Below are 41,452 nucleotides of genomic sequence, written 5' to 3' on the forward strand. Positions count from 1 at the left end.
TCGCCAAAGGGGCTGGAAAATACGGTCATGGCGTTCCTCCTTGCGCCAGCCTGCCACAGGGCGGGCGAAGCACCTACAGCGTTTTGCGTTTTACCCGAGGCACGAGCCACATCCTGGCGGGTCGAGGCCACGGTTTGTGAAACAACCGGTTCAGCCCGCCAGGGTGGTTCAAATCAAACGCAAAGCGCTTTGGAAAAACCCGGTGCGTGATGCGGACGATGGCCCCGGCCTCCTTGTCTTGCCCCGGCGGCTCGGCTATGTCGCCCTTGCACGCCAAGGAGACCAGAGGCCCATGGATAGTTTCACCACGCTGACCGGCATTGCCGCGCCGCTGCCGCAGATCAATGTCGATACCGACATGATCATCCCCAAGCAGTTTCTGAAAACGATCAAGCGCTCGGGCCTTGGCGCGAACCTGTTTGACGAGATGCGCTTTGACGATGACGGCAATGAGATCGCCGATTTCGTGTTGAACAAACCCGCCTATCGCAATGCCGAAATACTGGTTGGCGGCGAAAATTTCGGCTGCGGATCGTCGCGCGAACATGCGCCCTGGGCGCTGCTTGATTTCGGCATCCGCTGCGTGATCGCGCCGTCCTTTGCCGATATTTTTTACAACAATTGTTTCAAGAACGGCATCCTGCCCATCGTGCTGCCACAGGAAGATGTGGACAAGCTGATGGATGATGCCGAACGCGGTGCCAACGCGGTCGTGACCGTTGATCTGGAAAGCCAGACCATCCGCGGCCCGGATGGCGGCACCATCGCGTTCGAGGTTGATGCCTTTCGCAAGCATTGCCTGCTGAACGGGCTGGATGATATCGGCCTGACAATGGAAAAAGTGGCTTCGATCGACGCGTTCGAGGCGCAGGCCGCACAGGCGCGCCCCTGGGTCTGAACCGCCGCAGATACCAGATATAGCCCCTCGGTCTTTCCGGGGGGCTATTTCCTTTGGCAACTGTGTCAAACCGGCGACACTAAAGCCTGCAAAAACGACCTGCCCAATTCGTCAACGGACTCAGAGGGTTGCGAAAGGACATGAATGTAGGCAATATCATGGCAATTGAGGCATTCCGATGGCAAATCGGGCAATAACGTGGAACAAGGGCTCGCAAAAGAGCCCGTCCAGGTTGAGGGTTTTGGGCATTGATCGCACAGCTTGTTAGCGCTGTGGTGCGGGCGATTTTGGTTGTTATCGTCATCTCCACTCCGTCCCTGCTCCTTCCGGGGTCATCCCCGGAATCGGCGCAGGTGGTGGCGCTATTGGCGCTCTTTGGCGCGGTGTTCACCTTTTCCGAATATGCCTCTTCCTATCCCGGCCTGATCGAATTTCGCGACGCCCCCCCCTTCAATCGGGTCCGTCTGATCTGCATGTTCCTGACGCTTTTCCTGCTCAGCATCGTGATGGCATCGGGTGACGGGCCGGAGTCGCTGTCGCTGATCGTGAATGCCACTGGCCTGGTCGTGGCCCATGCGATTGATTTTTCCTACAGCCCGATCGGGCTGCTCAGCACGATGCTGTCGGGCGAGGTTTCAGACAATGATCTGACGATGCTGCGTGCGATGGGCGGTCTCAGCTTTCTTGTCGGGCTGGTCACGCTCAGCGTGTTTGCGGTGCTGATGCGGGTGCAGGGCTGGCCCAACCGCAATGTCAGTTTCAATGTCTGGGTCAACCTGCCCACATTCGACCCCACAGTCGGCGGTGATGTGGTGGCACGGCTGACGCGGGACAGCCGCATTAACTATATCTTAGGCTTCGTTCTTCCATTCTTGATGCCGGTGATGGCGTCGCTTGGGGCGCGGCATCTGGGGCTGTCCCTGATGTCGTCACCGCAAACGCTTGTCTGGATGGTGACGTTATGGAGCTTTCTGCCGGTTTCATTGTTCATGCGCGGCATGGCGATGGCGCGCATCGCCGCAATGATCACGGCGCGGCGCAAGCATATCGTGCGCGAGCTGGATCAGCAGGGCGATTTGTTGCCGGTCTGATCTGCGCCATTCTGGCCGGGCCGGTCGCGGCTGATCCCATCCGCATCGCCACCTATAACACCGAATTGTCGCGCGACGGCCCCGGCCTGCTGCTGCGCGATATCCTGCGCGGCGAAGATGATCAGATCCTTGCGGTAACGGCCATAATCGCGCGGATCAGCCCCGATATTCTGCTGCTGCAAGGCATTGATTATGACGCCATGGGATATGCCCTTGCGGCTTTTGCCGACGGATTGGAAGCGCTCGGCGCGGCCTATCCCTACCGGCTGGCCCTGCGGCCCAATACCGGCATCCCCACCGGGCTGGATCTGGATGGCAACGGGCGCTTGGGCGAGGCGCGCGATGCCCAGGGCTATGGCCGGTTCAACGGTGATGGCGGCATGGCGGTTCTGTCGCGGCTGCCGATTGATATGGGGGCGGTGGTGGATCATTCCGGTTTTCTCTGGGCCGATCTGCCGGGCGGCCAGGCGCGTGAGGTGCTGAGCCCGCAGGCGCTGGCGATTCAACGGCTGGCCTCGGTTGCCGCCTGGGAGGTGCCGATCGCGGTTGACGGCCAGGTGCTGCGCCTGCTGACAATCCACGCCACGCCGCCGGTATTTGACGGCCCCGAAGACCGCAACGGGCGGCGCAATGCCGATGAATTGCGGTTCTGGCAGTTGCAGATCGAAAGCGGCGCGGTCGCGGCCCCTTTTGTGCTGGCGGGTATTCTGAATGCCGATCCGGTGGATGGCGATGCCCGCCGCGAGACGCTGCGCGCCATGTTGGACCATCCGGCCCTGCAAGACCCGGCCCCGCAAAGCGTCGGCGGCGGCGGCACTGATACTGCCGATTGGGCCGATCCCGACCCCGGCAATCTGCGCGCCAGCTATATCCTGCCCTCGGCCGATATCCGGGTCACGGGCAGCGGCGTGTTCTGGCCCGCAGAAGATGACCCGGACCGGGCGCTTTTGGGCGGATCAGACGGCAATGGCGCGTCACGGCACCGGTTGGTCTGGGTCGATATCGAATTGCAGGGCGCGGGCGATCACTGAGGCCAGCGGCGTTTGCACCAGCCCCGGCAAAAGCCGGTCCAGCGCGGTGCCATCCAATTGATGCGGCAGATCCCAAAGATAGCGCATTTCAAGCAGATACCTGGCCTCGGGCCAGAACGGGCGGGCAAGATGCAGGGGCAGCCACGACATGTGCTTGACCGCCACCGGCCGGCCCAGAACCTGCCCGCAGACCTGCGCCAGTTCCGCGCCCGTCACTGTATGGCCGGCAAAGGCCAGATCGGTGAAACCGGGCAGCCTGTCGCGGATTTCCGCCAGCCCGACCATGGCGCGGGCCAGATCGGGCAGCCAGGCCCATGCATGCGCAACATCGCTGCGGCCCGGATAGCTGAGCCGGCCTGCCGCGGCCCGTTTGGCGATGACCTTGTCGAACCAGTTGCCCGAGGGCTGATCATCCAGAAAATCCCCGGCGCGCAGCACGGCGGCGCGGATCCCGGCCTGCCGATAGGCCGCCTCCATCTGGCGGCGCACCAGCCCCAGAGGATGCTCGGCACGATGCGGCGTGTCGGGGCCGATAAGGGCGGGCATGTCAGGGCCGAAAACATAGATATTGCCGGGGATGATCACCATGGCCCCGCTGACCTGCGCGGCCCCGATCACCTGCCGCGTCAGCCCCGGCAGCAGCGCCTGCCATTTGCTGTAGGGCGGGTTCCAGCCATTGACGATCACATCGGCCCCGCGCGCGGCCTGAATCAGATCCTGACCGCGCCGGAACCGGCGAATTGTCCAGCCTGCGGCAGAAAATTCACGATCAGCATGGCGGCCGATACGGCCTGTTGCGCCAAGGATGAGGGCGGTGTTCGGCATCGGGGGCTCCTGTGAAGGGCGGTGCTTCATCCGATTATATGCCTATTGGTTTTCAATGCGACATCGCGCAAATCCCTATGACTGATATTCAATAATGAATGGGTGATACCGCGCAGGGCTTTGACTGGACCCATATCCGCGCCTTTCTTGCGGTGGCCGAAACCGGCTCGCTTTCTGCGGCGGCGCGGGCGCTTGGCCTCAGCCAGCCCACCCTTGGCCGCCACATACCGCGCGTTTCTGCCGTCCGGGCGGCCCTGGTGGCCGGATTGGGCCCGCTGCTTTCTTGACCCTCAGGCGCGCAGGCGTTACCGGGTTGCAACCCCATATCAAGGACAAGAACACCCATGAGCACCCCTTCGCTTCTTATTCTGCCCGGTGACGGGATCGGCCCCGAGGTCATGGCCGAGGTTCGCAAGGTCATCGACTGGTTCGGCACCAATCGCGACCTCGCCTTTGAGGTCAGCGAAGATCTTGTCGGCGGTGCGGCCTATGACGCCCATGGCACGCCTTTGTCGGATGAAACCATGGCCCGCGCGCAGGCGGCGGATGCGGTTCTGCTTGGCGCTGTCGGCGGCCCGAAATACGATGATCTGGATTTCAGCGTCAAACCGGAACGCGGGCTGTTGCGCCTGCGCAAGGAGATGGACCTGTTTTCCAACCTCAGGCCCGCGCAATGCTTTGACGCGCTGGCCGATTTTTCCTCGTTGAAAAAGGATATCGTGGCGGGGCTCGATATCATGATCGTGCGCGAATTGACCTCTGGCGTCTATTTCGGCGAACCGCGCGGCATTTTCGAGGAAGGCAATGAACGGGTCGGGATCAACACGCAGCGCTATACCGAAAGCGAGATCGCCCGCGTGGCGCGGTCGGCCTTTGAACTGGCCCGGCGACGGTCGGGCAAACTCTGCTCGATGGAAAAGGCCAATGTGATGGAAAGCGGCATTCTGTGGCGCGATGTGGTCACCGAGGTGCATCAGGCGGAATACCCCGATATCGAGCTCAGCCATATGTATGCCGATAATGGCGCGATGCAGCTGGTGCGCGCGCCGAAACAGTTTGATGTCATCGTCACCGACAACCTGTTTGGCGATATCCTGTCCGATTGCGCCGCGATGCTGACCGGATCGCTTGGCATGTTGCCCTCGGCCTCGCTTGGCGCGCCGATGGCCAATGGCCGGCCCAAGGCGATGTATGAACCGGTGCATGGCTCGGCCCCTGACATCACCGGTCAGGGCAAGGCCAACCCGATTGCCTGCATCCTGAGCTTTGCCATGGCGCTGCGCTATTCCTTTGATCAGGGCGATGAGGCGGCGCGTCTGGAAGCGGCGGTCGAGGCGGTGCTGGCCGATGGGCTGCGCACCGCTGATCTGTTGGGCGACGCCGGCGGAACCCCCATCAGCACCACTGAGATGGGCGACGCGATTGTTGCAAAACTGGGCGCGAGCCTCTGACATTTCGGGGCAATCCCGCCCGGGCGGGGTTGCCCTTTTGCCTTTGCCGCATGGCCGGGCTAGGGTCCGATCTGGACCCGCAATTCGAAATCAACCATGACCCTGAGCCCCCAATCCACAACCCTGCGCGGCGCCCTGTTTGCGCTTTTGGCTTTTGGCCTGTTTTCGACGCATGATGTGGTGATCAAGTTTCTGGGGCGCAGCTATGCCTCGCCTCAGATCATCTTTTTCTCGGTCCTGTTCAGTTTTCCGCTGATCGTCTTCATGTTGATCCGGGATGCCGAGGGCGGCTCGCTCAGGCCGGTGCACCCGTGGTGGACGGCAGCGCGCGGCGCGATGTCGGCAATCAGCGGCGGCACGGCATTCTATGCCATTTCGGTCCTGCCGCTGACGCAGCTTTACCCGATCCTGTTTTCCATGCCGCTGATGATCACGCTGATGGCGATCCCGATATTGGGCGAACGTGTCGGCCCGCGCCGGGCCGGGGCCATTGTGGTGGGGCTGATCGGCGTGATCGTGGTGCTGCAACCGGGCGTGTCGGAATTTACCATCGGCCATATGGCGGCGCTGGTGGCGGCGCTGGCATCGGCCTTCAATTCCATCATCATGCGCAAGATCGGCCGCGATGAACGCACGGTGGTGTTGCAGCTGTATCCGCTGATCGTGAACCTTGTGATCATGGGCGCGCTTCTGCCCTTCATCTATGTGCCGATGGAGTTGATCGACATGGGGGCCAGCGCCGTGGTGGCCGCCCTGGCGTTGAGTGCCGTGGCCTGCCTGGTTGCGGCCTATCGCGCCGCGCCTGCGGTTGTGGTGGCCCCGATGCAATATTCGCAGATCATCTGGGCCAGCCTTTTTGGGGTTTTGTTCTTCGATGACAGCATGGGCCGGATGACCCTGATCGGCACCGCCATCATCATCGCCTCAGGCATCTATATCGTGCTGCGCGAAGATAAACGCCGGGCCGAAGGGTCATCGCAGCCCGTCTTGCGCTCACGGTCACGGGCCGGCACGCCATCAACGCCGCGCGTGGCGTCGTTCCTGACCCGGGAGGAACAGGATAAATGACCGACCCTCCGCCGATCCGGCTGGCCGTAGTGGCCACCGCAGCCGATAATGTGCAGGCCTTGCAGGCCCTGCGCGCCTTGGCCGGGGATCGCATCGAACATGTGGTGCATCTGGGCGGCAAGGATGCCGATTACAAAGCCAATAATTTTTTCCGTATGCGGCCGGTCGCGGCCAAGCGCGGCGATCTGATGGATGGCGACCGCTTTACCGGTGCCGCCGCAGCCCTTGATACCGGCCCCGGCATGGCCACCGCGCAGCGCGAGGCGATTGACAACCTGACCCGCGGGTCAGATCAGATGGCCTATAAGTTCCACCCCATTCAGGACGTGCAGGATTATCAGCACATCACCCATATCGCGCATGACGTGATGGCGGAAATGCTGGTCCGCGAGCGCATCACCCATGTGCTGTTTTTCGACATTCCGCATATGTTTTATGACACTTGCCTGCGCCAAGTGGCAGAGGCGATTGGGCTGGAGGTTCTGATCCTGCGGCAGAGCTTTTTCCCGCGTCAGTTTTTCTCGATGCGCGGCGCGATGGATCTTGGCCATATGATTCCGCGCCCGGGCGATGCTGACGCCGCGCCGGTTTCGCTCCCCGATGGCGGCCCGGATCTGTTCTATATGAAAGGCGTCAAGCAGGAACGCGATGCGCCGGGTCGGCTGACGCTGCGGGCGGTGGCGCAGATGATCACGCATCATGCCGTCAACGCACCGCTCAAGCTGCTGAACCCGATTTACATGACCCGCCTGTTGCGCCGGATGCACCGGCTGGCGGGGCGGTTCCCGAAATGGCGCGACCCGTTCCATCATTTCTTCCACACCGATCACCTGGCCTATTTCGACCAGCTTGCCGAGGCCGAGGAGAGCACCCCCGATCTGACCCGGCCATTCGTCTATTTCCCGATGCAGTGGCAACCCGAGATGACCACCAGCAGCCTGGGCGGGCGCTACCGCGATCAGCTGCTGGCGCTGGAACGGCTGGCAATGATGCTGCCCGAGGGGCACCTGATCTATGTGAAGGAAAACCCCAAGCAGAACGGCAAGATGCGCTCGCCACTGTTCTTTCACCGGATGAACCGGATCAAAGCGGTTCGCCTGATGCCGAGCCATGCCAACAGCCAGACATTGCTGGCCCATTCGGTGGCGGTGGCCAATGTCTCGGGCACGGTCGGTTGGGAGGGCGTTCTGGCCGGCAAACCGGTGCTGTGTTTCGGGGCCACCTGGTGGGCCGAGGCCCCGGGGGTCACGCGCTACCGGCCCGGGTTGCGGTTTGACGAAATATTGGCCAACACGCCCACCCGCGACGGCGCCGAACGCTTTGCCGGTGTCTTGCAGGCCAGATCGCACGCGGGCAATGTGCAACGCCAGTTCATCCGTGCCGATGCGGATCTGCCGGATACTGAAAACGCCGATCTGGTGGCGCGCACCATCCTCGATCTGCTGGACGGGCGCATCGCCCATAGTTTCGATCCGCTGGAGAAAAGCCCATGAGCCAGGTGGCCATCATCCCCGCGCGCGGCGGGTCGAAACGGATCCCGCATAAGAACATCAAGCCGTTCCTTGGCGCGCCAATGCTGCATTGGCCAATTGCCGCCGCCCACGCCTCGGGCCTGTTCGACCGCATCCTCGTGTCTACCGACGATGCCGAAATTGCCGATTGCGCCCGGGCCGCCGGGGCCGAGGCGCTGCTGCGCCCGGGTGATCTGGCCGATGATTTCACCGGCGTGGTGCCGGTCATCCGCCACGCGCTTGGCACCCTGCCGGGCCAGATCGACGCGGCCTGCCTGATCTATGCCACCGCGCCGTTTCTGCTGGCGGGTGATCTGCTGGCCGGAAGGGCGGCGCTGCAAGGGGCGAGCTTTGCCCTGTCGGTCACCACCTTCCCCTTTCCCATCCAGCGCGCGGTGATGAAAACGCCGGATGGCCGGTTGGTCATGGCCACTCCCGAACACGCCCAGACCCGGTCGCAGGATCTGCCCGAGGCGCTGCATGATGCGGCAATGTTTGCCTGGGGGGACCGGGCGGCGTGGATGTCGGAGATGCCGCTGTTCGGCCCGCAAACCGCAGCGGTGGAGATTCCGCGCCATAGGGTGCAGGATCTGGACACGGCCGAGGATTGGGTGCGGGCGGAATATATGGGTCAGGCGCTGATTGCCGCCGGTGAAATATCGCCGCCTTGACGGGGGCGCGTGGCCAAGGGAAAACCGATCGCATGACAGATCCCATTCAAATCGAACATGTCACGCTTGGCGAAGGGCTGAAACCGTTCCTGATCGCCGAGCTGTCCGCCAATCATGACCGTGATCTTGATCTGGCGCTCAAGCTGGTCGATATCGCCGCCGATGCCGGCTGGGATTGTGTCAAGTTCCAGACCTATAATGCCGACACGCTGACGGTGCCGTCAAAACACGCCTCGATGAAGATCGACCCGGTCTGGGGCAGCGACAATCTTTATGATCTCTACAATTCGGCCGGCATGCCGATGGAATTTCACGCGCCGCTCTTTGCGCGTGCGCGTGAACGCGGGCTGGTGCCCTTCACCTCGGTCTATGATCCGCGCGACATGGAGTTTGTCGAAAACCTGGGCTGCGCGGTCTACAAGATCGCCAGTTTCGAGATGACCTTTGACGATCTGCTGATCGAGGTCGCGGCCACCGGCAAGCCGATCATCATGTCCACCGGCATGGCCAATCTGGGCGAGGTCGATCACGCCATGGAAGTGCTGGACAAACACGGGTCCGGGCCGGTTGTGCTGTTGCATTGCGTCTCAAGCTACCCGGCCCCGGTCGAGGAGGTGAACCTTGCCTCGATGGCCACGCTGCGCGACCGCTTCGCCCGCCATATCGGCTTTTCCGACCACACCATCGGCGCAGACGTCGCGGTGACGGCGGCGGCGATGGGGGCGGTGGCGATTGAAAAGCACTTCACCGATGACATGACCCGCCCCGGCCCCGACCACCGGTTTTCCGCCACGCCCGAGATCCTGCGCGAGATTGCGCAAAGGGTCGGGATGCTCCAGATCATGCGCGGATCGGCAACCAAGGATACGGCCGAGGCCGAGGCCAACAACCGGGCCGGTTTTCGCCGGTCTGCCTTTGCGCTGCGCGATCTCAAGGCGGGCGCGGTGCTGGCCTATGGCGATTATCGCTTCGTGCGGCCCAATGCCGGCGTGCCGGTCAGCGACAAACCGGCCCTGATTGATCGCAGACTGGCCCGCGATGTGAAGCAGTATGACCCTATTTTCTATGAGGATCTGGCTCCGAGATGAAACTACGCCCTGCTACAATGAACGATGCGAAAATGCTGTTCGAATGGCGCAACGATCCGCAAACGCGGGCGATGTCGAACACGCAAGACCCGGTGGACTGGGAGGCCCATGTCAAATGGCTCGAGGCAAGCCTGGCGAACCCTGCCCGCGACATTCTGATTGCAGTTGTTGAGGTGCCGGTGGGAACGGTTCGGCGAGATCACGACGAAACGGGAAATATTGGCGTATCCATGACCATGGCCCCGGAGGCTCGCGGGCGCAAATTATCGGGCCCAATGATGGATATGGCGACGTCGGACCCGGGGCTGTATACATGCGGAATTCGCGCTGACAACCCGGCCAGCAGACGCGGTGTTGAACGGGCGGGGTTTGTCTTTACCCATCATATTGATGGCATGGATTTTTTCATCAAAGAGCGAAGGAATACAGTGATGACCCCCGAACAGATCGAAGCAAAACTGAAGCTGATTGATGCCATCGAACAGGTGCGCAACAAGAACAACGTGAACTGGATGAACCTGCTGCGCGTCGCGCTGCGCGCCGACCCTGAGGGAACGCTGGAACTGGTGCGCCAGATCAACACCAAGGACAATGAAATATCCGAGCTGTTTGCAAAACTGGGTGAGCCTGTCTGAGGGCGCGAGACCGGCCATTTCGGCGCGCCAAGGGGGCCAGGGGTCAGGACCGCTATTGGCACAGGCCTTGCAGCACGGCGCGGGTGCCGTGTTTTCGGATCTGGCCATGCTGGCGCGCGAATGCTGACAGGAAATGGCTGTCATTGGCCAATTCGCCAAAGACAGCCTCTTGTGCAAGAAAACCGGCGGGGTCTTCGGCTGCAAGCACTGCGGCGCCAACCAGAGCCTCGGCGCGCTCGTCATCCACGATATAGCCCGCGCCGGTTTCGACAGATCGCGCCAGATACTGACACCAGAACGCAACTTCCAGCGCCAACAGATCCACAGGGCTTCCCGCCGCAAGCGCATCGGATACGGATGGCAGAACGAATTTCGGCTGCCGGTTCGATCCGTCAAAACACAGCCGGGCGATGGTATCGCCAATTGCCGGATTGGCGAAGCGTTCGGCGCAGGTATTCAGATAGGCGGTGTAATCGACGCCGTCGATCGGCGGCAGGATCGGGATTACTTCTGCGGTCATCAGATGCGTCAGCCAGGCCGCAATATCGGGATCGGCCATCGCCTCATGCACATATTCATGGCCAAGCAGCGCCGCAGGATATGCGATGGCCGCGTGGCCGGCATTCAGGATGCGCAGCTTCATGGTTTCATACGGGGCCACATCGGCGACAAATTCGACACCGACATGTTCCAGCGCGGGGCGCCCTTGCGGGAAATTATCCTCCATCACCCATTGCCGGAACGGCTCACACGCAACCGGGGCGGCGTCATCAATGCCGAAGCGATCGGTCACAATCTGGCGTTCGCGCGCGGAAGTGGCGGGCGTGATGCAATCGACCATACTGCCGGGAAAGGCGACGTTTTCGGCAACCCAATCATGCAGATCGCCTGATATCAGCCCGGCCAGCCCCAACATGGCCGCCCGCGTGACATGGCCGTTTTCCGGCAGGTTGTCGCAAGACAGGATGGTGAAGGGCGGGATACCAAGCGCGCGCCGCCTTTGCAGACCGGCCAGCAGCAGGCCGAACACTGTCGCAGGTTGGTCCGGGGCCATGGCGTCGTGCTGAATTTCGGGGTGGGCGGCGTTGAACCCGCCGGTGACGGCATCGACGAAATAGCCCCCTTCGGTGATCGTCAGCGACACGATGCGGATGGAGGGATCGGCAAGCTGCTCGATCAGGGCACCGGCCTCGACCGGGCAGAAATCGATCATCACTCCGGTCACGCGGGCGCTATAGCCGGAGGGGTCAAGTTCAATCACGGTTGTCAGCCAATCCTGACCGATCAGGGCGGCGCGTTTTTCGGCGTCAAAGGGTTTTACCCCGGCCCCGATGATGGCCCAGTCATGGTCGCGGCCCAGATTGAACAGCCTGTCCAGATAAACCGCCTGATGGGCGCGATGAAAATTGCCGACACCGATATGGACGATGCCCGCGCTAAGATCGCCGCGCCGGTAAAGCGGCGTTGCCACGGTGCCGGGCAGGTCGGACAGAGTTGCGAGCGATAGGGTGCGTGTCATGTCAGCTCATCCAGTTTCCGCCATCGACGTTATACGTCTGGGCCACGATGTAGCGGGCCTCTTCGGTGGCCAGAAACACCGCCATTCCGGTCAGATCCTGTGCCGTTCCGATGCGCCCGAACGGAACCGCGGCACCCACTTCGCGCTTTTTCTGACCCCGGGCCTTGCCCTCATATTTGGCAAAGAAGGCATCGACGTCGTCCCAATGTTCACCGTCGACGATACCGGGCGCGATGGCGTTGACGTTGATGCCATGTTCGATCAGGCTCAGCCCCGCCGATTGGGTCAGGCTGATCACTGCGGCCTTTGACGCGCAGTAAACGGCCACCAGCGCCTCGCCGCGTCGCCCCGCCTGGCTGGCCATGTTGATGATCTTGCCGCCCTGGCCGCGGGCAATCATGTGTTTTGCCACCGCCTGCATGGTAAAAAATGTGCCCGCCACATTGATCGCAAAGACCGCGTCAAAATCGGTGCGGTCAATCTCGGTCAGCGGCGCGGCCGAGAAAATCGCGGCGTTGTTGATCAGGATGTCGATGGCCCCAAGCTGGCTGATGGCCGCAGCAAGGCCCGCGTCGATGCTGCTCTGATCGGTCACATCCATGCGCAGGGGCGTGGCCGCATCGCCCAGATCATGCGCGGTTTGCTCTGCCCGAACCATGTCGATATCGGCAATGGCCACGCGCGCGCCTTCCTCAATATAGGCCTGGGCAAAGGCCCTGCCGATGCCGCGCGCGGCCCCGGTGATCAGGGCGGTTTTACCGGCCAGACGGGTCATGCGATGCGCAGATCTTCGGCGTCAAAGCGGTGGATGCGATCCTCATCCGGGGTCAGGTAGATGGTGTCGCCATGATGCAGGGCAACCTCGCCACCGGCGCGCACCGTGATCGGATCACCGCCCATATCCAGATGCACATGAAAGAACGTGTCCGAACCCAGATGCTCGGCCACGCCAACGGTGCCTTTCCAGCTGCCTTCGGTGGCCGAGGGGCTGATATGTTCGGGCCGCACGCCGATGGTATGGGCGCCTCGATCCGCCGCATCCTTGCCTTGCAGGAAATTCATCTGGGGGCTGCCGATAAAGCCTGCGACGAATTTGTTGCGGGGGTTGTGATACAGATCCAGCGGGCTGCCGACCTGTTCAATCACACCGGCCTGCAGCACCACGATCTTATCTGCCATCGTCATCGCTTCGACCTGATCATGGGTGACGTAGACCATGGTCGTATCCAGGCGTTTGTGCAGTTCCGAGATTTCCATCCGCATGCCGACGCGCAGGGCGGCATCGAGATTGGACAGCGGTTCATCAAACAAGAACGCCGCCGGTTCGCGCACGATGGCACGGCCAATGGCGACCCGCTGACGCTGCCCGCCTGACAATTGCCCGGGGCGGCGTTCAAGATAATCGGTGAGGTTCAGTATCTTCGCGGCGGCCTCGATCCGGCGGTTCTGTTCGTCTTTCGGCAGGCCGGCCATGCGCATCGGAAAGGCGATGTTCTTTCTGACCGACATATGCGGATAAAGCGCGTAGCTCTGAAACACCATGGCCAGCCCGCGTTTGGCGGGGGGCACCATGGTGGCGTCGTTGCCGTCAATGCGGATCTGCCCGCCGGTGACATCCTCAAGCCCTGCGATCAGGCGCAGCAATGTTGATTTGCCGCAGCCCGAAGGCCCGACAAAGACCACAAACTCACCGTCTTCGATGGTCAGGTCCAGCGGCGGAATGACTTCGACATCGCCAAACGCCTTGCTGACCTTATCAAGTGTAATGCGTCCCATAATCCATGTTTCCTTATTTGACGGCACCAAAGGTGAGGCCGCGCACAAGTTGTTTCTGGCTGAACCAGCCCATGACCAGAATGGGCGCGATGGCCATGGTCGACGCGGCAGAGAGTTTGGCGTAGAACAACCCTTCCGGGCTGGAATAGCTGGCGATGAAGGCCGTCAGCGGGGCCGCGTCCACGGTGGTCAGCGTCAGCGTCCAGAACGCTTCGTTCCAGGCCAGGATGATATTGAGCAGGATGGTCGAGGCAATGCCCGGCAAGGCCATCGGCGTCAGCACATACAGGATTTCGGATTTCATCGTCGCACCGTCCATCCGCGCGGCTTCCAGAATTTCCCCCGGAATTTCGCGGAAATAGGTGTAGAGCATCCAGATAATGATCGGCAGGTTGATCATGGTCAGAATGAAGATCAGGGCAAATTTGGTATCCAGCAGCCCGGTCTGGATCAGGATCAGCCGGATCGGATAAAGCACTCCGACCGCGGGCAGCATCTTGGTCGACAGCATCCACAGCAGGATATCCTTGGTGCGTTTGCCGGGCACAAAGGCCATCGACCAGGCCGCCGGCACCGCGATCACAATGCCAAGCGCGGTGGAGCCGACGGCAATGGCGACCGAGTTCCAGAGGAAACGCATGTAGTCCGACCGCTCCTGCACGATGAAGTAGTTTTCCAGCGTCCAGTCAAAGCCCAGGAATATCGGCGGATCGGCAATGGCGTCCGCCTCGGTCTTGAAACTGGTCAGGATCGTCCACAGGATCGGGAAAAAGATCAGCAGGGCGATGATCCAGGCTGCCGTCGAAAAGGCGATCTTGCGTTGGGTCGTGATTGCACGTGCCATCTGGTCAGCCCCCCTCAATTATCCAGGTTTTTGCCGACAACGCGCATCAGCACGAGGGCAATGATATTGGCCAGGATCACGGCGATGATGCCACCGGCCGATCCAAGCCCGACATTCTGGCTTTCGATCACCCGCTGATAGACAAGATAGGTCAGCGTCCGGGTGCCGAAGGCCCCGCCCGTGGTCACGAATATCTCGGCGAAGATCGACAGCAAAAAGATCGTCTGGATCAGGATCACCACGGTGATTGCACGGCTCATATGCGGCAAGATGATATGGATGAAGCGGCTGATTGCGCCGGCACCGTCCATTTCAGAGGCCTCCAGCTGTTCGCTGCTGAGCGATTGCACCGATGTCAGCAGAATGAGCGTCGCAAAGGGCAGCCACATCCAGCTGACGATCAGGATGATCGAAAACAGCGGTAATTGTGACAGCCAGTCTATCGGTTCCAGCCCGAAGAATTGCCACAGATGTGCCAGCAGGCCGTTGACCGGGTTCATGAACATGTTCTTCCAGACCAGCGCCGCGACCGTGGGCATCACAAAGAAGGGCGCGATCACCAGAATGCGCACCGGCCCCTGGCCCCAGATCGGTTGATCCAGCAACAGCGCCAGAAAGATGCCGCCGATAACCGTGATCAACAAGATACCGCCAACCATCATCAGCGTTGTCAGCACGCTGTCCTGAAAGGCGCTTGAGGTGAGAAACCGGGCGTAATTGCCAAAGCCTTCGCCCCATTCGAACGTGCCGCGCAGCGGGCGGTAATCCATGAAGGAAAACCACAGCGTCAGCGTCAGCGGCACCAGCATCCAGACCAGCAAAAGAAACACGGCAGGGGCAATCATGAAGCGGGCGGCGGACCTGGAATGTTGCGTTGCCATGATTTTTCCTTACATTTCCGTCCCGCGCGTCAGTGCCGCGCTACGGGGACATGGGGGATGGGCTGCGGCCAGCATAACAGGCCGAGACGGAAGGCGAGAAATCAGAAGTAGAGAGAGAGAGGGGCGGAGGGCGGGGCGATACCCGCCCTCCGGGGAGAGAAATCAGCCGATCAGTAACCGGCTGCGTCCATTTCCTCGACGGCAAGCTCCTGCGCCTGCTCCAGCGCTTCCTCGGCGCTCATCTGTCCGGCAAGGGCGGCCGAAAAGATTTGCCCGACCTGCGTGGCCAGGCCCGCAAATTCAGGGATCGCCACAAACTGCACGCCGGTATAGGGAACCGGATCAACCGTCGGGTTGGTCGGGTCAGCCGACAGGATCGATTGCAGGGTCATCGCCGCAAAGGGCGCTGCCTCCAGATAGGCCGGGTTCTCATAGAGCGAAATCCGCGTTCCCGGGGGGACATTGGCCCAACCCTCATTGGCCGCAACCAGTTCGACATAGCCGGGGCCGGTGGCCCAGTTGATGAAGTCCATTGCCGCCTCGGGCGCATCCGACGAGGACGGAATGGCCAGCGACCAGGCCCAGAGCCAGTTGCCGCGCGGGCCAAGCCCGTTATCGGGTGCCAGCGCAAAGCCAACCGAATCCGCGACCGAACTGTCATCGGGGTTGGTGACGAAAGATGCCGCGACGGTGGCGTCGATCCACATGCCGCAACGGCCGGTCTGGAACAGGGCCAGGTTTTCGTTGAAGCCGTTATTGGCGGCACCCGGAGGGCCTGCTTCATTCATCAGATCGAGATAGAAGTTGAGCGTGTTGGCCCATTCTTCGCTGTCAAATTGCGGCACCCAGTCCTCATCGAACCAGCGTGCGCCAAAGGAGTTCGAGGCCGCGGTCAGGAAGGCCATGTTCTCGCCCCAACCGGGCTTGCCGCGCAGGCAGATGCCGTAGATGTCATTGTCACGGTCGGTCATGGCGATGGCGGCTTCGCGGATAAACGCCCAGCTTGGCGCGTCGGGCATTTCCAGCCCGGCCGCTTCCATCAGGTCGGTGCGATACATGACCATGGAGCTTTCGCCATAAAACGGCGAGGCATAGAGATTGCCGTCAACGGTCAGGCCGCCGCGAATCGCGGGCAGCAGGTCGTCGATATTGTAGCTTTCGGGCAGATCGTTCAGCGATGTCAGCCAGCCAAGTTCACCCCAGATCGGAACTTCATAGGTGCCGATGGTGATGACGTCATACTGGCCGCCGCCGGTCGCGATATCGGTCGTCACGTTCTGGCGCAGAACATTTTCCTCCAATGTCACCCATTCCAGCGTGATGTCGGGGTAGGCTTCATTGAACGCGTCGGTCAGGCCCTGCATGCGGATCATGTCGCCATTGTTCACGGTGGCGATCGTGATGGTTGTGCCGTGGCCGTCGGCCAGGGCGACCGTCGCCAGCATGGACAAAGAAGTGGCACCCAGAAGGGCGCGGCGCAAGGTTGTCATTATTTCCTCCCAATACCCAAAAATGGGCAATTGCTATTTGCGTGGGCAAATACTCACGCATTGCCGAAAATATGTCAAGCCTGTCGTGCCGCCCACGGGCAGGTGACATCAAAGCGTTAAGATTCCAGAGAATTCTTCGGCGTCAATTCGACAGCAGCGCCTCGGCCATCGATTCGGACGTGATCAGCCCATTGACCAGCTGCCCACGCAGGGCGGCACCTGTGGCCGCCAGTTTTGCCGGGCCGGTCGAAACCGCAATCACCAGTTTGCCATCCGCCGGGGCCAGCGGGGCAGAGTTCACCCGGCGGCTGAAGGCGCAATCAATCAGATGCCCGTCGCGGTCATAGACCCATGAGGTGATCTCGCCCACGGCCCCGGCCCGGGTCAGCTCCTGCAATTGGCCCTGCGGCATGAACCCATCGACAACCAGCGGCGCGCTGTCATCCATCTGACCGACGCCGACAAGCGTCATGTCGGCATTGGCGCACAGCGCCATGGTGTTGCGCACCGATTCCTGACGTTGCAGGATGGCGCGTTCCTCGGGGTCTTGCGACAGCACCGGCAGCGGAAACGGGTAATGCCGCGCGCCGACCCGTTCGGCCAGCCGGATGGTTGCATTATAGGGTGTCGCCGCGCCATCGGCCATCATGTTGCCCAGGCGCGAGACCAGCCGGTGCTGCGGGCAATTCATCCGGGGCACCTGTTCCACCGTGGCCTTCAACGCCCGCCCGGTGCCAAGCGCGATGACCCTGGCGTCATCGGATTTCAGCATCTCCTCGACCACACTCGCCGCTGCCACCGCCACGCCCTGCAACAGGTCCGGCGCGCCGGGGTCGGTCGGCACCACCTGGCACAGGCGCAGCCCGAACCGGTCAGTCAGCGCGGCGGACAGGCGGATGCAGTTTGCAATCGGGTGGTCCAGACGAAACTTGATCAGCCGCTCGGACACGGCCAGCGAGACCAGCCGCTGCGCCGATTGGCGTGAAACCCCCAGTTTGCGGGCAATCTCGTCCTGGGTATTGCCCGCCACATAATACAGCCAGCCCGCGCGCGCCGCGTCATCGAGACGTGTGGTGTCACCTGCAGATCTGGCCATCCGGCGCACCTTTTCGTTTCAGTTGGGGGGCCATATGATAGAATTCCGCCCAGTTGTCAAAGACCGGCACCCCCGCAGGTGTGGCCAGATCTGCCGTGGAAAACCCCTTCATATGAGAGCCGCCAACATAGCGCCAAACGGCCATTCCCGCCGCCATTGCAGCCAGAATGCCGGCCATGCTGTCTTCGATGACCAGACAGTTTTCGGGTGCCGCGCCCATTTTCGCGGCCGCATGCAGAAACAGGTCTGGCGCGGGTTTGCCATTGGCCACTTCGGAGGCGGTGAAAACGTCGTCTTTGAAATACCGATCCAGGCCGGTGATCCGCAGGGTCCGCGCCACGCGCGGCGGGCTGGAACTGGTGGCCACGCATTTCGGGCCATCCAGATGGTCCAGAACATCGCCAAGCCCCGGCATGCGCGACAGCCCGTCGGAAAATGCGGCAATAAGCTTCGCGCGATAGGCCGCCTCGAAATCCTGCGGCACATCCAGCTGAAACCTGGCCCGGATCTTGTCGGCGACCTTGGGAAAACTCTGGCCGACAAAATTGCGGATGACATAGTCTTCATCCAGGGTCACGCCGTAGCGCCGCAATTCGGCAACCAGAACCCGCGCGCTGATCACCTCGCTATCGGCCAGAACACCGTCGCAATCAAAGATAACCAGTTGAACCGAGCGCATCAGATACCCATCCGCAAAAGCGTGCCGCCAGCGCCGAGGCTGTCAGATTAGGCCGGGGTGGGCAATGTTGATGATCCGGTTCAGGCCTTCGGCCATCCGCGACGGGCCTGCAATGCCTTGATGGCGGCCTCTTTTCGGCCCTTCTCATCGCACTGCCCATTGGGCCAGGCCGGAATGTTGCGCGTGCCTGTCAGGCCTTGCGATCTTCAAGGATCAGGTCAGAGGCCTTTTCTCCGATCATGATCGCGGGCGCGTTGGTATTGCCCGACACGATCTCGGGCATGATCGAGCAATCGGCCACCCGCAGCCCGGCAAGCCCATGAACCCTCAGGCGCGCATCGACCACCGCATCCTTGCCCGTCCCCATCTTGCAGGTGCCGGTCGGGTGATAGATGGTCTGGCTGATGTTGCGGGCGACCTGCAATATCTCCGCATCGGTCTGTGGCTTCGATGTGGGGACATGCTCGCGCAGGATATAGGGTTTCAGCGCGGCGGTTTCGGTCATGGCGCGGGCGAATTTGATGGCCCGGATGGCGCAAAGCTGGTCGGCATGGGCCGCCAGGTAATTCGGCACGATCCGGGGATGGTCGCCGGCATTCGGGCTGCGGATATGAATATGGCCCCGGCTTTCCGGCCGCAACTGGCAGACCGAGGATGTGATGCCGGAAAACGGATGCATCTCGATGCCCGGTTTTTCCGCCGAAAGCGGCTGGAAATGGAACTGGATATCGGGCGTGTCCAACCCTTGCATCGATTTCGCAAAAATCGCGACCTGACTGGCGCCCAGGCTCATCGGGCCGGTGCGGGTCAGGAAATATTGCAGGCCGATGCCCATGCGCGGGATGAACCCGTTGATGGCGTCGTTCAGGGTCGGGACGTTGACCTCATAGACCAACCGCATCTGCAGATGATCTTGCAGATTCTCGCCGACGCCCGGCAATTCATGGGTCACCGCGACCCCGGCATTTTGCAAAACCTCGCCAATGCCGATGCCCGACATCTCCAGCAATTGCGGCGACCCGATTGACCCGGCCGCCAGAATGACCTCGCCACCATCGCGCAGCCGCACCTCCTTCGGGCTGCCCTTTTTGTCGTAACGGACGCCGATGATTTTTTTCGGGTCGGTCTGGTCGAATATCAGCCCCTTTGCATGGGCATGGGTCACAATCGACAGGTTGGGCCGGGCTTTTGTCTGGCGGTCCAGAAAGGCGCGGGCCGATGAGCAGCGAAACCCGCCTTTGGCGGTCTGATGGAAATACCCGGCACCCTCCTGTTCCGGGCCATTGTAGTCATCGGTGCGCGGCACACCCATTTCGACCGCCGCATTGATGAAGGCCTCGGCAATTTCGCTTTTGGCCCGGATCAGCGACACCGACAGGCCGCCTTGCCCGCCATGCAGCTCGCTTTCGCCATATTCGTGGCTCTCGGAACGCTTGAACAGCGGCAGAACATCGTCCCAGCTCCAGCCCGGATTGCCCATCTGCGACCAGCGGTCATAATCCTCGCGCTGGCCACGCACATACAGCAGCCCATTGATCGAGGATGAGCCGCCAAGCGTCTTGCCGCGGGGCCATTCAAGCGACCGGTTGTTCAGTCCGGGGTCGGGCTCGGTCTTGTAGCACCAATCGGTTTTCGGGTTGTGCAGCATCTTGAAATACCCGACCGGAACATGGATCCAGGGGTTCCAATCGCGCCCGCCCGCTTCCAGCAACACGACCTTGATCGATGGGTCTGCAGATAAACGATTCGCCAAAACGCATCCGGCCGAGCCTGCGCCGACAATCACGTAATCTGCTGAAACTCCGGACATTTTCATGCCTCCACGTCTGGAAATTTGAAAGATTAAAAAATTTTCCTTGCCAGCACGACGATAAGGCGTGCATTAATGAGACTTCAAGTATCATTTTTCAAAAACGTTGGGAGGATAGAAAAGTGAAAGTCGCAAGGACGCTAAGCCAGTTATCACGCCGGGATCTGTTGAAATTGACGGGCACATACGGGATGTCTTCGGTCGCCATGGGGGCTGCGGCTTTCACCGGTGCGGTGACCTTGCCATCGCTGGCGCGTGCCGTGGAATCGACCTATGAGCACCGCTTTGCAAACGAGCCGCGCTATTCGCTGACTCTGGGGGCGTCGGGCTTCAACCCGCGCAACCTGCTGATCGAACGCGCCGGGGTTCTGGTATTTGCCCGCGATCTGGAAGCCCGGACCGATGGCGAGATTCGCATCGAGTTCATCGGCGACAATCAGATCTGCGGACAGTTGAACTGTGCCGAAAAGGCGCAGCTTGGCGTGATCGACATGTATGCCGCCTCGACCCAGAACTCGGCCGGTGCCGCGCCCTATCTGAACGTGCTGGATTATGCCTATATGTTCCGCAGCCGGGCGGATCAGTATCACTTCCTCTACAGCCCCGAATCGATGCGCCTGCTGCGGGATCCGTTCGAGCGGCGCCATGGGCTGAAATTCCTGTTCAGCCACGCGGAATTGCGCGGTATCCAACTGGGCCAGTCCTTTGCCGATCGTCCGACCGTGACAACGCTGGAAGAGCTGTTTGGCACCCGCAACCGGGTGACCGGCACGCAGCTTGGCCGCATCGCGATGGAGCTTCTGAACCTGAACCCGACGCCGATCGCCTGGGAAGAAACCCTTGATGGGCTGCGCCAGGGCCTGATCGATGGTGCCGAAACATGGGCCTCGGCCGTGGCTTATGCCAATATGGCCCCCGTGGTCAGCCAGTCGGTCGATCTGCGCTTTTTCTGCGGCACCGAACATACCGGCATGAACGCCGCAGTGTTCGACAGCATGGAGGGCTATCTTCAGGACGCGATCATGGAATCGGCCTATCTGGCGCAGGTTCATGTCCAGGCTGCGAACGAGGCCGCGCTGGTCAACACCGTTGGCTTCTCGGATCCGGTTCTGCCCGGCACCATCTTTGCCGAAAACGATGTGCGTCCGGCCTTTTTGCCCGATGATCAGATCCGCATGGCCGAAGAGATGTGCTCGCCCGAGTTCAACCCCGAACCCTGGGCCCAGTGGCGCGAGCGTCTGAACAACTGGCAGGGTGGGGCCGACACCTATCAGGAAATCTACGATGTCGCGCGGCAGATCCCCGCCGATATGCGCCCTGAAAATGTCGAGGCACGTCGCTGGTGGCGCTCTGCCTGATCGGAGCGGAACACAATCTTTGGAAAACAGGGTCGGAGGGCGGAGAAATCCGCCCTCCGATCACCGGCATCGCAGGGGGGTTGGACAGGTTCAACCCCCCTATGCCAAACTGATACAACGCATATGGAGGGGCCGCGCATGGCTGATTGGTTTGCCGGATCGGGCGATATTATTCAGGCGCTTTTTTCGAATGACTCATGGGTAATCCGCCAGGCGCTGCGTCAACCAGGGGCCTGGCCGATGGGCCTGCTGGCCACATTTCTGGGCGGCACGGTATTTTACTTTCTCTACCGGTTTATCCCGTGGCTGGACAAGCGGATCGAATCGACCATCATGGTGACCTCCTATCTGATGATCGGTGGGATCATTTTCGTCGAGGTGATCCGGCGCTTTACCATTGGCGAACAGGCCCCGTGGTCGACCACCATCCCGCCGTTTCTGTTTCTGATCATGACCTGGGTGGGATGCAGCTATAACGTCAAGCTGCGCACCCATCTGGCCTTTGCCGAGTTTCGCACCGCCATGCCACGCGTCGGGCAGATGGCTTGTCTGACCCTCGACGCCATCCTCTGGATCGGGTTTTCCTGGGTCGTCATTGTCACATCGTCGCGGCTGGTGGCCAATTCGGCCGCCAATTTCCAGATCATGCTTGGCACCGACAATGTGCTGCAATGGTGGTTCCTGATTTCAGTCCCGATCAGTTTTCTGATGCTCACGGGCCGGGTGATCGAAAACTATGTAATCGATTGGAAAAACTATCTGTCAGGTGAAATCCTGATCAGGCAAACCGTGATCGGGGCTGACTGATATGAACGACGCAACGATCATCACCGCCATTTCGCTGGCTGTTACCGTGCTGTTCATGCTCGGCACGCCGGTTTTTCTGGTTATCGGCTACTGGGTCATCGGCATATCCTTCGTGATCGGCATGACACTCGATAACATCGGTGCGGCCCTGTCGGATATCTTCACCGATGGCTTCGCGCTGCTGGCAATGCCGCTTTTCATCCTGACCGGCGATCTGATCAATCGGTCCGGGATTGCCCGGCGATTGTCGGATTTCGCCTATGCCTGTCTTGGCTGGCTGCGCGGCGGGCTTGCCATGGCGGCACTTGGGGCCTGCGGGCTTTTTGCCGCCATATCGGGCTCAAACTCTGCCACCACCGCCACGATCGGGTCGATGCTGCACCCGGAGATGGTTAAGGGCGGCTATGATGAACGGTTCTCGGCGGCGACGGCGGCGGCGGGTGGCACGGTGGGTATCATCATCCCGCCCTCGATCATCTTCATCGTCTATGGCTTCCTTCTGAACCTGCCGATCTCGGAGCTGTTCGTGGCCGGGATCATCCCCGGAGCGATGATGGTGCTGGCGATGATGTTCGCCTGCTGGATCGTCTGCAAGATCAACGGATGGGGCTATCTGATTCCGTTGAACATGTTTCATGTCTTCAAGACCGGGCTTGGGGCCTGGCTTGGCTTCTTTGCCATCGGGCTGGTTTTGTGGGGCATCTATACCGGTAAGTTTTCCCCGACCGAGGCGGCGGGCGTGACGGTTGGCTTTGTTGTGCTGGTCGGCTTTATCTGCCTCGCCATCAACAAACTGACCCGGCATGAGGAAGGCGCAGATATTGCGGACCGGTCCATGGCCGAAATGCTGGTGGTGCGTGGATTCGGGCCGTTGGAGCTGCCCTCGATCACCATGCGATCATCGCAGATTACCGGTATCCTGGCACCGCTTATCGCCGTTTCGGTGGTGATGCAGCAGATCCTGTCAATTCTGGGCGCGCAACAGGTCATCGGCAATTTCGTGACCTCGATGGGCGGCTATTATGCGGTTCTGTTCACCGCGATGGCGATCGTGTTCGTGTTCGGCATGGTTCTGGAAAGCCTGCCGGTGACCATCATCCTGGCCCCGATTCTGGCCCCGATTGCGCATTCGGTGGGGGTGGAGCCGGTGCAGTTTGCGGTCGTTTTCCTGGTCGGCGCGTCGATCGGGTTCATCACCCCACCCTATGGGTTGAACCTCTATGTCGCGTCCGGTGTCACCGGTGTCCCCTATTTTCGGCTCTTGCGCTATACTTGGCCATATCTTATCGCATTGATAACGGTTTGGATCATCGTGGCGCTTGTGCCTGACTTGTCGACCATGCTCCTTCCCGATGGCTAACGAGGTTGGTGATGGACGGGGACCGATCCAGCAATACGATACCGACCAATCTGCGGCTTCTTCTGGTTCTGGAGGAAGTCGCAAAAGCCGGTGTTCCGGTAACCCCGACGGATATCAACGTCGTGCTCGGCCTGCCCAAGCCCACAATTCACCGCCTGTTTGCCACGCTGGAGGAAGAGGGGTTCCTGCAACGCGACTTGGATGGGCGCACCTATTCGCCCGGCCCCCGGTTGCGCATATTGGCCGGTGGCATTCTGTCCTCGCGGCGCATTCGCACCGCCCGGCTGGCGATCCTGCGCAAGTTGAGCCGCGAGATTGGCGAAACCTGCAATATCACGCTGCCTGACCGCAATGACATGTTCTATCTCGAACGCGTCGAGACGGAATGGCCGCTCAGGATACAATTGCCGCCCGGCACGCATGTGCCTTTCCACAGCACGGCCGCCGGGAAAATGTATCTCAGCTCGCTGGCCCCGTCGCATCTGGACCTCTTTTTGCAGGCGGCCGAGCTGAAGCGGTTCACGCCCAACACGATCACCGACCGCGATGCGCTTCGCCAGGAGATCGGCAGGATCCAGCAGAACGGGTATTCGCAGGATCGCGAGGAATTCATGCAGGATATGGTCGCGCTGGCGGTTCCGATACTGGACACGCATGGCCGCCTGATGGCGACATTATCGTTCCACGCGCCCACGCTGCGCTTCCCTGCCGATAGGGTCCTCGACTACCTCGAAGCGCTGAAAACGGCGGCTGCCGAGCTTTCAAGGCTTGTGGATCTTCCGGATCTGGAGTGATCGGGCGCTGCCCTGAACGGCCATCAGGGCCTGTTTATAGCGTGTCGCGCCTGATCGGATTCGAGCATTCACCGTCCAGCCTTCGGCACCGGCCGCGCAATCGAATGCGTTCGGGCCAGCCGGTGAATTCGATTTGGCGCGACTCGCCCTAAAAGGAAAACGCCCAAACGCGCAGGGCCACAATATCGGGGCTACCTGGCTTGGGCGGTGCCAAATTTGGTCAGGATGTCTTTCAGGCCGGCTTCCTCGACCATTTCCACGGCATCCGCCACCGATACCCAGGTTGGATCGCGGTCATCGGATTCGGGAAATTCTGGTTGCGTTTCAAGCACTTTGATGGGGTAGACATGGATTTCGCAGGGCATCTGGGTGCCACTGTCCGTCCGCTTTACGGTATCAAAGGACCCAAGCGCATGTTTGGCCGGTTTGCCATCGCTGACGCCACCTTCCTCCCAGGCTTCCTGCATCGCGGTCTGGGCACCGCTCAACCCGTCAATCGGCCAGCCCTTGGGCAGAATCCAGCGCCTGCGAGAGCTGCGCACAAGCATGATCTCCAGCCCATCAGGGCCGGTGCGGTGGCACAGCGCCGCCAGTTGGACAACGGAAGGGCGGCGAAACAGCGGCGAAATCAGCTCGCGCCAGGCGGAGCGTGCAAGAGAGGTCATGGAGATTACCTGCCGGATATTTGTTATTATTGAGTGAATGTTCTAGCAGAAGAGTTCGGGTTCCGCAAATGCACCTTCTTCACGCATCCGCAAGAATGGCCGGGGTAAGCAATTGATCCTGTGCTTTTTCTGCAAATTTCCGGGCCCTTGAAGCGTTCCCTCGCCTCGCTGAGACAGGGTGCGGATCGAGAAGCGGTCGTTTCGGATCGGGCCCAAGGAAAAAGGGGCGCGGAGATTGCCCCCACGCCCTTTGCGTCAATCCATCTGAAAGGGTGCCGTCACATCATTTCCCGAATATCGGTCAGATGCCCGGTGATCGCCGCCGCCGCCGCCATCGCGGGCGACAGCAGATGGGTGCGGCCACCACGGCCCTGACGGCCTTCGAAATTGCGGTTCGATGTGGCCGCGCAGCGTTCGCCGGGGGACAGTTGGTCGGGGTTCATCGCCAGGCACATGGAACAGCCCGCCAGACGCCATTCAAAGCCCGCCTCGATAAAGATGTCGGCCAGCCCCTCTTCTTCGGCCTGCGCCCGCACCAGCCCCGATCCCGGCACCACCATGGCGCGCAGCCCGTCCTTGATCTTGTGGCCCTTCAGCACGGCGGCGGCGGCGCGCAGATCCACGATCCGGCCATTGGTGCAGGAGCCGCTAAAGACGGTGTCGAGGGCAACCTCATTGAGCGGCGTGCCCGGCTCAAGCCCCATATATTCCAGCGACCGCCTGACCGCATCGACCTTGCCGCCCTCGAAATCGGACGGGTCCGGCACCTTGGCCGTGATCGGCAGAACATCCTCGGGCGAGGTGCCCCAGGTCACCACCGGCGCGATATCCTCGCCCTTCAGGGTCAGGGTCAGATCCCATTGCGCATCATCGTCGGAATAAAGCGTTTTCCACCATGCAAGCGCGGCCTCCCATTGCGCCCCCTTGGGCGCGTGCGGGCGACCCTGAACATAGTCATAGGTGGTCTGATCGGGCGCAATCAGCCCGGCCCGCGCGCCGCCCTCGATCGCCATGTTGCAGACCGTCATGCGGCCTTCCATGGACAGATCGCGAATGGCTTCGCCGCAATATTCGATCACATAGCCGGTGCCGCCCGCGGTGCCGGTTTCACCGATCACCGACATGGTGATGTCCTTGGCGGTCACGCCGGGGCGCAGCTTGCCGGTGATCTCCACTTTCATGTTCTTCGATTTCTTCTGGATCAGGGTCTGCGTGGCCAGCACATGTTCCACCTCGGAGGTGCCGATACCATGCGCCAGCGCGCCGAACGCGCCATGCGTGGCGGTGTGGCTGTCGCCGCACACCACGGTCATGCCCGGCAGGGTCCAGCCCTGTTCGGGGCCGACGATATGGACGATGCCCTGACGTATATCCGAGACCGGGTAATAATGGATGCCGAAATCGCGGGCGTTCTTATCCAGCGCCTCGACCTGAATGCGGCTTTCGGGATTGGTGATGCCGTTTACCCGGTCCAGCGTGGTGGGCACGTTATGGTCCGGCACGGCGATGGTCTTGTCGGGTGCGCGCACGGTGCGGCCGGTCATGCGCAGCCCCTCGAATGCCTGCGGGCTGGTCACCTCATGCACCAGATGGCGGTCGATATAGAGCAGGCAGGTGCCGTCCTCGGCCTCATGCGCCAGATGCGCGTCCCAGATCTTGTCATAGAGTGTCTTGCCGGTCATCGGTGCGTTCTTTCGTTCGGGGGGTGGATAATTCTGCTGCGGCTGAGGGGCTGGCCGCAAGGCCCGCCGATCAGCCCCGCCGCGCATTGACCGAAAAACCGCCAGGGCAGGCGGGTGCGGTCATCCATGTCGAAAATCCGTTTCATCGCCCCGGCAGATACACCCAAGCCCCGCCCGCTTCAAGCAACCAGGATGCGCCGGCGGGCCAAAGGCCGCGACGCCATGCTTGCCGCACATGCCCCTGTGCGCCGATATGGATATGCACGCGCCCCCGGTTCGGGATATCTGAACGCAGGGAAATGCCAGAAAAAAAGGAGCAATGCAGATGGCAACGGGACACATCCTGGGACTATCGGGATCGCTGCGGGCGGCGTCGCTCAACACCATGCTGATGGCCGAGGCGGCACGTCTGTTCGACCCCGCCCATTTCACCCGCGCCGATCTGCGCCTGCCGCTTTATGATGGCGATCTCGAGGCCCAGGGAATGCCCGATGCCGTCACTCGCCTGGCCGATCAGATTGCGGCTGCCGATGCGGTCATCATCGCTGGCCCGGAATATAACAAATCCATCTCGGGCGTGTTGAAGAATGCGCTCGATTGGGTCAGCCGCATCAAGGCGAACCCATGGCGCGACAAACCCGTGGCGCTGATGTCGGCCACGGCCGGGCGCTCGGGCGGCGAACGGGCGCAATGGATCATGCGCCTCGCGCTCAACCCGTTTCGGCCCCGGCTGCTGGTCGGGCCGGAGGTTCTGGTCGGTTCGGCGGCTGCGCAATTCGATACCGACGGGCGGCTGACCAATGAGCGCTATCTCGCAACCCTGACCGAACTGATGGCCGCGCTGCGCGCCGAAGCCGGGTTGCACCCCTAACCGCGTGATTTCGGCAAGGACGCCGCCACGCGAAAGCTTTCGGGGATCGTGTCGCGCCCCTCCAGCACCAGATCGGCCAACATCTCGGCCACCACGGGGGCCATGCCAAAGCCGATCTTGAAGCCGCCATTGGCAATGAAATGCCCGGCCCGGCCCGGATAGGCCCCCAGCATCGGGGCCCGTGACCGGGCGCGCGGGCGCAGCCCGGCCCAGCGTTCCAGAACGGTGACATCCTTCAGCACCGGCACCAGCCGGACAAGGCGGCCAAGAATATCGTCCAGAGCGCCATCACAGCGGGCCGGGTCCTCGAATTCGCGCTCAGTGGTCGATCCGATCGCGGTGGTGCCATCGCCATGCGGCACGACATGCAGCCCATCGACAAATATCTGCGGCAGGTCGCTTGCATCATAATCCAGCAGCGCCGCCTGGCCCTTGATCGGCGCGCCAACCGCGGCACCCAGATCGCGCGAAAGCGTCGCCAGCCCGGCATGGCCGGTGGCATGGATCACCGCCCCCCGTTCGGCCCCGTCGGGCAGGATCTCAACGCCCTTTGCCTGCAAGGCGGCGGCCAGCGCACGGGTGGCCTTGCGCGGATGCACCCGCGCCGTCAGCGTATCGTGGATCACCAGCCCCGAGGCGGTCAGCGGCGCGAAAGGGGCGAACTCGGCCACCGGGGCGACGCGCCAGACATAGCGCCCCTGCCACAGGTCTTGCGCGTTGCCGGCGCGTTCAGCGGCGAGATCCAGCGCGCCGACCGGCTGAATGCGGCCGGTGCGGGCATATCCGGGGTCTTGCCCGCTTGCCTCGGCCACTTCGGCCCAGAGGCTTTCGGCCCGCTGCAAACTCTCAAATTGCAGCGCTTTCTTGTCGTTCCAGCGTTCCGGCACATGCGGGGCCAGCGCACCCATCAACCCGCCCGAAGCCCCCGAAGCAACGCCGCCCGGGTCGATCACCCGCACGCGCGCGCCGCGCGATACGCAGGCCCAGGCCACTGACAGGCCAAAGATCCCCGCCCCCCTGATCGTGACATCCACCATATTGCCCCACTTGCCCCAGATATCGAAACCCTTCATAGGGCACAGGATGAAGCGCGACCAGACAGACCGGGTGCTGTGGCGGGGTGGCGGCGTGCCGGTCTCGGAACGCTTTGACGATCCCTATTATTCGCTGGAAAACGGGCTGGCCGAGACGGGTCATGTGTTTCTGGCCGGCAATGGCCTGCCCGCGCGCTTTGCCCCCGGTTTTCATATCGCCGAACTGGGCTTCGGCACCGGGTTGAACCTGATCGCGGCCTGGTCCGCGTGGCGCGCCACTGGCATTGCGGGGCCGCTGCGCTTCACCAGTTTCGAAGCCTTCCCGATGCCGCCGGAGGATGCCACCCGGGCGCTGTCGGCTTTCCCCGAGACCGCGCCCCATGCCGATGATATCGCCGCTGCCCTCGCCGATCCCGGCAAGCCCCTGATCCGCCCGGATCTTGAACTGCGCCTTGTCATTGGCGATGCAAGGCAAACCCTGCCGGCCTGGTCTGACAAGGCCGATGCCTGGTTTCTGGATGGCTTTTCGCCCGCCAGGAACCCCGAATTGTGGCAGCCCGATCTGATGGCGGCGGTCGGGGGCCACACCTGCCCCGGTGGCACCTTTGCCACCTATACCGCTGCGGGCCATGTGCGACGCGCGCTGAATGCGGCCGGGTTCGACGTGACCCGGTTGCCGGGTTATGGCCGCAAGAGACATATGAGTGTGGGCAGATTGCGCGATGGGCAATAACACCAGTTTGGGCATCATCCTGATGATCGCGACCACAGCGGTCTTTGCCTCGCAGGATGTGATCTCGCGCTATCTGGCGGCGGAATACAACGTCTTCATGGTGGTGATGATCCGCTACTGGTTCTTCGCCGCTTTCGTGATTGCCCTGCTGGCGCGCAGGCCGGGCGGGCTGCGGCACGCCATGGCCAGCCGCCAATGGGCCCTGCAATCGTTTCGCGCGGTTCTGCTGGTGCTGGAGATCATGGTCTCGGTGGTGGCCTATGTCCTTCTGGGCCTGGTCGAAACCCATGCCGTGTTCGCCAGTTTCCCGTTGATCATCGCGGCCCTGTCGGGCCCGGTTCTGGGCGAACGGGTGGGCTGGCGGCGCTGGCTGGCGATCGCGGTGGGCCTGATCGGTATCGTGATCATCCTGCGCCCCGGCATCGGTGTCTTTTCCCCCGCCGCCCTTATTCCGCTGCTGGCCGCCATCATGTTCGCGCTTTACGGGCTGCTGACGCGCTATGCCGCCCGCAAGGACAGCGCGATGACCAGTTTTTTCTGGACCGGCACTATCGGCGCGATTGCCGCCACTGCCATTGGCATTTGGTTCTGGGAGCCGATGACCGCGCCCGATTGGGGCTGGATGGCATTGCTTTGCGTCACCGGCGCGCTTGGCCATTACCTGCTGATCCGCACCTATGAGGTGGCCGAGGCCGGCGCCGTGCAGCCCTTTGCCTATTTTCAACTGATCTTTGTCTCGATCCTGGCGGTCAGCCTCTTTGGCGAGGTGATCGAAACACCGGTCCTGATCGGGGCTGCGATCATCGTGGCTGCGGGGCTGTTCACCTTCTGGCGCGAGCGCGCTAACGCTGGCGCAGCAACTGGCTGAGGCTCTGGCGCGGCAATTCGCCGGTCAGATGGGCCTGATAGATCCGCATCGCCTCGGTCACGCGCATGACGTAATTGCGGGTCTCACGAAACGGGATCTCCTCGATCCAGTCGATGATATCCACCTCCGCGTCCCACGGGTCGCCATTGGCCTCGGACCAGCGCCGCGCCCGCGACGGCCCGGCATTATAGGCCACCGCAATCAGCACCGGGTTGGGGCCAAATTCTTCGATCAGATAGGCCAGATAGGCCGCCCCAAGGGTGGCGTTATAGCCCGCATCGCTCTGCATCCGGCCTTCGTCAAAGGCAAGGCCCAACCGGCCGGCCGTTTCGCGCCCCGTGCGCGGCATCACCTGCATCAGCCCGATTGCCCCGGCACCGCTGATCACGGATGGGTTGAACTCGGATTCGCGCCGCGCAATCGACAGCGCCAGCCGGTCGGAAACGGGCAGATCGGCGGCCACCAGATCGGGGTAGATCGGGTAATAGGCGCGCATGATCTCATGCCCGGCCTGCGCCGCGCGTTTGGCGATTTTCAGCGCGATACGCGGGCTGCCAAGGTCAAGCGCCAGTGCGGCCAGACGCCCCGCATCCTGCCGCGACAGGCTGTCGGAAAGATGGGTCCAGAACCGTTCCGCAAGGTCGATCTGGTCAGCCTCAAAGAGACGCAACCCGGCGCGGAATATATCATCGCCGACAAAACCCGCATCCTGCCAGCGCCCGAAATCTTCCTGCCCGGTAAAATCCGGATCGGTCGGCAATCCGGCGCGTTCAGCGGCAAGCTGGCCGTAGAAACTGCTCTGATACTCAGCCCCCTGGGCATAGGCCTCGGCGGCGGCTTGTGGATTGCCCAATTCCTCTTGCGTGCGGCCAATCCAATATCCGGCGCGGCCCATGGAAATGGGCGAATAGACCGCGGCCCGGAAATCGTTGAAATGATGCAGCGCGGTGTCATAGCGGCCCATCCGAAACGCGGTATAGCCCGCGATCCATTCCAGGTCGGAATAGCTCGAGGCGTTATCCGCGGCCTCGATCTGGTGGTTTGCCGCCACCCGGTAGGCGGCCGGCAAATCGCCCGCGCGCATCAGCGACCGCGCCAGTTGACGCCGCCGGTTGGCCCATTCCAGAGGCCGGCCAAGGGTCGCGGCGCTCTCGGATGAGGCTTCGATCAGCTCGCGCGCGGACTCTTCCAGCCCCTCGCGCATACGCCAGATGAAACGCTCGAAATTCAGGCCGGGGTCAGAGCGCAAATTGGCGGGCACCGCCGAGATCAGCGCATTGACGCCATCGCGACGCGCCCGCAGCGCCAGCCGCGCCTCGGCCAGACGTTCCCAGCCATCATCGACCAGCGGATACATGGCCCGGGCCTGGGTGGCCCGGTTTTCCCATAACAGAAAATCCAGCCGCGCCTCATGTTCGCTGCGCAGGGTGCGGGGCCAGTCGATCATGAACTGGTCCTGGTCTTCCTCGGATAGTGACATCGTGGTCCAGGCCCGGCGGGCCTCAGCCATGGCGGCGTCGCGTTGATCGGTTTCCCACAGGGCCGCGGCAAGGCGCAGCGATCCGGCCCCGGTGCGCGGCCGCGCGCCGTTGAAATAGGCCAGCACCCGTTCCGGCGCGGCGGTTTCTGGGATCGACTGCTCGCCCTCGCGCCGCAGCAGGATCATGCCCGGCCAATCGCTGTGATCGGCGATGAACTCGAGGTATTCGGACATCTCGCCCTGGCCCTGGCGCAGCCGCAGCCAGGTCACGACATCGGCGGCGGCGGTATCGGTGATCCGGGCCTGCGCGGCGGCGGCGGTTTCATAGTCGCGCGCGCCCAATGCCGCAATCGCCTCGGAAAGCGCTTCGGGCGTGGCCGCTGCGGCCATTGGCATCAGGCCCAGTAACAGGCCGAAAAGAAAGGGCTTCATCCGTGTCCACCTTGCAATTACTGCATAAGGATAGTGCCTATGCCCTTGCTTGCAACACACGAGTTTGGCAAGAGCAGCGCAACGGACCGAAATCCGCCGAAACCCGCCGATCCCGGCTTAACCCTGAGAAAAGGAAGCGTGTTATGTTCAAAGGCTCGATGCCCGCATTGGTCACGCCGTTCAAAGACGGCGCAGTGGATTTTGACACGCTCAAGAAACTGGTCGATTGGCATATTGCCGAAGGTTCGAACGGGTTGGTTCCGGTCGGCACCACCGGCGAAAGCCCGACATTGACGCATGCGGAACATGAACAGGTGATCGAGGCCGTGGTGAAAGCTGCCGCCGGGCGGGTGCCGGTGATGGCCGGGGCCGGGTCCAACAACACCGCCGAGGCCATCCGTTTCGTGCAGCACGCCAAGGATGTGGGGGCCGATGCGGCGCTTGTCGTCACACCCTATTACAACAAGCCGACACAGCGCGGGCTGATTGCGCATTACACCGCGCTGAACGCCATCGGGTTGCCGATCTATATCTATAATATCCCGCCGCGTTCGGTCATCGACATGAGCGCCGAAACCATGGGCGAACTGGCGAAACTGCCCTTTATCGTCGGGGTCAAGGACGCCACCGCCGATATGGCGCGGGTCAGCAAGCAGCGCCAGACCTGCGGGCCGGATTTCATCCAGCTTTCGGCCGAGGATGCCTCTGCGCTTGGCTTCAATGCGCATGGCGGGGTCGGCTGCATCAGCGTTTCCGCCAATGTCGCGCCGCGCCTCTGCGCTGAATTTCAGGCGGCGATGGCGGCGGGTGATTGGGCCAAGGCGCTGGAGTATCAGGACAGGCTGATGCCGCTGCATGAGGCCATTTTCCTGGAGCCGGGCGTGGCCGGTGCCAAGGCCGCGATGGCGATGCTGGGGCTGTGCGCAGAAGAGGTGCGCCTGCCGCTTTTGCCGGTCGAGGAGGCCACCAAACGCGCCATTCAGGCAGCGCTGCGCCATGCCAGCCTGATCCACTGATCGGGCCTCATGCAACGGCATAAATGACACAAGTGTCACTTACAAATGACGCAAGTGTCATTTTTCGGGGCAAAGCCCGGCCTGCCGACCGCCGAAATCCCTGTCACGATCCCGCGGCGGCGGGATGAATTCCGCCCGGACCGGATGGCGCAACTGGACAGTGCATGGCCTGCCCATTACATGGGGCAGGCCATGGCCAAGAAACCCTCAGACCCCAATTACAAGGTGATCGCCGAGAACCGGCGCGCGCGCTATGATTATGCCATCGAGGATGATCTTGAATGCGGCATCATTCTGGAAGGCTCCGAGGTCAAATCGCTGCGTCAGGGCGGTGCCAATATCGCCGAAAGCTATGCCGCGGTCGAGGAGGGGGAGCTGTGGCTGGTAAACTCCTATGTCGCCCCCTATGCGCAGGCCAGGACCTGGGGCCATGAGGAACGGCGCCGCCGCAAGCTGCTGGTCAGCAAGAAACAGCTTTCAAAGCTGTGGAACGCGACCCAGCGCCAGGGCATGACGCTGGTGCCTTTGGTGATGTATTTCAACCACAAGGGCTTTGTGAAGCTCAAGATCGGCATCGCCAAGGGCAAGAAGAACCACGACAAGCGCGCCGATGAGGCCAAGCGGGACTGGCAACGCCAGAAATCACGGCTGATGCGCGACCGGGGTTAGGCGCGATTCTTCCGCCCCCTTGCCAGCCCCAAGCCATATGCCGTAGGGCTATGCGCGATGAAAAGCAGCAATTGAGGGAGGCCGCCGATGCCCGCCGATGATCCGAAAACCCTCGTCTCCACGCAGTGGCTGGCCGATCACCTGAAAGACCCCGATCTGCGGGTGCTGGATGCGTCCTGGTATCTGCCCGATATGGGCCGCGACGCCCGCGCCGAATATGATGCGGGCCACATCCCCGGTGCGCGGTTTTTCGATATTGAAGATGTTTCGGACAGTGCCAGCGCGCTGCCGCATATGGCCCCGCCGACCGAGAAATTCATGTCGCGGCTGCGGGCGATGGGCGTCGGTGACGGGCATCAGGTTGTGGTCTATGACGGCATGGGGCTGTTTTCCGCCGCGCGGGTCTGGTGGCTGTTCCGGCTGATGGGCAAGACCGATATCGCGGTGCTGGATGGCGGATATCCAAAATGGCGCGCCGAGGGCCGCGAGGTGGAGGATATGCCCCCCATCCTGCGCGACCGGCACATGACCGCGCAACGTCAGGCGCATCTGGTCAAGGATGTGACGCAGGTGGCCGCCGCCGCCAAGCTGGGCGATTGGCAGATTGTCGATGCGCGCGGGGCGGACCGGTTTCGCGGCGATGCGCCGGAGCCGCGCGCCGGGCTGCGCGCGGGCCATATTCCGGGCTCGTTCAATGTGCATTACGCCGAACTGCTGAACGCCGATGGCACCATGAAGCGCGGCGATGCGCTGCGGGCGGCCTTTACCGATGCCGGCGTCGATCTGAAAAAGCGCATCATTACCACCTGCGGCTCCGGGGTGACGGCGGCGATCCTGTCGCTGGGGCTTGAGATGCTGGGCCACCGCGATGTGGCGCTTTATGATGGGTCGTGGTCCGAATGGGGCCAGTTTGAACAACTGAGGGTCGAAACCGGATGAGCGTCATTCCGGCGGGCACGAAGCTGCCCTATACGGTTACCTTTCTGGCGATGGATGCGCCGCCTGCCGCCGCCCCCCCCGACATGCCCGAGGATGTCCGGCTGGAGGTGGCGAAAAACCCGCCAGCGTGGTTTTTCCTGGCGCTTTATGGGGCTGTTGGGCGCGACTATGAATGGGTCGACAAGTTCGACGAGGACCCGGAGATTTTGCGCGCCGAGCTTGGCCATCCTGATATGGAAATGACCACCGCCAGCCGCGATGGCTGGCCACAGGGGTTTTTCCTGCTGGACTGGCGCCAGCCCGGCATCTGCGATCTGGCCTATTTCGGGCTGGTGCCGCAGGCGGTCGGAACCGGCATCGGTGCGAAATTGCTGGCAGCGGCAATCGCGGCTGGCTGGGCGCGCGCCGGTGTGACCCGGATGACGCTGAACACCTGCAGCCTGGACCATCCGCGCGCCTTGCAGGTCTACAAACAGGCCGGGTTCCGGACGGTCCGCCGCGAAGATCATAGCCGAATTCTGACCCGTGACCGCGACCCGTCCCGTTTTCCCGCCTGAGGAGCCACGCCCGATGTTCGAGACCCTGACCCCGCCCGAAGCCGACCAGATCATCCGTCTGATCGCCATGTTCCGCAACGATCCGCGGACCGACAAGGTGGATCTGGGCGTTGGCGTTTACAAGACGCGCGATGGCCGCACGCCGGTAATGGCGGCGGTAAAGGCGGCCGAGGAACGGATCTGGCGCGAACAGGACACCAAGAGCTATATCTCGCCGGCCGGTGATCCGGGCTTTCTGGCGGCGATGCGCGGCTTGATTCTGGGCGATGGCGTGTCGGCTGAGCGGATCGGGGCGGTCGCAACCCCCGGCGGCACCGGTGCGGTGCGTCAGCTGCTGGAGATGATCAAACTGCTGACGCCTGAGGTCACGATTTGGGTTTCGGCACCGACCTGGGCCAATCACACGGCGATGGCCGCGTATCTGGGCCTGAACCTGCGCGAATACCGGTATTTCGATGCGGCCACGGGCGGGCTTGACCGGGACGGCATGATGGCCGATCTGGCGGGGGCGAAAGCGGGCGATGTGATCTTGCTGCATGGCTGCTGCCACAACCCCACCGGCGTTGATCTGGAGACCGATGACTGGCGCGCGGTCGGCAAGATCTGTCAGTATACCGGCGCGATCCCGTTCGTGGACATGGCCTATCAAGGCTTTGGTCAGGGGCTGGAGGAGGACGCGGCGGGCACAAGGATGCTGGCAGGGATGGTGCCGGAAATGCTGCTGGCGGCGTCGTGCTCCAAGAATTTCGGGCTTTACCGGGACCGTGTGGGTATTGCGATGGCGGTCACTGCGGATGCCGGCGCGGCCGATGCGGCGGGCAAGCATCTGGCCTGGCTGAACCGGCAGAATTTCACCTTTCCGCCCGATCACGGCGCGCGTGCGGTGCAGACCATTCTGGGCGATGCCGGGCTGACCGATATGTGGCGGAGCGAATTGCGCGGCATGCGCGAGGCCATTCAGGCCAACCGGGCCGCGTTTGCGGCAGAGCTGCAACGGGTCACGGGGTCGGACCGGTTCGGGTTTGTCGCATCGCATCAGGGCATGTTCTCGCTGTTGGGGGCGACGCCCGATCAGGTCGACCGGCTGCGCGACGAATTTGGCATCTATCTGATCGGTGACAGCCGGATCAACCTGGCCGGCCTGACGCCCGAGAGCATCCCGGTGGTGGCAAATGCGGTGGCTGAAGTGATGCGCTGAGGGCCGGAAAAATCTTTCTTCAAGATTTTTCGGACCGGAAGAATTTTCAGGAAAATTCTTCGGCGCGCTTGCCAATCGGGGCAGCACTGGGTAGAGCGCGCGGGTTCCTGGCCTCTCGCGCCGGGCCAAGTCTCCGCTACCTTGTCAAAACGGACCAGAAACATGACCCGCACTTACCTGCCCGGCATCCTTGCCATGGCGACCGTTGTTGTCGCCTCCAATATCCTTGTTCAGTTCCTGTTCGGCCAATGGCTGACCTGGGGCGCGTTTACCTATCCGGTGGCCTTTCTGGTCACCGACATCATGAACCGCGTCTATGGCACCGCCGCCGCGCGGCGGGTGGTGATCGTGGGTTTTGGCATCGGCGTGATATCTTCGCTGATCGGCACCCAGATCATCGGCGAGTTCGGCCCGCTGGTGACGCTCCGCATTGCCATCGGATCGGGCCTGGCCTTTCTGACCGCGCAATTGCTGGATGTGGCCATCTTTGACCGGCTGCGCGCCGGGGCCTGGTGGCGGGCACCGCTGGCATCGACATTGGTGGGATCCTCGGTTGATACGGTGATCTTCTTCAGCATCGCCTTTTCGGCCAGCCTGACATTTCTTGAACCGGGCAATGACGTGGCCTGGGCGGGTGAGATCCTGCCGCTGTTGGGTCTGGGCGCGGCGGTGCCGTTATGGGTGTCATTGGCGCTGGCGGATTGGCTGGTCAAGCTGAGCCTGGCACTGCTGGCCCTGGTGCCGTTCCGCATGATCACGGCGCGCCTGACGGCACAAATTGCATAAAATGTTTTGACAAACACAAAATCTATGGCAACCTGCCTCTAACAGCAACGAAATGGAAGGAGGTGATCCAGTGTCAAGAGAGGTATTGGAGAATGGCGTCGGGACAGTCTGGGGAGATCGCCTTTAGGCAATCCTAGCGGTGAAAACCGCGCCCCGGGCGGGACTTCGATCCAACCCGACCCCGCCTCCTTAAATTCTCGTGAAGGGTCGCCCGATGTGGCGGCCCTTTTCGTTGAGAAATCAACGCGGCACCCATGCCCCGACCTGGTTCCGGAGCCTGGCCTTGCCTATGGTGCCGGCGATGACAGGCTGCGCGGCATGACCGGGATGGCGGCGAGGCGGATCGCTGGCCATGGCGCGCGATGTGGCCGCGCAAGAGGGTGGCTGATATCAGGTGCCACAATGCATGCATATCCAGGGCATGCCGGGGGGGCGGACATGCTGCGGATCAACGACCAGATCGAGAGCGCCGAGTGGGAGCGGACCGAGGGCTTGGTGCGCGCGTCCGGGCCGGGCGGGCAGAATGTCAACAAGGTCTCGACGGCGGTGGAGCTGCGGTTCGAGGCGGAGCGCTCGCCGCATTTGAGCGATGCGGTGAAGCGACGGCTGCGGCGGCTGGCCGGGCAACGCTGGACGCGGGACGGCGCGGTGGTGATTTTCGTGCAGGAAACCCGTTCGCAGGCCAGAAACCGCGAAATCGCGCGGCAGCGGTTGGCGGAGCTGGTGCTGGCGGCGACATTGGTGGCGAAACGGCGGCGACCGACGCGCCCGACAAGGGGGTCGGTGGAGCGGCGGCTGAAGGCGAAGAAGGTGCGGGGGGTAGTGAAGAAGGGGCGCGGCGGGGTTGAGTTGGAGTGAGGGATGGCGGGGTGAACCCCGCCCAACGGTTGACATGGCGCGTGAGATTACCAAATATTGGTACAGGCCGGTATCGGAGATTTGACATGGCGCGCAACACATCGGTTTCGCTTGGCGACCATTTCGCCGGGTTCATCGACGAGAAAGTTTCTGAAGGCCGTTATGGCTCGGCCAGTGACGTGATCCGGGCGGGGTTGCGGCTGCTTGAGGAGGAGGAGGCGAAGCTTACGCGCTTGCGGGCAGAGATCGAGAAGGGTGAGGCGAGTGGACCGGCCAAGCCATGGGATTACGATAAATGGAAGGCTGCGCGGCATGCGGAATACCGAAAGCGGCACGCGCTGTGAAGGATCTGGTGATCGCGCCGGAAGCGGATGCCGACCTGATCGGCATCCATGACTACACGTCCGACATATGGGGATTGGACCGGGCGGATGCGTATCTTGACCTGATACATGCCCGGATCAATGGGTTACTGACCGGGCGCACCGCATCACAAATGGCCGATGACGTGAAACCCGGCCTGTGCCGCGCCGTGGCGGAGAGCCATGTGGTGTTCTTTCGGGAGGACGAGGCGCGCGTGACGGTGCTGCGGGTGTTGCATCAGCGGATGGATGTGGGGCGGGTGTAGGGCGGGATTTATCCCGCCTTTGCCGGTGATGGCGGGGTGAAATTCGCCCTACGGAATGTCGAAGAGATAACAATCTGGCGGCGACATTGGTGGCGAAACGGCGGTGCCCGACGCGCCCGACAAGGAGGTCGGTGGAGCGGCGGCTGAAGGCGCAGAAGGTGCGGGGGGCGGTGAAGAAGGGGCGCGGCGGGGTTGAGTTTGAGTGAGGATATTTCTCCATTTGGTCAACGTATTTTTGGTGATTCCTGCTGTACTTCCTCTGTCGATGCGCTAAGGTGGCAGAGAATAATTGGAGAAGCTATGAACCAGCTATCCCTCTTTGACCAGCGAAGTTCGCAAGATGCTGCCGACGACATCGTCGAAGGGATTGCCAATTTCGATGAGTTTGGGCGGCGCACAATGCAAGAAGAGCATGAGAGTGTTCCGTATTTCATCAACGAATTTTGGACGTCTGGCCAGCGCCGTTCACATACAATCCACGAGATTTCCTATCGAGCGTGTTTCAAAGCGCAGCTACCGGAATTCTTCATCACACGTCTGACCAAACCCGGAGATGTGGTTTTTGATCCTTTCATGGGACGAGGAACGACGCCCGTGCAGGCCGCACTGATGGGTCGACAAGCCTACGGAAACGACATAAGCCCGTTATCCATTCTGCTCACACGGCCGCGCCTTCGCCCGATCACTTTGCAACAGGTCGCGGAGGCGTTTGGCACTGTTGATTGGTCCAAAGGTGAGATCAAGCGCGAAGACCTGCTGGCATTCTATCACCCTAAAACGCTTGAGAAACTGGAAGCACTGCGCCTTTGGCTTGCAGAAAATGCACCCCTCGGTGTCGCCAATGTCGATCCTGTGGCGGACTGGATCCGGATGGTGGCAATCAATCGGCTTTCTGGCCATTCTCCAGGGTTCTTCTCAGGCCGCTCGATGCCGCCAAACCAAGCGGTTTCTATAAAGGCACAACTCAAGATCAATGAGAAATCGGGGGTATCTCCGCCCGAACGCGACGTTGTTGCCGTTATCCTCAAGAAATCGAAAACCCTGCTCAAGAGCGGCTGTGCGCCAAGCCAGGTACAATCGAGCCTGCATACCGGTTATGCGTGGGACGTTCCGGGCATCGCTGATGCCTCCGTCGATCTGACCGTCACTTCGCCGCCATTCCTTGATATTGTGCAGTATGCTTCCGACAACTGGTTGCGCTGCTGGTTTGCAGGTATCGACCCGGAGACAGTCGCCATCGACATGCATCGTACAGAGGACGCTTGGACCTCTATGGTTCACCGTGCCCTTGCCGAGCAAGCCCGTATCCTGAAGCCAGGTGGCTACGTTGCGTTTGAAGTGGGTGAGGTCCGAAACGGAAAGATTCTGCTGGAACAGTTTGTGTGGAAAGCCGCTGAGAGCTTACCTTTCGACCGCCTTGGGGTCATGATCAATGATCAACAATTTACGAAGACCGCAAACTGCTGGGGAGTTACAAACGGTTCGAAAGGCACGAATACCAACCGGATAGTTCTTCTCCGGAGGCATTGACGAATTGGCTCAAGCCACACAAGACTTTGGTGTGTAAACCAAGGAGTTTGTTCGTGCAGAAACGATTCCAGATGATGTGGGATGAGGATGAACTCGCCCGAGCCTTCAAAGTCACAAAAGATGACATTCGGGAATATTTGACTGACGGAAGGCGTGTTTCCTTTATAATTGAAAGGCGACTCAAATGGGAAAATGATGGTTGGGAACTGGCACCTTCTGAGGGCGCAGGATATGACTTGCTCGACCCCGATGGTGGAATGTGGGAAGTTCGTTCAATCACACGCGGAGGCGTGTATTTTAATCCGAGTAACCAAGTCGGATCTGGCCGCGCGTTCAACGAGGAGGGTTTTCAAGAAAAACTCTCTGGAATCAAGGGTTTCATTCTCTCGGATATCACCGGGTTCCCAGTTGTCGATATATTTGTCGTTCCAGTAGAAAACGTGCTTCGTTGGCACAGTAGTGGTTTGCTTGGAAGTAACGCAAAGGTAACGCGCAAAAAGTTCCTTCGAAGTCTGGCAAATGACATTCACGACTAAGTGACAGCCCTCAAACCACAACCTCCAGCCTCTCCTGTTCCCCGACCCCGAACACCCGCTTGTAGCGGGCGATCTCGTCCGCTGGTCCCATCGCCTTTTCGGGATTGTCGGACAGTTTTACCGTTGGTCGTCCGTTTGCCGCCACGGCTTTACACACTAATGAGAACGGGGCGAGGGCGTCGTTGGGGACGAGGCCTCGGAAATCGTTGGTCAGCAGCGTGCCCCAGCCGAACGAGACCTTCACCCGGCCCGCGAATTGGGCGTGCAGGGTGGCGATGGTTTCCACG

At 61.7% G+C, this 41,452-nt stretch carries 41 protein-coding genes and 2 pseudogenes; 28 read left to right on the forward strand and 15 right to left on the reverse strand.

The features are described 5' to 3' along the window. The first annotated feature begins 292 nt into the window (after nt 1-292). The 3 genes from leuD to ACW8PS_RS02000 all read left to right on the forward strand — a co-directional run bounded on the left by leuD (nt 293) and on the right by ACW8PS_RS02000 (nt 3,020). Nucleotides 293-898: a 3-isopropylmalate dehydratase small subunit gene (gene leuD / locus ACW8PS_RS01990; RefSeq protein ID WP_491525582.1), complete on the forward strand. Its 606-nt coding sequence runs from the start codon at nt 293-295 to the stop codon at nt 896-898. Between the two features lie 248 nt (nt 899-1,146). Next, on the forward strand, nt 1,147-1,989 hold the full coding sequence (locus ACW8PS_RS01995; RefSeq protein WP_491525583.1) for a hypothetical protein: 843 nt from the start codon (nt 1,147-1,149) through the stop codon (nt 1,987-1,989). Between the two features lie 44 nt (nt 1,990-2,033). After that, nucleotides 2,034-3,020 carry an endonuclease/exonuclease/phosphatase family protein gene (locus ACW8PS_RS02000; protein ID WP_491525622.1) on the forward strand — a complete coding sequence of 329 codons (987 nt, stop codon included), beginning with the start codon at nt 2,034-2,036 and terminating at the stop codon, nt 3,018-3,020. Here the strand turns inward: ACW8PS_RS02000 and ACW8PS_RS02005 are convergent. After that, complete coding sequence (locus ACW8PS_RS02005) at nt 2,964-3,845, reverse strand: Rossmann-fold NAD(P)-binding domain-containing protein (protein ID WP_491525584.1); 882 nt, start codon at nt 3,843-3,845, stop codon at nt 2,964-2,966. The genes ACW8PS_RS02000 and ACW8PS_RS02005 overlap by 57 nt on opposite strands. Before the next feature lie 98 nt (nt 3,846-3,943). Between ACW8PS_RS02005 and ACW8PS_RS02010 the strand changes: the two are divergent. From ACW8PS_RS02010 to ACW8PS_RS02040, 7 genes and pseudogenes are all read left to right on the forward strand, one after another. Then, nucleotides 3,944-4,126, forward strand: a pseudogene (locus tag ACW8PS_RS02010) (helix-turn-helix domain-containing protein); the annotation flags it as partial. A gap of 63 nt (nt 4,127-4,189) precedes the next feature. After that, nucleotides 4,190-5,296, forward strand: a complete 1,107-nt coding sequence (gene leuB / locus ACW8PS_RS02015; protein ID WP_491525585.1) for a 3-isopropylmalate dehydrogenase — start codon at nt 4,190-4,192, stop codon at nt 5,294-5,296. Between the two features lie 96 nt (nt 5,297-5,392). Then, the gene (locus ACW8PS_RS02020; RefSeq protein ID WP_491525586.1) at nt 5,393-6,364 is read left to right on the forward strand and encodes a DMT family transporter; all 972 of its coding nucleotides are present in this window, start codon (nt 5,393-5,395) and stop codon (nt 6,362-6,364) included. Continuing rightward, entirely contained in the window at nt 6,361-7,857 is a 1,497-nt protein-coding gene (locus tag ACW8PS_RS02025; RefSeq protein WP_491525587.1) for a capsular polysaccharide export protein, LipB/KpsS family, read from the forward strand. Before ACW8PS_RS02020 ends, ACW8PS_RS02025 begins: the two co-directional genes overlap by 4 nt. After that, nucleotides 7,854-8,546, forward strand: a complete 693-nt coding sequence (gene pseF, locus ACW8PS_RS02030; protein WP_491525588.1) for a pseudaminic acid cytidylyltransferase — start codon at nt 7,854-7,856, stop codon at nt 8,544-8,546. Before ACW8PS_RS02025 ends, pseF begins: the two co-directional genes overlap by 4 nt. Nucleotides 8,547-8,578: 32 nt before the next feature. Then, nucleotides 8,579-9,634, forward strand: coding sequence for an N-acetylneuraminate synthase family protein (locus ACW8PS_RS02035; RefSeq protein ID WP_491525589.1), 1,056 nt, complete (start codon nt 8,579-8,581; stop codon nt 9,632-9,634). After that, entirely contained in the window at nt 9,631-10,269 is a 639-nt protein-coding gene (locus tag ACW8PS_RS02040; RefSeq protein WP_491525590.1) for a GNAT family N-acetyltransferase, read from the forward strand. The genes ACW8PS_RS02035 and ACW8PS_RS02040 overlap by 4 nt, the downstream gene beginning before the upstream one ends. 52 nt (nt 10,270-10,321) lie before the next feature. Here the strand turns inward: ACW8PS_RS02040 and ACW8PS_RS02045 are convergent, their stop codons facing one another. From ACW8PS_RS02045 to ACW8PS_RS02085, 9 genes are all read right to left on the reverse strand, one after another. Then, on the reverse strand, nt 10,322-11,788 hold the full coding sequence (locus ACW8PS_RS02045; protein WP_491525591.1) for a mannitol dehydrogenase family protein: 1,467 nt from the start codon (nt 11,786-11,788) through the stop codon (nt 10,322-10,324). A 1-nt stretch (nt 11,789) separates the two neighbouring features. After that, nucleotides 11,790-12,563 (reverse strand): L-iditol 2-dehydrogenase, encoded by a 774-nt coding sequence (locus tag ACW8PS_RS02050; RefSeq protein ID WP_491525592.1) that lies wholly within the window; start codon nt 12,561-12,563, stop codon nt 11,790-11,792. Further along, nucleotides 12,560-13,564 carry an ABC transporter ATP-binding protein gene (locus ACW8PS_RS02055; protein WP_491525593.1) on the reverse strand — a complete coding sequence of 335 codons (1,005 nt, stop codon included), beginning with the start codon at nt 13,562-13,564 and terminating at the stop codon, nt 12,560-12,562. Before ACW8PS_RS02055 ends, ACW8PS_RS02050 begins: the two co-directional genes overlap by 4 nt. A 13-nt stretch (nt 13,565-13,577) precedes the next feature. Further along, complete coding sequence (locus ACW8PS_RS02060; protein ID WP_491525594.1) at nt 13,578-14,408, reverse strand: carbohydrate ABC transporter permease; 831 nt, start codon at nt 14,406-14,408, stop codon at nt 13,578-13,580. A 14-nt stretch (nt 14,409-14,422) separates the two neighbouring features. Continuing rightward, entirely contained in the window at nt 14,423-15,289 is an 867-nt protein-coding gene (locus ACW8PS_RS02065; protein WP_491525595.1) for a carbohydrate ABC transporter permease, read from the reverse strand. A 170-nt stretch (nt 15,290-15,459) separates the two neighbouring features. After that, the gene (locus ACW8PS_RS02070) at nt 15,460-16,779 is read right to left on the reverse strand and encodes an ABC transporter substrate-binding protein (RefSeq protein ID WP_491525596.1); all 1,320 of its coding nucleotides are present in this window, start codon (nt 16,777-16,779) and stop codon (nt 15,460-15,462) included. Nucleotides 16,780-16,921: 142 nt separating this feature from the next. Continuing rightward, on the reverse strand, nt 16,922-17,875 hold the full coding sequence (locus ACW8PS_RS02075; RefSeq protein ID WP_491525597.1) for a sugar-binding transcriptional regulator: 954 nt from the start codon (nt 17,873-17,875) through the stop codon (nt 16,922-16,924). Beyond that, nucleotides 17,856-18,554 carry an HAD family hydrolase gene (locus tag ACW8PS_RS02080; protein WP_491525598.1) on the reverse strand — a complete coding sequence of 233 codons (699 nt, stop codon included), beginning with the start codon at nt 18,552-18,554 and terminating at the stop codon, nt 17,856-17,858. The genes ACW8PS_RS02075 and ACW8PS_RS02080 overlap by 20 nt, the downstream gene beginning before the upstream one ends. Before the next feature lie 190 nt (nt 18,555-18,744). Then, nucleotides 18,745-20,364, reverse strand: coding sequence for a GMC family oxidoreductase (locus ACW8PS_RS02085; protein ID WP_491525599.1), 1,620 nt, complete (start codon nt 20,362-20,364; stop codon nt 18,745-18,747). A gap of 191 nt (nt 20,365-20,555) precedes the next feature. On the opposite strand from ACW8PS_RS02085, the gene ACW8PS_RS02090 reads away from it, so the two are divergent. From ACW8PS_RS02090 to ACW8PS_RS02105, 4 genes are all read left to right on the forward strand, one after another. Beyond that, nucleotides 20,556-21,722: a TRAP transporter substrate-binding protein gene (locus tag ACW8PS_RS02090; protein ID WP_491525600.1), complete on the forward strand. Its 1,167-nt coding sequence runs from the start codon at nt 20,556-20,558 to the stop codon at nt 21,720-21,722. Nucleotides 21,723-21,860: 138 nt separating this feature from the next. Continuing rightward, complete coding sequence (locus ACW8PS_RS02095) at nt 21,861-22,529, forward strand: TRAP transporter small permease (RefSeq protein WP_491525601.1); 669 nt, start codon at nt 21,861-21,863, stop codon at nt 22,527-22,529. 1 nt (nt 22,530) lies between these two features. After that, nucleotides 22,531-23,889, forward strand: coding sequence for a TRAP transporter large permease (locus ACW8PS_RS02100; RefSeq protein WP_491525603.1), 1,359 nt, complete (start codon nt 22,531-22,533; stop codon nt 23,887-23,889). Between the two features lie 11 nt (nt 23,890-23,900). Next, nucleotides 23,901-24,683, forward strand: coding sequence for an IclR family transcriptional regulator (locus ACW8PS_RS02105; protein WP_491525604.1), 783 nt, complete (start codon nt 23,901-23,903; stop codon nt 24,681-24,683). A 191-nt stretch (nt 24,684-24,874) separates the two neighbouring features. On the opposite strand, the gene ACW8PS_RS02110 is transcribed toward ACW8PS_RS02105, so the two are convergent. Beyond that, entirely contained in the window at nt 24,875-25,348 is a 474-nt protein-coding gene (locus tag ACW8PS_RS02110) for an NUDIX hydrolase (RefSeq protein ID WP_491525605.1), read from the reverse strand. A 278-nt stretch (nt 25,349-25,626) separates the two neighbouring features. Beyond that, a complete protein-coding gene (gene leuC / locus ACW8PS_RS02115; RefSeq protein WP_491525606.1) occupies nt 25,627-27,030 on the reverse strand; it encodes a 3-isopropylmalate dehydratase large subunit in 1,404 nt (467 codons plus the stop codon). A gap of 325 nt (nt 27,031-27,355) precedes the next feature. Between leuC and ACW8PS_RS02120 the strand changes: the two genes are divergently transcribed. Then, complete coding sequence (locus ACW8PS_RS02120; RefSeq protein ID WP_491525607.1) at nt 27,356-27,901, forward strand: NADPH-dependent FMN reductase; 546 nt, start codon at nt 27,356-27,358, stop codon at nt 27,899-27,901. Here the strand turns inward: ACW8PS_RS02120 and ACW8PS_RS02125 are convergent. Further along, the gene (locus tag ACW8PS_RS02125) at nt 27,898-28,974 is read right to left on the reverse strand and encodes an NAD(P)/FAD-dependent oxidoreductase (protein ID WP_491525608.1); all 1,077 of its coding nucleotides are present in this window, start codon (nt 28,972-28,974) and stop codon (nt 27,898-27,900) included. The two genes, ACW8PS_RS02120 and ACW8PS_RS02125, sit on opposite strands and share 4 nt — an antisense overlap. Before the next feature lie 10 nt (nt 28,975-28,984). Here ACW8PS_RS02125 and mnmC2 point away from each other — a divergent pair, with 10 nt between their 5' ends. Beyond that, the gene (gene mnmC2, locus ACW8PS_RS02130; RefSeq protein ID WP_491525609.1) at nt 28,985-29,668 is read left to right on the forward strand and encodes a tRNA (5-methylaminomethyl-2-thiouridine)(34)-methyltransferase MnmC2; all 684 of its coding nucleotides are present in this window, start codon (nt 28,985-28,987) and stop codon (nt 29,666-29,668) included. Then, the gene (locus tag ACW8PS_RS02135; RefSeq protein WP_491525610.1) at nt 29,658-30,536 is read left to right on the forward strand and encodes a DMT family transporter; all 879 of its coding nucleotides are present in this window, start codon (nt 29,658-29,660) and stop codon (nt 30,534-30,536) included. The genes mnmC2 and ACW8PS_RS02135 overlap by 11 nt, the downstream gene beginning before the upstream one ends. On the opposite strand, the gene ACW8PS_RS02140 is transcribed toward ACW8PS_RS02135, so the two are convergent. After that, complete coding sequence (locus ACW8PS_RS02140) at nt 30,511-32,448, reverse strand: lytic transglycosylase domain-containing protein (RefSeq protein WP_491525611.1); 1,938 nt, start codon at nt 32,446-32,448, stop codon at nt 30,511-30,513. The two genes, ACW8PS_RS02135 and ACW8PS_RS02140, sit on opposite strands and share 26 nt — an antisense overlap. 143 nt (nt 32,449-32,591) lie before the next feature. Here ACW8PS_RS02140 and dapA point away from each other — a divergent pair, with 143 nt between their 5' ends. From dapA to ACW8PS_RS02195, 11 genes are all read left to right on the forward strand, one after another. Beyond that, nucleotides 32,592-33,464: a 4-hydroxy-tetrahydrodipicolinate synthase gene (gene dapA, locus ACW8PS_RS02145; RefSeq protein WP_491525612.1), complete on the forward strand. Its 873-nt coding sequence runs from the start codon at nt 32,592-32,594 to the stop codon at nt 33,462-33,464. 192 nt (nt 33,465-33,656) lie between these two features. Next, nucleotides 33,657-34,133 carry an SsrA-binding protein SmpB gene (gene smpB, locus ACW8PS_RS02150; protein ID WP_491525623.1) on the forward strand — a complete coding sequence of 159 codons (477 nt, stop codon included), beginning with the start codon at nt 33,657-33,659 and terminating at the stop codon, nt 34,131-34,133. 87 nt (nt 34,134-34,220) lie between these two features. After that, on the forward strand, nt 34,221-35,072 hold the full coding sequence (sseA, locus tag ACW8PS_RS02155; RefSeq protein WP_491525613.1) for a 3-mercaptopyruvate sulfurtransferase: 852 nt from the start codon (nt 34,221-34,223) through the stop codon (nt 35,070-35,072). Continuing rightward, nucleotides 35,069-35,629 carry a GNAT family N-acetyltransferase gene (locus ACW8PS_RS02160; protein ID WP_491525614.1) on the forward strand — a complete coding sequence of 187 codons (561 nt, stop codon included), beginning with the start codon at nt 35,069-35,071 and terminating at the stop codon, nt 35,627-35,629. The genes sseA and ACW8PS_RS02160 overlap by 4 nt, the downstream gene beginning before the upstream one ends. Before the next feature lie 13 nt (nt 35,630-35,642). Next, entirely contained in the window at nt 35,643-36,827 is a 1,185-nt protein-coding gene (locus ACW8PS_RS02165) for an amino acid aminotransferase (RefSeq protein WP_491525615.1), read from the forward strand. Between the two features lie 162 nt (nt 36,828-36,989). Further along, nucleotides 36,990-37,613: a queuosine precursor transporter gene (locus tag ACW8PS_RS02170; protein ID WP_491525616.1), complete on the forward strand. Its 624-nt coding sequence runs from the start codon at nt 36,990-36,992 to the stop codon at nt 37,611-37,613. A 438-nt stretch (nt 37,614-38,051) separates the two neighbouring features. Next, nucleotides 38,052-38,471: an alternative ribosome rescue aminoacyl-tRNA hydrolase ArfB gene (gene arfB, locus ACW8PS_RS02175; RefSeq protein ID WP_491525617.1), complete on the forward strand. Its 420-nt coding sequence runs from the start codon at nt 38,052-38,054 to the stop codon at nt 38,469-38,471. A gap of 86 nt (nt 38,472-38,557) precedes the next feature. After that, complete coding sequence (locus ACW8PS_RS02180) at nt 38,558-38,815, forward strand: type II toxin-antitoxin system ParD family antitoxin (RefSeq protein ID WP_491525618.1); 258 nt, start codon at nt 38,558-38,560, stop codon at nt 38,813-38,815. Further along, nucleotides 38,812-39,099: a type II toxin-antitoxin system RelE/ParE family toxin gene (locus ACW8PS_RS02185; RefSeq protein WP_491525619.1), complete on the forward strand. Its 288-nt coding sequence runs from the start codon at nt 38,812-38,814 to the stop codon at nt 39,097-39,099. The genes ACW8PS_RS02180 and ACW8PS_RS02185 overlap by 4 nt, the downstream gene beginning before the upstream one ends. A 192-nt stretch (nt 39,100-39,291) precedes the next feature. Continuing rightward, entirely contained in the window at nt 39,292-40,629 is a 1,338-nt protein-coding gene (locus ACW8PS_RS02190; RefSeq protein ID WP_491525620.1) for a DNA methyltransferase, read from the forward strand. A gap of 53 nt (nt 40,630-40,682) precedes the next feature. Further along, a complete protein-coding gene (locus tag ACW8PS_RS02195; RefSeq protein WP_491525621.1) occupies nt 40,683-41,165 on the forward strand; it encodes a hypothetical protein in 483 nt (160 codons plus the stop codon). A gap of 10 nt (nt 41,166-41,175) precedes the next feature. Here ACW8PS_RS02195 and ACW8PS_RS02200 read toward each other — a convergent pair. Beyond that, nucleotides 41,176-41,452 (reverse strand): annotated as a pseudogene (locus tag ACW8PS_RS02200) (nicotinate phosphoribosyltransferase); the annotation flags it as partial.

Source organism: Alterinioella sp., from assembly GCF_058343375.1.

What these genes read in the sequence shown, in the direction of transcription:
- arfB (WP_491525617.1), top strand. Translation starts at nt 38,052, where the DNA reads ATGCTGCGGATCAACGACCAGATCGAGAGCGCCGAGTGGGAGCGGACC.
- ACW8PS_RS02045 (WP_491525591.1), bottom strand. Translation starts at nt 11,788, where the DNA reads ATGACACGCACCCTATCGCTCGCAACTCTGTCCGACCTGCCCGGCACC.
- ACW8PS_RS02140 (WP_491525611.1), bottom strand. Translation starts at nt 32,448, where the DNA reads ATGAAGCCCTTTCTTTTCGGCCTGTTACTGGGCCTGATGCCAATGGCC.
- leuC (WP_491525606.1), bottom strand. Translation starts at nt 27,030, where the DNA reads ATGACCGGCAAGACACTCTATGACAAGATCTGGGACGCGCATCTGGCG.
- ACW8PS_RS02020 (WP_491525586.1), top strand. Translation starts at nt 5,393, where the DNA reads ATGACCCTGAGCCCCCAATCCACAACCCTGCGCGGCGCCCTGTTTGCG.
- ACW8PS_RS02160 (WP_491525614.1), top strand. Translation starts at nt 35,069, where the DNA reads ATGAGCGTCATTCCGGCGGGCACGAAGCTGCCCTATACGGTTACCTTT.
- ACW8PS_RS02100 (WP_491525603.1), top strand. Translation starts at nt 22,531, where the DNA reads ATGAACGACGCAACGATCATCACCGCCATTTCGCTGGCTGTTACCGTG.
- sseA (WP_491525613.1), top strand. Translation starts at nt 34,221, where the DNA reads ATGCCCGCCGATGATCCGAAAACCCTCGTCTCCACGCAGTGGCTGGCC.
- leuD (WP_491525582.1), top strand. Translation starts at nt 293, where the DNA reads ATGGATAGTTTCACCACGCTGACCGGCATTGCCGCGCCGCTGCCGCAG.
- ACW8PS_RS02085 (WP_491525599.1), bottom strand. Translation starts at nt 20,364, where the DNA reads ATGTCCGGAGTTTCAGCAGATTACGTGATTGTCGGCGCAGGCTCGGCC.
- ACW8PS_RS02025 (WP_491525587.1), top strand. Translation starts at nt 6,361, where the DNA reads ATGACCGACCCTCCGCCGATCCGGCTGGCCGTAGTGGCCACCGCAGCC.
- ACW8PS_RS02040 (WP_491525590.1), top strand. Translation starts at nt 9,631, where the DNA reads ATGAAACTACGCCCTGCTACAATGAACGATGCGAAAATGCTGTTCGAA.
- mnmC2 (WP_491525609.1), top strand. Translation starts at nt 28,985, where the DNA reads ATGAAGCGCGACCAGACAGACCGGGTGCTGTGGCGGGGTGGCGGCGTG.
- ACW8PS_RS02080 (WP_491525598.1), bottom strand. Translation starts at nt 18,554, where the DNA reads ATGCGCTCGGTTCAACTGGTTATCTTTGATTGCGACGGTGTTCTGGCC.
- ACW8PS_RS02075 (WP_491525597.1), bottom strand. Translation starts at nt 17,875, where the DNA reads ATGGCCAGATCTGCAGGTGACACCACACGTCTCGATGACGCGGCGCGC.
- dapA (WP_491525612.1), top strand. Translation starts at nt 32,592, where the DNA reads ATGTTCAAAGGCTCGATGCCCGCATTGGTCACGCCGTTCAAAGACGGC.
- ACW8PS_RS02125 (WP_491525608.1), bottom strand. Translation starts at nt 28,974, where the DNA reads ATGAAGGGTTTCGATATCTGGGGCAAGTGGGGCAATATGGTGGATGTC.
- ACW8PS_RS02090 (WP_491525600.1), top strand. Translation starts at nt 20,556, where the DNA reads ATGTCTTCGGTCGCCATGGGGGCTGCGGCTTTCACCGGTGCGGTGACC.
- ACW8PS_RS02165 (WP_491525615.1), top strand. Translation starts at nt 35,643, where the DNA reads ATGTTCGAGACCCTGACCCCGCCCGAAGCCGACCAGATCATCCGTCTG.
- pseF (WP_491525588.1), top strand. Translation starts at nt 7,854, where the DNA reads ATGAGCCAGGTGGCCATCATCCCCGCGCGCGGCGGGTCGAAACGGATC.
- ACW8PS_RS02005 (WP_491525584.1), bottom strand. Translation starts at nt 3,845, where the DNA reads ATGCCGAACACCGCCCTCATCCTTGGCGCAACAGGCCGTATCGGCCGC.
- ACW8PS_RS02105 (WP_491525604.1), top strand. Translation starts at nt 23,901, where the DNA reads ATGGACGGGGACCGATCCAGCAATACGATACCGACCAATCTGCGGCTT.
- ACW8PS_RS02095 (WP_491525601.1), top strand. Translation starts at nt 21,861, where the DNA reads ATGGCTGATTGGTTTGCCGGATCGGGCGATATTATTCAGGCGCTTTTT.
- smpB (WP_491525623.1), top strand. Translation starts at nt 33,657, where the DNA reads ATGGCCAAGAAACCCTCAGACCCCAATTACAAGGTGATCGCCGAGAAC.
- ACW8PS_RS02110 (WP_491525605.1), bottom strand. Translation starts at nt 25,348, where the DNA reads ATGACCTCTCTTGCACGCTCCGCCTGGCGCGAGCTGATTTCGCCGCTG.
- ACW8PS_RS02055 (WP_491525593.1), bottom strand. Translation starts at nt 13,564, where the DNA reads ATGGGACGCATTACACTTGATAAGGTCAGCAAGGCGTTTGGCGATGTC.
- ACW8PS_RS02035 (WP_491525589.1), top strand. Translation starts at nt 8,579, where the DNA reads ATGACAGATCCCATTCAAATCGAACATGTCACGCTTGGCGAAGGGCTG.
- ACW8PS_RS02135 (WP_491525610.1), top strand. Translation starts at nt 29,658, where the DNA reads ATGGGCAATAACACCAGTTTGGGCATCATCCTGATGATCGCGACCACA.
- ACW8PS_RS02065 (WP_491525595.1), bottom strand. Translation starts at nt 15,289, where the DNA reads ATGGCAACGCAACATTCCAGGTCCGCCGCCCGCTTCATGATTGCCCCT.
- ACW8PS_RS02180 (WP_491525618.1), top strand. Translation starts at nt 38,558, where the DNA reads ATGGCGCGCAACACATCGGTTTCGCTTGGCGACCATTTCGCCGGGTTC.
- ACW8PS_RS02120 (WP_491525607.1), top strand. Translation starts at nt 27,356, where the DNA reads ATGGCAACGGGACACATCCTGGGACTATCGGGATCGCTGCGGGCGGCG.
- leuB (WP_491525585.1), top strand. Translation starts at nt 4,190, where the DNA reads ATGAGCACCCCTTCGCTTCTTATTCTGCCCGGTGACGGGATCGGCCCC.
- ACW8PS_RS02060 (WP_491525594.1), bottom strand. Translation starts at nt 14,408, where the DNA reads ATGGCACGTGCAATCACGACCCAACGCAAGATCGCCTTTTCGACGGCA.
- ACW8PS_RS02070 (WP_491525596.1), bottom strand. Translation starts at nt 16,779, where the DNA reads ATGACAACCTTGCGCCGCGCCCTTCTGGGTGCCACTTCTTTGTCCATG.
- ACW8PS_RS02170 (WP_491525616.1), top strand. Translation starts at nt 36,990, where the DNA reads ATGACCCGCACTTACCTGCCCGGCATCCTTGCCATGGCGACCGTTGTT.
- ACW8PS_RS02050 (WP_491525592.1), bottom strand. Translation starts at nt 12,563, where the DNA reads ATGACCCGTCTGGCCGGTAAAACCGCCCTGATCACCGGGGCCGCGCGC.